Below are 55,920 nucleotides of genomic sequence, written 5' to 3'. Positions count from 1 at the left end.
CCCTCCGGCCCGCCCCCCTGCGGGATCTCGCGGCCGCACTCGGCCGGCTCGCGGACCTCGCGGACCAGGCCGACGGCCCGTACGCGACCTACGACCGCTACGGGATCGGCCTCCAGGCGGAGCGGCTCGCCGCGCAGGAGTCGGGCTGGGCCGACGGCCGCTCCTTCAGGTTCCACCGGTCGCTGACGGGGGACCCCGGCCTGGTCTGGCGCCATCTGACCGAGGCCGCCCTGCTCGCCCAGTGGTGGACGCCCGACGACCTTCGCGTCTCCGAGCTCGTCTTCGAGGCGCGACCCGGGGAGCGGATCGTCCACGAGTACCGCGATGCCGAGGACACCGACGGCACCGACCCGGTCGCCGGACGCGCGGAGGGTGTGGTCGTCGACGTGCGCCCCGGTGAGCACCTGGCCTACCGGCTCTCCCCGCTGCTTCCCGACGGGGCCCTCGCCTTCACCTCCCACGTCGACTACGCCCTCCGGCCCACCCGCACCGGCACGGACCTCGACGTCCACTTCCGGATCACCGACAGCACCATCGACTCCGCGGACTTCGTCGCGGGCATCGAGATCGGCTTCGGCCAGAGCCTCGACAAGCTCGCGGCGACGCTCGCCACGGACCCGCACGACGCCGTCGACAGTGACAGTGACGGCGTCAAGGGCGAGAGCAGTGACCACGACGGCAGCGACAACGACCGCGCCGACACCGACACAAGGGGTACGACATGACAGAGCAGGCCGGCGGCCGCAGGGTCGTCACCAACATGAGCCTCTCCCTCGACGGCCACTACGCCCGGCCGGGCAGGCCCGAGGACATGAGCTGGGTGATGCCGTACGCCCACAGCGACGTCGCCCGCGACCTTCTGACCAGCCTCTGGGAACCGGCGACGACGGCGCTGCTCGGGCGGGTCAACGCCGAGGGGTTCCTCGGCTTCTGGCCCACCGTCATCGGCATGGAGGGTGTCGACCCCCGCGACGAGGGCTTCGCCAAGTGGCTCGTCGACACCGACAAGGTGGTCCTCTCCTCCACCCTCGGCGAAGCGCCCTGGGAGCGGACGACGATCGCCGACAGACCGGCCGCCGACGTGGTCACAGACCTCAAGGCCACCGAGGGCGGCGACATCCTCGTGCTCTCCAGCGCAAGCGTCATCAAGGCACTGCTGGCGGCCGACCAGGTCGACCGACTGGCCCTCACGATCTTCCCGGTCTTCCTCGGCGGCGGACCGCGCCTCTTCGACGACGGCCTGCCCGAGGGGCAGTGGTCGCTCGCCAGCCAGAGCGCGGGCGAACACGGCACGCTGGCCCTCGTCTACGACCGAGTCCGCTGAGCCGGCCGCGGCACGGGTACGCCGACTGCGAGCGACAAGGCGATCCCTGCCACCCGCCGCGCGCGACTACTTGCTGTGCATGATCTGGATCAGGTTGCCGCAGGTGTCGTCCAGGACCGCTGTGGTGACCGGACCCATCTCCTGCGGTTCCTGGGTGAAGCGCACCCCGAGCCCGCGCAGCCGGTCGAACTCCGCTTGTACGTCGTCCACGGCGAAGGCCGTCGCCGGGATGCCGTCCTGGACGAGCGCCGTCGTGTACGGCCGCACCGCGGGGTGGCCGGAGGGCTCCAGCAGCAGTTCGGTCCCGTCGGGATCCTCCGGCGAGACCACGGTCAGCCACCGGTCCTCGCCGCCCACCGGGACATCGTGCTTCGTCACGAACCCCAACACGTCCGTGTAGAAGCGCAGAGCCTTCTCCTGGTCGTCGACGAAGACGCTGGTCAGGTGGATTCTCATGGAGGTCTCTCCGGTGCGTCGGGTTGGCGGACAGCCCAGGCCGGGCGGGGGCGGTGCCTTGAGGACATCCTCCGCCATGACCACCCGGGAGTGCGACAGAAGGGCGCGCCAGCCGAAATTCGCTGCGGAGACCGGGGCGGGTGCTCCTACCATGAGCGGGTGACAACTCAGGTGATCGTGTTGAACGGCGGGTCCAGCTCCGGCAAGTCCGGGATCGTCCGATGTCTGCAGGCGGTCCTGCCCGATCCGTGGCTTGCCGTGGCGATCGACTCGCTGGTCGAGGCGATGCCCGCGTCCCTGCGGACCTCGGACGCGGGGATCGAGTTCGCCCCGGACGGCGGGGTGAACGTCGGTCCGGCGTTCCGGGAGCTGCAGACGGCCTGGATGGAGGGGGTCGCCGCGACGGCCCGCGCAGGTGCCCGGGTCGTCATCGACGACGTCTTCCTCGGCGGAGCGGCCTCCCAGCAGGGGTGGCGGAAGGTTCTCGGTGGGCTGGACGTGTTGTGGGTGGGCGTCAGGTGCGAGGCCGTGGTCGCCGCGGGCCGTGAGGTCGCCCGCGGGGACCGGGTGCGGGGAATGGCCGCGACGCAGGCGAAGCCGGTCCACCGGGGTGTGGTCTACGACCTGGAGGTGGACACCACGCACGCGGAGTCCCTGGAGTGTGCGCGGATCATCGCCGCCCGGGTCGCGTGATCGACGGCACTCCTGGCGGCCGTACGGGTGCGCCGGGCCGGTCCGGCGGCGGCGGACACCCTTGAACACCGGCCGGGACGGGCTTGCCCCTGACGTACGCGTCAGGGGTTAGCGGCACCGCACCCCGGCGGCGGACGCGGTGCCGTGCCGTTGCCCCGACCCTGCCCAGGAGGCCGAGCATGCCCGCAAGCCTGCCCCGCACCGCCCGCGAAGTCCGGCTCGCCGTCCTTCCCGAGGGACCCTCACGCGGGCGCAGCCGCGGACGCCTGGCGGAACAGACCCAACAGGGCCTGGGCCGACGGGGCGTCCGCGTCGAAGAACTGCGTGGCCAGTGCGGGCGGTACAGCCGTTCCGTGCAGGCGGACTTCGTCGCAGGTGAAGCAGAAGGCGGCCTCGAACAGCACCTGGTCGAGGGTGTCGTCGTAGGCCCGGACGCTCCAGCCCGGTGAGAAGCCGCAGCGGTGCTGCTCGCTGCCGGGCAGGTTCTCCATCAGGGCCAGGGCGTCGGCGGCCCGGCCCCCGACCCAGTGGGTGACCGCCCTGCCGGGGTAGGGAGCGTCACGCCGGGCCGGGAGCGCCGAGATCCTGACGACTTCGATCAGCACGGTGGCGTCGACGGCCGCTGCGGGGAGCTGCATCCGCACAGTCTGCCTGCCGGCCGTGCGACCGGGGTCAGCCGAACTGTCCGGGCTGGTAGTCGCCGGCGGGCTGCTGGATCAGGACGTTGGCCCGGTTGAAGGCGTTGATGAGGGCGATCGCGCACACCAGCGCGGCCAACTGCTCCTCGTCGTAGTGCTTGGCGGCGTCGGCCCAGGCCTCGTCCGTGACCCCGCCGGCCGCGTCGGCGATGCGGGTGCCCTGTTCAGTCAGCTCCAGGGCGGCCCGCTCGGCCTCGGTGAAGACCGTGGCTTCCCGCCATGCCGCCACCAGGTGGAGACGTACGGACGTCTCACCGGCGGCGATGGCGTCCTTGCTGTGCATGTCGGTGCAGAACCCGCACCCGTTGATCTGACTGGCGCGCAGCTTCACCAGCTCCTGGGTCGCGGCCGGCAGCGTCGAGGTCTCCAGTACCTTGCCCGCCGCGACGATGTGCTTGAAGACCTTGCCCATGGTCGGGCTGCCGAAGGCGTTCAGACGGGCGCTCATGATGATCTCCTCTGTGGTGGTCGGTGCTTTCACCGTTACGACGGCACAGCTCGGCAGGGTGTGACACGCACTTCTGTGACCTGCGCCACGTGTGATGGGCCGGCGGTAATCTGACCGCCGTGATGGTGGGCACCGAGGACACGAGACTGGTCGTTCTGCGCGGCAACAGCGCCTCGGGCAAGTCGTCCGTCGCGGCCGGTGTCCGTGACCGATTCGGCCGGGGTCTGGCTCTGGTCGGACAGGACAACCTCCGCCGGATCGTGCTGCGCGAGCGGGACCGGCCCGGTGCCGCGAACATCGGTCTCATCGACCTGACCGCCCGCTACGCCCTGGACGCCGGCTACCACGTGGTGGTCGAAGGGCTCTTGTACGCCGACCACTACGGCGACATGCTCGCCCGGCTCCGTGCCGACCATCGCGGCCCCACCCACGCCTACTACCTGCACGTGCCCTTCGAGGAGACCCTCGCCCGGCACGCCACCAAACCGATCGCGAGCGAGGTCGGCGAGGCTCAACTGCGGGACTGGTACCGGGAACTCGACCTGCTGCCCGGCAGCACCGAGACCGTCATCGGTGCCGAGAGCACCCTCGCCGTGACCGTCGACCGCATCATGTCCGACACCGGCCTGGCCGGGCTTGCGGCGTTCGAGCAGAAGCGCGGAGATGCGAGGAGAAGCGCCGGGAAGGGGACGACGTCGAAGCGTGCGGCACCGTGATCCCGGCGCGGCTCACGGGTCGAGGCGCAGTACGTCGAGCACGGTGAGGGCCACGTGGAGTTCGGCCCGCCGTTCGCCGGATTCGAGGTCGGTGTCGAGCAGGCGCTCGATGGCGCGCAGGCGTTGGTAGGTGGTTTCCCGGGAGAGGCCGCCTCGTCGTGCGGCGGTGGTCTTGTTGCCGGCGGCGTCCAGGTAGTGGCGCAGGGTCGTCATCAGGTCGGTGCCGTGCCGGTTGTCGTGGTCGACGAGGTGGCCGAGCTGTCGTTCGGTGTAGTCCTGGATCCGGGTGTCATCGCGGAGGGCGTACAGGAGGCGGCGCAGGCCGATGTCGGGCAGCTCGTGGAAGGAGCGGTCCGGGGGGAGTGGATGGCCCGGTGGGGTGGCCTCCGCGACGCGGGCGGCCGCGCGGAAGGAACGGGCGGTGTCGGCGAGGTCCGTGGCCTGCGGACCGACGCTCACCACGGCCCGCGGTGACAGGGCCAGGGCGGTGCGGCCGAGGCGTTCGACGACGGGGCGCCAGGGCCGGCCGGGGCGGAGGGCGAGCAGGACGCCGATCCGGCCTGGGCCCAGCTCGCCGACGAGCGCCGGGGTGCCGGTCGTGCCGAGTTCGCGGGACAGGCGTACCTCCGGTTCCGCGTCCTGGTCCGGTGCTCCGAGCTCGACGAGGACCGCGAGGAAACGGCTGTCCTCGGTGGGCAGACCGAGGGCGGCGCAGCGGGCGCGGGCGTCCTCGGGGGAGTGGTGGCGCTGTTCCACCAGGTCGTGCAGGGCGGTGCGGTGCGCGGTGCGTTCCCAGGGCGTGGGGTGGATGAGGCGGGCGACGGTGAGGGCCATCGCGGTGCGCTCCAGGACGGTGACGTCCTCCGGGCCGAAGCCCGTGCCGTCCGGGCCGGCGGGGAGCATCGCCAGTCGGCCCCAGCGTTCGCCCTGGTAGGCGACGGGGGTGGTGAGCCACTCCTCGGGGCCGTGCACGTCCGTGTGGTCGCCGGGCGGGGTCGCCCTGGAGCGTTGTTCCCAGTGGGTGAGGGCGTCCTGCACCGTGCTGCCGGACGGTTCGCAGATCAGGGCCTGGTGCACCAGGTTTTCGAGGATCACGGTGTGGCCGCTCATCTCCGCGGCCGTCCGGACGACGTCCTTGGGACCCGCCCCGCGCAGCGTCAGGGCGCTGAACGCCTCGTGGATGCGCTGGGTGCGGCGCATCGCGTCGGCCTGGTTGCCGAGGATCAGGGTGTGGACGACCTGGGTGACCTCCAGGAAGTTGACGTCCTTGGCGAGGGTGACCAGCGGGAGGCCGCGGGCCCGGCAGGCGGTGACGAGGGCCTTCGGCGGCCGGTGGTAGCGCCGTACGAGTTCGATGACCAGGGCCGCCGCTCCGACACCGGCGAGTTCGTCGACGTACCGGCGCACGCCCGCCGCGTCCTCGGGCAGGGGCATTCCGGTGGTCAGGACGAGTTCGCCGCCCTTGAGGAAGGAGGCGGGGTCGGTGAGTTCGGTGATGTGGACCCAGCGGACCGGGCGGTCGAGGTCGGTCACGCCGGTGACGACCTGGGGCTGTCCGGCGGCCAGGACGGGGAGGGCCAGGACGTCGGCGACGGTGAGCGTACGGCCGGGCGCGGTGGGGTCCGGGGTGTCAGGGTCCGGTGGGCGCGTCGTCGAGCGGTTGTCGTTCACGGTGTCTCCCTGCGTGCCCGGTCACTGTGGCAAGCGGTGCTGACCTGCGCAAGAGGGGGTCCACGCCGGTCACTGTGAGACCTGGCCCCCGCTGCGGTTGACACATCGTCCGAACACCGGGTCCCCGTCGGACAGATCACGCGTTGTCGCCCTCCTTCCCGGTCGGGATGCTCGATGGGGCAACCCGTTCACTCAGACCACGTCACACGGCCGGGAGACGAACATGACCGCACTGTCGCCGCACCTTCGCCAGGCCACGCCCGTGGTGGCGGTCCGGGGCGAGGGCGTCCATCTCTACGGCGAGGACGGCCGCCGGTACCTGGACTTCACCGCCGGCATCGGTGTCACCAGCACCGGGCACTGCCACCCGAGGGTGGTGGAGGCCGCCCGGGAGCAGGTGGGCACGCTGGTCCACGGCCAGTACACGACCGTCATGCACCAGCCTCTGCGCCAGCTCGTCGACAAGCTCGGTGAGGTGCTGCCCGCCGGTCTGGACAGCCTGTTCTTCTCCAACTCCGGCAGCGAGGCCGTCGAGTCCGCGCTGCGGCTGGCCCGCCAGGCCACCGGCCGGCCGAACATCCTGGTCTGCCACGGCGGCTTCCACGGCCGTACGGTGGCCGCCGCCTCCATGACCACCTCCGGGACCCGCTTCCGGTCCGGGTTCTCGCCGCTGATGAGCGGTGTGGTCGTGACGCCCTTCCCGACGGCCTTCCGCTACGGCTGGGACGAGGAGCAGGCGACCCGCTTCGCCCTCCAGGAGCTGGACTACACACTCCAGACGATCTCCTCGCCCGCCGACACGGCCGCGATCATCGTCGAGCCGGTGCTCGGCGAGGGCGGATACGTGCCCGCCACCCGGGCGTTCCTGGAAGGGCTGCGGGAACGCGCGGACCGGCACGGCTTCCTGCTGATCCTCGACGAGGTGCAGACCGGGGTGGGCCGCACCGGACGGTTCTGGGGCCACGACCACTTCGGCGTCACCCCGGACATCCTCGTCACCGCCAAGGGGCTGGCCAGCGGCTACCCGCTGTCCGGGATCGCCGCGTCCGAGGAGCTGATGGCCAAGGCGTGGCCCGGCTCGCAGGGCGGCACCTACGGCGCCAACGCCGTCGCCTGCGCGGCTGCCTGTGCCACCCTGGACGTCGTACGGGACGAGAAACTCGTCGAGAACGCCGAGGCCATGGGCGCGCGGCTGCGCCAGGGGCTGGAAGCGGTGGCCGACCGGACACCGGGCATCGGGGACGTCCGCGGGCTCGGGCTGATGCTGGCCACCGAGTTCGTCACCGCGGACGGCGGACCCGACCCCGAGACCGCCGCCCGCGTGCAGCGCGCCGCCGTCGACGAGGGCCTGCTCCTGCTGCTGTGCGGGGCCTGGAACCAGGTCGTGCGGATGATTCCGGCGCTCGTCATCGACGAGGCGGCGGTGGACGCGGGACTCCAGGCCTGGGCGACCGCGGTGCGGGCCGGTACCGCGGGAGCGTCCGCACGATGAGCGATCCCTCGGCGCGGCTGACCGCCCGGCTCGCCGGGACGGCACCCGGCGAGACCACGCGGCGCTCCGTCCCCGCCTCCGCCACCCGGCGCGCGCTGCGCTCGTTCCCGCGCGGGAGGAGGACCGCCGAGCCGTCGAGGGCCCCGCTCCTCGTCGACGGCTTCACGCGCGCCGTCCGCCCCCAGGTCGCGGGCGCCGCCCGGGCCGTCGTCGTCGCGGACGGCTTCGGCCGCGCCACCCGGATCGACCACCTCGCCGGTGACCGGGGCAGCCGTCCCCGGCACCGCGCGGAACTCCTCGACCCCGCCGCCGATCACCCAGGAGGGACCTCATGACAGACACCCCCACGCAGTTGTTCATCGGCGGGGCCTGGGTGGACGCCGCGGACGGCGCCACCCTGCCCGTGGACGACCCCGCGACCGGCGGGATCATCGCCCATGTCGCCGACGCCGGTCCCAAGGACGCCCGGCTCGCGGAGGACGCGGCCGTCCAGGCGCAGGAGGAGTGGGCCCGTACGGCACCCCGGGCGCGCAGCGAGATCCTGCGCCGCGCCCACGAACTCATCCTTGAGCGCACCGACGAGCTCGCCCACCTGATGACGTCCGAGATGGGCAAGCCGCTGGCCGAGGCCAGGGGAGAGGTGGCGTACGCGGCGGAGTTCTTCCGCTGGTTCTCGGAGGAGGCCGTGCGTATCGACGGCGGTGGCGGCATCCTCCCGGACGGCCGCCACCGCATGCTGCTCTCCCGCCGCCCGGTCGGGCCCTGCCTGTTGATCACCCCGTGGAACTTCCCGCTGGCCATGGGGACCCGCAAGATCGGCCCCGCGATCGCCGCCGGCTGCACGATGATCCTCAAGCCGGCCCCGCAGACCCCGCTCTCCAGCCTCGCCCTCGCCGCGATCCTCCAGGAGGCCGGACTGCCGGACGGCGTGCTCAACGTCGTCACCACCTCCCGCGCGGGGGAGGTGTGCGAGCCGCTGCTGCGGGGCGGGCGGATCCGCAAGCTCTCCTTCACCGGCTCCACGCAGGTCGGACGGCTGCTGCTGGCGCAGAGCGCCGACACCGTCGTACGGACCTCGATGGAGCTGGGTGGCAACGCGCCGTTCATCGTCTTCGAGGACGCCGACCTGGACGCGGCCGTGGACGGCGCGATGCTCGCGAAGATGCGCAACATGGGCGAGGCGTGCACGGCCGCGAACCGCTTCTTCGTCCACCGGTCGGTGGCGGACGAGTTCGGGCGGCGGCTCGCCGAGCGCATGGGCGCCCTCGTGGTGGGTCCCGGCACCCGGGACGGGGTCGACGTCGGCCCGCTGATCGACACCACCGGGCGCGCCAAGGTCGAGGACTTGGTCGCCGACGCGGTCGAGCGCGGCGCCGAGGTGCTCGTCGGCGGCCGTACGCCGGAGGGGCCGGGCTGCTTCTATCCGCCGACCGTCCTCGCGGGGGTCGACCCCGCAAGCCGCCTGATGGAGACGGAGATCTTCGGCCCGGTCGCCGCGATCCTCACCTTCGACGACGAGAACGAGGTGATCCGCCGCGCCAACGACACGCCCTGGGGGCTCGTCGGCTACCTCTTCACCGAGAGCCTCGACCGCGCCCTGCGCGTCAGCGAACGCCTGGAGGTCGGCATGGTGGGCCTGAACACAGGTCTGGTCTCCAACCCGGCGGCCCCCTTCGGCGGCGTCAAGCAGTCAGGCCTGGGCAGGGAGGGCGGCCGGGTCGGTATCGAGGAGTTCCTGGAGTACCAGTACCTGGCCATCCCGGTGAGGTGAGGCACGCGAGGCGCGCGGGGCCGTAGCCGGATGCGGCTCCGCCGCGGGGGTGCGCTCAGCTCCGTCCCCCCGCGCCCGCAGAACACTCAGGTGGGTCGTCAGCCCAGGCGCGGATCGACGTGGATCTTCGGCCCCGGCCCGGCGCCGGTCGGACGCCGGCCCGCGAGAACGGCTCCGGCCTGCCCCAGGCCGACGGTCGCGGCGACGAGCGGCCTCGGATCCACGGAGCCGTCGGCGTAGGCCCGGATGGTGTCGTCGAGGCCGGGGGAGGCGGACAGGATGCCGACCGCGGTGACGTCCTTGAGGGCGAGCGTGCGGGTGTCGATCCTGCTCGGCTCACCAGCCAGTCCCACGTAGACGACACGGCCGCCCGGCTCGACCACCTCCAGGGCCAGACCGGGCAGATGGGCCGCGTTCGAGGCGTCGACGACCGCGTCGAACGCCAGGTCCGGGAGGGATTCCGCCGTCGACACGTGTGCGAAGCCGAGGGTGCGGGCGAGGGTGAGGGACTCCTCGGTGCGGCCCATCAGATGGACCTCCGCACCGGCGGCCCGGGCGAACATCGCGACCAGCAGTCCGATGGTCCCCGGACCCAGCACCAACGCCCGGTCGCCGGGCCGCAGATCGGCGGCCTGTGCGGCGCGCAGGGCGTTGCCGCCCGGCTCCACCAGTGCGCCGAGCACGGCGTCGACGGAGTCGGGCAGCACGTGCAACGAGGAGACGGGCACCGCGAGTCGCTCCGCCAGGGCGCCGGGCCGAGCACCGCGTATGCCGACCTCCTGCCGTTCCTCGCACACGTGCTGACGGCCCCGACGGCAGCGCCGACAGGTCCCGCAGCCGAGCATGGTGTCGCCCATGACCCGCCGGCCCACCCACCCCGGATCGACCCCGGCGCCCACCGTCGCGACCCGGCCGGACCACTCGTGGCCCAGCCGCATCGGGTAGGCGGAGTGCCCCTGGTGGAGGTAGGCCATCGCACCGGTGAAGAACTCGGCGTCGGTACCGCACACCCCGACCCGCTCGACGTCGATGACCGCCTCACCTGGAGCGGCGGCCGGTGCCGGGACCTCCCGTACCTCGTACTCGCCGGGCGCCGTCAGCACGAACGCCCGCATGGGGCGGGTGCTCACCGCGGCCCGACAACGCGCCGACACCGCGCGCCGAGACCCTGGATGCACGGCTGCCTCACCTCGTCGCCGGTCCGACGGCGGACACCGCGGACGTCGAACGAGCTGTCCGGTGCCAGGACGTGGGTCACGACGGGGCGTATGCGGTCGATACCGCCCGAGCCGAAGAACGCCTCGTCGATACGGGCGACGGGCTTCTCGGCGCTGGGGGCACAGATGCGCGTGAGGTACACGGGGTCAGTCTCCAGGGTCGGGTCGGCGGGTTCTCATCGGTGGGGCTCACCCAGGGAGCCGAGCACGGAACGGACCTCGCCGAGAGCGTCGACCAGGGCGGCCAGGGGCGTCCGGTAGGCCAGCGCACTGACGCTCACGGCACCGGAGGGCGTCGTGGGGGAGGTCGCGTACACGGGCAGGGCAAGGCAGTTGACCCCGGTCTCGTTCTCCTGGTCGTCGACGGCATAGCCCCGCGCGCGGATGGTCCGCAGGTCGCCGTGGAGTGCGACGGCCGTGCACAGGGTCCGCGGTGTCCGACGTTCCGGAGGGGAGCCGCCGATCCACGCCTCGATGTCGTCGAGGGTGTCCAGCCGGTGGGCGAGCAGCAGCTTTCCGACGCCGGTGGCGTGCGCGGGGTTGCGTCCGCCGACCGTCGAGGTCAGCCGCACGGCGCCGGTCGGCGGGTCGACCTTGGCGCGGTAGACGACCTCGCGTCCGTCGAGGACGGCGTAGTGCGCGGTCTCGCCGAACCGTGCGGCCAACGCTTCGAGCAGGGGGCGGATACGGATGTGCTCCGGTCGTGCCTCGTGGTGGGCGAAGGCCATGCGGAGGAACTCGTCGCCGAGCAGATAGCGGCCGCGGGCGTCCTGGTCGGCCAGCCCGGCCCGGCGCAGCGCCCGCAGTGCCCGGTGCACGGTCGGCTTGGGACTGCCGATCACCCGGGTCAACTCCTCAAGACCCACGCCGTCGGGATACCCGGCGAGTTCCTTGAGGACGGCGAGGACCCGGTCCGATCCCACAAGTCGGCTGCCGTCGGCGCCTGTTGCGCCGCCCTCGACGTGCTCGCCGGGGTCTGTCGATTCGTCGGACGTCTGCGTATGCTTCATGGCGCTCATCGCGTTCCAAAGATTAGACCGTCGTGTCGATTGTCGGAAGGAGCTCCATGGTGAGGCTCCGCAGTGCGCAGTGGTACGAGGGTCAGGACCGCAACGCCTACATCCACCGGGCCTGGATGCGGCGCGGTGCGCCGGGGGACGCCTTCACCGGCCGCCCGCAGATCGCCATCGCCAACACCGCCTCGGACCTGACCCCTTGCAACGCACACCTCGACGAGGTGGCCGCCTCGGTACGCAACGGCGTATACGAGGCGGGCGGCATCCCGCTGGACCTGCCCGTGGTGTCGCTGGGGGAGACGCAGGTGCGACCCACGGCGATGCTCTGGCGGAACATGGCGGCGATGGCCACGGAGGAGATGCTCCGGGCCAACCCCATCGACGGCGTCGTCCTGTTGGGCGGCTGCGACAAGACGATCCCGTCGCTGCTCATGGCCGCCGCCTCGGTGGACCTGCCCGCCGTCGTGGTACCCGGGGGCCCGATGCTGACCGGGACCTTCCGCGGCACCCCGCTGGGCTGCGGCACGGACGTGTGGCGGCTGTCCGAGGAGGTCCGGGCCGGCACGCTCTCCCAGGACGAGTTCACCCGCTCCGAGTCCTCTATGATCCGCAGCCGCGGCCACTGCAACACCATGGGCACCGCCTCGACGATGGCGCTGGTCGCCGAGGCCCTGGGCACGGTCGTCCCCGGAACGGCCGGCACCCCGGCCCCCGACAGCCGCCTGCTGGAGGCTGCCCACGACACCGGCCGGCTCGCCGTGGACATGGTCGCCGCCGACCGGCGCCCCGGCACGTTCCTGAGCGCGGCGTCCTTCCGCAACGCGATCGTGGCGCTGGCCGCCATCGGCGGCTCGACCAACGCGGTTGTCCATCTGCTCGCGATCGCCGGCCGGCTCGGCGTCGACCTGTCGATCGACGACTTCGACCGCGTCGGCTCACGTGTGCCGGTCCTCGTCGACCTCCAGCCGGCCGGCCGCTTCCTCATGGAGGACTTCCACCGCGCCGGCGGCCTGCTCGCCGTCCTGCGCGAAGTCCGCGACCTCCTGGACCCCGACGCGCTGACCGTCACCGGCAAGCCCCTGGCGGCCTATCTCGACGACGCCCCGATCTGGGACTCCGAGGTCATCCGCCCCCGCGCCGAGCCGCTCGTCGCCGAGGGCGGCATCGCCGTCCTGCGGGGCAACCTCGCGCCCGCCGGGGCGCTCATCAAACCCGCGGCGGCCTCGCCACGGCTGCTGCGACACCGGGGCCGGGCGGTCGTGTTCGACAGCATCGAGGACTTCCACGCCCGCATCGACGACCCGGACCTCGACGTGGACGCGGACTCCGTCCTCGTCCTGCGCGGCTGCGGCCCCAAGGGCTACCCCGGCATGCCGGAGGTGTCCAACATGCCGCTGCCGAAGAAACTCCTCGAACAGGGCGTCCGCGACATGGTCCGCGTCTGCGACGGCCGCATGAGCGGGACGGCCTACGGCACCGTCGTCCTGCATGTCGCACCCGAGGCCGCGGCGGGCGGCCCGCTCGCGCTCGTACGCACGGGTGACGTCATCGACCTGGACGTCGAGGCCCGCCGGATCGACGTCGACGTATCGGCCGACGAACTGGCCGGCAGGATCCCCGACAAGGCCACCGTCGAGGGCTTCGCCAACCCCCGACGCGGCTGGGAACGGCTCTACGTCGACCATGTCCTCCAGGCCGACACCGGCGCCGACCTGGACTTCCTCATCGGGTCCAGCGGCTCGGCGGTGAGCCGGGAATCGCACTGACCCGGCACCCATGGCCGGGAGCAGGCCGTGCCCCCCGACAGGGCCGCAGGGCCGGTGCGTGGTGACGACCAGGGCGACCTGCCCGGCGTGGACGTGCGCCCGGGCGGCCCTCTCCTGAGCGTGGCGGCGAAATCCGCTGTCGACCAGGGTCGCTCGGTGGCCGGGCGGCAGGAGCAGGTGGGCGTCAGGGAATGCCAATGCCCCACGCCGTCAGGTCACCCGGGCCGGGGCCGTTCGCCGTGGCCGCTGTCCGCCAACGCCCGATGGCCCGGGCCGAGCAGGACGTACGCGCCCCGACGACCGTGGCCCGGGAACTCGGCCCTCTCCTCGACGCAGCGATGTCCCGGGCCGACTGACCGGCCTACCGCAGCGTGGCCAAGAACTTCCCGAGGCGGGCGATCCCTTCGCGCAGTTCCTCGGCCGAGACCGCGTACGACAGCCGGACATGCGTCTGCGCCGAGCGCTCACCGAAGTCCCGGCCCGGGGTGAGCGCGACATGCGCCTCGTGGAGGGCCCGCTCGCAGAACTCCCAGGAGGAGAGCCCGGTCCCGCTCACGTCGAAGTAGACGTAGAACGCGCCGTCGGGCGGCACGGGGACCGGCAGCCCGATCCGTGCCAGGCCGTCGAGGACGAGCGCACGCCGATGTCCGAACTCGACACGACGCGCCTCGCAGACGGCGAGGGACTCAGGGGTGAAGCAGGCCAGAGCCGCGTACTGGGCGGGAGCGGAGGCGCACAGGAAGTAGTTCTGGGCGAGGCGTTCCAGCGCCGGCACGAGGGCCTCCGGAACGACGCACCAGCCCAGGCGCCAGCCGGTCATGCCGAAGTACTTCGAGAAGCTGTTGACGACGATGGCGTCGGGGTCCGACGACAGCGCGCTGCACGGCGGTCGGCCCCGCTCGTCGTGGTCGCTCAGGTTGAGGTAGATCTCGTCGACGATGCGCCAGGCGCCGCGCTCACGCGCCAGGTCACAGATCGCCGCCAGCTCGTCGGCCGGTACCGAGGTGCCGGTCGGGTTCGACGGGGTGGCGACCATGATCCCGCGCGTCCGGTCCGTCCAACGCGACCGCACCGACGCCGAGTCCAGCTGGAAGCGCGTCTCGGCGCCGGTGGGGACGAGCGACACCTCGGCGCCGAAGCTCTCGACGATCTGCCGGTTGCAGGGATACGACGGGTCGGCGATGAGCACCTCGTCCCCGGGGTCGACCAGGGCGGCCGCGGCCAGCACCAGGGCGGCCGAGGCTCCCGCGGTCACGACGACCCGGGACGGGTCGACCTCGACGCCGTGCTGGTCCCGGTAGAACCCGGCGATCGCCTGCCGGAGAGCGGGCAGCCCGAGCGCCGCGGTATAGGGCATGGGCCTGCCGTCCATGGCCTCGCGCATCGCGTTGAGGACGGCCGGGGGCGCACCGAAGTCCGGTTCGCCGATGCTGAGTTTGACGACGTGATGGCCCTGGGCCTCCAGCGCCGCCGCCTGCTTGCCGAACTCCAGCGCGTAGAACGGGGCCACGGCCTGGGCGCGCTGCGAGATTCTCGGGCCGCCGGACGGGTCGGTGGTGTGCCCGACGGGCCGGGGGCGCTCACTCCGGAGTGGGGTCATGTCGTCTTCCTGCCGCAGCGCTGATGATGGCAAAGGCTAGACGCTGAGCGCGGGAAGTGCGGACCGAGACGGCGAGCGGGAACTCCGCTCGTCGCCTCCGTGTACCACGCCCGGATCGCGCTGACCGCAAGGCCGACCGTGTCCGGGCGACCGATATCTACAGCGGGCGCACTCCCAGGCCCTTGATGCGCGTGGTGGGTGGAGTGCCCTCGGTCAGCAGCAGTGTGGTGATCCGGTCCGCCGGGCCGGCGACGAAGTGCACATGGCCTCCGGGGAGCGGGACGACGGTGTCGTCGGTGCCGGTCGGGAGGCCGGTGAGACGACTCAGCCAGGCGGCGGCCCCGGTCGGGTCGGGCGTCTCGATGACGAATCCGGCGAGGTCGTGGGCGCCGCGACGGCCGCCTCCGCCGCGGTAGGTGTCGAGGATGACCTGCCGGTCGGGGGAGTAGGTGATGAAGAACGGCGCCCAGCGCGGGGCACCGATGAGGAAGGCCTCCCGGAACGACACGGGAGAGCCTTCCCTGGCGAAGGTCAGCAACTCGACCTCGTGCCCTTCGCGTCGGAGACGTCCGGTGGTCGCGACGACGTCCGTGACGTTGATCGCGAAGTTGAGCGCGCCTCCACCGGCCGCGAGGAGATCGTCGACGAACGGCATCAGGGGCGCCATCGCCCTGCCGTACGGTGACTGGGCGAACTCGCCGTGGTCGACGATGCTCAGGATCTCGACGTAACGCACGTCCAGGCGCCACGCACCGTTCTGGAAGCCCAGGTACGGCGGGTTGGTGTGGGCGGGCAGTCCGGCGGCCGAGTAGTCGGCGACGGCGGACTCCACCTCGGGAACGCTGTGCAGAAGGTGATCGAACTCCGGTAGTTCCGGCGCCATGACGCCCCCTCCTTCAAAGAGTTAGGTAACCCTAACAAGAGAGGGGTTGTGTCAGCCTTTGGAGCACCTCCGCGGTCTCGGCGTTCGGCTCGTAGATCTCCGCGCCGGCCCTGCAGATCCTTCCCGCCGTCACGCTGAGCGCACCCGCCATGGTCGTTCGTGTCGGTGGGGTGCGGTGCGGTGAAGCGCGGTGAGGTGGGATGCGGTGGTGACGAGGCCGGCTGCCGTCACCGTGTCCGGGTGATGAGGTGAGCGAGCAGCCGGGTACGGGGGATCATCTGCGCGACCTCCACGTACTCGGAGTCCGCGTGGGCGCCGGCGCCCACCGCGCCCAGGCCGTCCAAGGTCGGGCACCCCACCGCCGCGGTGTAGTTGCCGTCGGAGGCGCCGCCGACGCCGATTCCCCGTAGCGGCTCCTGGCCCAGTTCGGTGGCGAGCCGGGACGCGAGGGCGAACAGTTCGGCGGAGGACTCCGGTTCCATGGGCGGGCGTTGTGCTCCGCCCAGCACCTCCAGCCGGGCTCCGGACGTCTGGGCGGTGAGCCCGCGCATGAGCTGGTCGATCCGGACCTGCGCCGCCCGCGTCGGCACGCGTACGTCCACCGACACCCGCGCCAGCGCGGGCACGGTGTTGCGTGCGCTGCCGGCCGACAACAGGGTGGGCGTGACGGTCGCCCGGCCCAACGCGCCGTCGGTGGCGCCGACATCACCCGTCGCCGTCCCGAGGCCGGCTACGGACAGCACCTGGTGAGCGGCCTCGACCGCGGCGTTGACCCCCTTGTGCGGCTCCAGTCCCGCGTGTGCGGCCCGGCCGTGCACCACCACCTCGTAGCGCGAAGTGCCCTTCCGGGCGGTCTTGAGCGCACCGTCCTTGTCCGCGGACGCCTCCAGTACGAAGGCGGCCGCGCAGCCCCGCGCGGCTTCCTCGATCAACTGCCGGGAGCTCGTGGAGCCGACTTCCTCGTCACCGTTGACCAGTACGCACACGCCGTCCGGGGAGGGCAGCAGGGCCAGCGCGTGGAACATCTGGACCAGACCCGCCTTCATGTCCAGAACTCCGGGGCCACGGGCGATCCCGTCGGCCACCGACCAGGGGTGGGTACGGAGCGACCCCATGGGCCACACCGTGTCGTGGTGCCCCACCAGCAGCACCCGCGGTGTACCGAACACCCACCGCAGATGGGTCACTCCGTCGATCACGATCCTCTCCGGCGCGACTCCCAGCAGCCTCGCGCCGAGGGCCCCGACCACCTCGGCGCTGCGCGCCAACGCCGCGTGATCGGCCGAGAAGGACTCGCAGAGCACGAGCTCCTCCAGATCGGCCAGCATCGTCGGCAACACGAGCCCGTCCCGCCGGGTCACCACTCCCACCCCGCCCCGACTCCCTGTCGCAACACCGCACGTCCCCCTCGGATCTCATGGGCCACTGGAGCGGCGAAACCCGGCTTTCCCTCCGGACCACCGCCGCGTGAACGACGTTAGGAGCGGGCATGACATTCCACCAGCGACTGGATCGCATCAGATCTATGCGTGCGGGGAATGTGTTGAGGGATGGCGGCGACGAACGCGGAGGGCAACTGGCAGGCGGCCGACTGCCCTTGGACCGGCTCCCTCGGGGCAGTACGGCCCTTCGGGGTACCGCCGGCCGCACGCCTCACCTGCACGCCACCCACGTGCTCCACCGGCTCGCGCGGACCCGGCGGGAGCTCGCCGTGCTGCACGTGGACCTTGGCGTCGTCGGCGACTCCGCGGGACCCTCGGCGTCTGGCATGTCACGGGCAGGGTCTCCTGTGTCCAGCCCATGAGGTGTGGGTTGCGCGGCATCAGTGGGGTGCGGGCGGGGGAGGTACCAGGCTCCGGGCGTCGGCAGCGGCCGGGCCGGGCCGGGCCGGGTCACGGTGGAGGGGCGGCAGCATGGCCGGTTCTGCTCAGGATGCGGGCTACTTCCGCATGGAGGTTCAGTCATGGGACGGGGAGAGCTGGCGCGCTCGGAAGATCAGTCCTGAGTGGGGATCGGGCGGCAGTCCTGTCGATCTGGCGGTCGATGCCTTTCACGCCTATCTGAACCAGCATGGCCGCACGGTCGAGGAGACCGCAGCCGTGGGTGCGCCTGCGGTCCGTGTCCTGGTCTGGTCGCCGCAGCGTGCGGGGCGGCCTGAGGTTTTCTCGCTGCGTGAGTTGATGGCGCAGCGGGTACGTCGGGCCGCCGCGTTGCGTGGGCCGGCCGCGTGACCATCCCGTAGGCCCTCACGACTCGTTCCGAGAGTGGCGCCGGAAAATCCGTGGAGACAGGCGGGCCGGGCATGCCAAGCTGGCATTCGTCCAAGGGGTGTAGCTCAGAGGCCAGAGCGCCGGTCTCCAAAACCGGATGCCGCAGGTTCGACTCCTGCCACCCCTGCCACTCCTGCAATTTCTGAGAAACCCTGTGCGTCCATGCCACTGGTCACGCTCCTCGATCGAGCACGAGCGCGAGCAGCACGATGGGCCCATCTCCGGAGCGGAAGCGCCTACTTGATGAATTCCGTGTCCGTCGGAGGCGTCGTCCCTCGTGTCTGAATCGGAAGCGCCGGGACATCGGGACGCCGAACCCTCCCGGGCGGACGCGATGGCCTCGTCGACCACCAGCCTCGCGTCCGGGCGCCCGTTCCGTTCCCCGGTCTTCCGGTGGTTCTTCGCCGGCTGGTCGATCAGTGCGGCAGGCAGCGCCATGTCACCCGTCGCGCTGGCCTTCGGTGTCCTGGAGGTGACCGACAGCGCCACCTGGCTGTCCGCTGTCCTCACCGCCTCCATGGTCCCGATGATCGCGACGATGATTCTCGGCGGCGGCATCGCCGACCGCTATCGCCGAGACACCGTGCTGCGCCTGACCGGTCTGGGCGCCGGCGTCAGCCAGGCCGGCGTGGCGATCCTCCTGCTCACCCACCAGCACCCCGCGCTCCTGTTGCCGCCCGCCGTTCTCAACGGCATCTTCCAGGCACTGACGAAGCCGGCGATGCGCGGGATCGTCCCGCAGTTGGCGAGCGGACGTGGCATCCAGCAGGCCAACTCCCTGCTGGCCTCCGCCCGGAACACCGCCATGCTGATCGGCCCGAGTGCCGCCGGTCTGTTGACCGTCTCCGTCGGGGGAGGCTGGGCCATCGCGGCGGATGCCGTGTCCTTTCTGTTGGCAGCCACCTGCTTTGCCCGGATGTCACTGCCCGGCCTGCCGCCCCGCGCCAAGGGCGGTCCGACGATGCTCGGCGAACTCCGCCAGGGCTGGGGCTACTTCAGCTCCAGGCCGTGGATCTGGTCGGTGACGATGGCCTTCGCCGTCCTCAACGCCGTCAACATGGGCGTGTGGCAGATCCTCGGCCCGGTGATCGCCGCCGACACGATCGGCGCCGACGGCTGGGGTCTGGTGCTGAGCGCCCGCGGTGCCGGAGCGCTTCTCGCCACCGTGGCGATGGTGAAACTCAGGGTCCGGCGGCCGATGGTGCCGGCGCTGTCCCTGATGACCCTGGTGGCACTTCCGCTGATCCTCCTCGGTACCGGTGCGGGCGTCTTCTGGCTGGCCGCGGCGGCATGCGCCGCCGGAGTGGCCGCCGAGTTCTTCACCGTGGTGTGGTCGACGGTCTGGCACATCCACATCCCGGAACGGCTGAGTTCCCGGGTCGGTGCCTACGACGAGTTCGGGTCGTTCGTGTCGATCCCGGTGGGCCAGCTCTCCGCCCCGGTCCTCGCCGCGACGTTCGGCGCCGCGGCGGTGGCCGTCACCGGAGGGGCCCTGACCGTGGTCGCCATGGTGCTGCCCCTGCTCCTGCCGTCACTGCGGCGGATGGAACTGAACGACCCCGCACCGGACTGAGCGGCGCGTGCCGTCCGGCCCTTCGCGGCCACGAGCGCGACCGGGCGGGGCGGCCGTCGGCGAGGCCCCCTGTCTCGCCGACATCGACGCCCGCCTCGACTAACCGGGATCAACGACATGACCTGCCTCATCGATGCCGGGGCGCCGCCCGGAACTCCCGCGGCGGCAGATGGGGCAGATCGGGGCAGGGGCGACGGACGCGAAGACCGGCCCCCGATCCGGCCCCCGCGTCCCGCTGCCCGGCGGGGCGGGCCCCCGGCGAAGCCCCCGCCGACCGCAAACCCCGCTGGCCGCAACCCTCGCCGGCCACAACCCCTGCCGGCCGTGGCCCCTGCGGCCGAGGCCCCCGCGGCCGCAGTTTCCGAGGCCGTGCCGGACCCGTCACGCCCCGTCGGACCGGCAAGGCCCCGTCTGACCCGTCAGGCCTCGTCGGTCAGGCCGAGTTCCGGCGACCCGGCCGGCAGCGCCTGGCGTGCGGCTTGTGGGGTGGCGATGCCGGGGAGGATCTGCTGCCACCAGTTGGTCAGGCGCTTGTGGAGGTCGCGGCGGTCGCACATGACGTAGGAAAGCATCTGGATGCCGGTGAAGGAGCCCACCACGCTCGCCGCCACGTCCTCGGGAGCCAGCTCCTCGCGGAGTTCTCCGGCGCCGTGGGCGCGTGCCAGTTCCCGTTCGAAGGTGCGCAGCCACCAGTCGTACAGGTCGGAGTCGTTCGTCTGGAACGTGCCCCGCTCCACCGTGAGCCGGATGCTCGCGCGGAACAGGACGTCCGTGCGCAGTTGATGGGCCAGTTCGTGGGTGAGGTTGATGACCTGCTGCATCGGTGACGCGGAGCGGCTGCGGGTCTCGACCGGAACCTCGGTCTGCGCGGCCATCACCCCGCGCGCGATCTCCTCCTTGGACGCGAAGTGGAAGTACATGGCGCCCTTGGTGACGCCGCTGCGCTCCTGGATCTCGTTGATGCTCGCCGCCGCGTAGCCGCGTTCGTCGAAGACCTTGGCCGCCCCGACCAGAAGCCTCCGTCGTGTTTCGATCGCTCGTTCCTGTCGAGCCATTGCGTGACATCCTCGTTTCCGGATCATGCCGGGATCGTGAACAGCCTCATGAGGGCTGTCAAAAACAAACCGTACATTGGGTATTGTATGGCTCTGACAGCTGTACCGCGATCATCTGCGCCCGTCGGCCGCCGCGCCGCTTGCGGGAAGCAGTGCAGACAGGAGCCGTGTGACGTGTCGGCCGACCTCTCCCTCTCTTCCGTCCTTACCGCCCGCATTCCCTCACTCACCGCCGAGCGCCCGCGTGCCCTCACCTTCGAGCGGACGGCGCCCCGTGATCTCGTGCACCGGCGGGCCATCGGCGAAGTGCTGCTGACCGACTGGATACGCCTCGGTCCGCACCGATTCAAGGTGGGGGCCCAGTGGCCGCGCGGCCATGCCTTCTACGGTCCGGTCGGTGACCGTTGGCACGATCCGCTGCTGGCCGCCGAGAGTATCCGACAGGCGTCTTCTCTGGTCAGCCACGTCTTCTACGACCTGCCCCGTGACCACCCGACGCTGATGACGGAGCTGAGCACCACTCTCTCCCCGGACGCGCTGGGCCTCGACGACGGACCGGTCAACGTCGAACTGGCCATCGACTGCACCGATGTGGCGCTGCACGGGAGCCGCCTCGCGGGGATGACGATGGATGTCGCACTCACCCGGGACTCGGTGGACCTGGGCCACGGCCGTATGACGCTCAACTGCATGCGGCGTTCCGTCTACCGGCGGCTGCGGGGCGCGTACGCCGAGGTCCCCGCGGAGCTGCCCGAGCAGCCCGCGCCCCTGCCTCCCGGCGAGGTCGGCCGGGCCGTCGAGGCCGACGTGGTGCTCGGCCCGGCACTGGACGACGACGGCACGGCCGACGGGCACGAGACGGTCTGGCCGCTGCGCGTCAACTGGGCACACCCGACCCTCTTCGACCACCCCACCGACCACGTGCCCGGGATGCTCCTGCTGGAGGCCGCCCGGCAGGCGGCGCAGCGCCTCGCGGGCCCCGGTGCGGTCCTGGTGCCCACGATGGCCAACCGCTTCCACCGGTACGTGGAGTTCGACACCCCCTGCCTCGTCCGGGCGCGGCTGTGCGCGTCCGGCGCCGGGGTGTACGAGGTGCGGGTGGCCGCCGAACAGAACGGTGCCGTCGCCTACGAGTGCGTCCTCACCGCCCACCACGCGCGGACGTCCTCGCACGGTCCCCGATGAACCGCCCGCGCGTCCTGGTCACCGGCGGGTCCGGATTCGTCGGCGCGACGGTCGTGCCGCTCCTGCGGTCCGCGGGAGTGCGGGTACGGGTGCTGGCCCACCGGCGCCCCGCGGTGCGGGCGCCGGACGTCGAGGTGGTGGACGGCGATCTCACGGACCCCGCGACGCTGCGCGGTATCTGCGCTGACGTGGACCGTGTCCTGCACCTCGCCTCGTACATCGGCAAGGACGAGGAGCGGTGCCTCGCGGTGAACGTCGACGGCACGCGCCGGCTGGTGGCCGAGGCGGGCCGGGCGGGCGTGGGCGGGTTCGTGCAGCTGAGCACCGCGGCCGTGTACGGAAACGGGCCGTTCCTGAGGGTGGGGGAGGGGACGGTCGAACCGCGTCCCGTCTCGCCGACCAGCCGCAGTCGCCTGTCGGGCGAGCGGTTCGTGCTCGGCGCGGGCGGCGCGGTCCTGCGCCCGTACCTCGTCTACGGCACGGGCGACCGGTGGGTGATGCCGGCCCTGCTGCGGATGGTGCGCGCCCTGCGCTCGGGGCTGCCCGAGCGGGGGTCGGCGCGGCTGTCGCTCACCGAGGTCGGCAGCCTCGCCACGTCCCTCGCCCACCTGGCGGTGAACACGCCGCCGCGCCGGGCGGCCGGTGTCTTCCACGCCTGTCCGCCCCGGCCGGTCAGCCTGCGTGAACTGGTCGTGGCGACCCACCGGCAGCTCGGATTTCCGCTGCTGCGAGGCGACCAGCCGTTCGGGCAGGCCCGGCGGGAACTGGTCGCCGCCGGGTGTGACGGCCACCTCCTGGACCTGTTCGGGGTCGACCACTGGTTCGACGCGACCCGGCTGCGCACCGTGGGAGGCCACGCGCCGGACGTCGGCCTCTCCGCGGGCCTGGCGGCCCACGCGGCCTGGTATCGCGCACAGCAGCGGCTCTGACACGCGTCGCGCCGGAGAGTGACGTAGCGCACACAGAGCATGGTTGCCCTCGAAACAAACCGAACGTTAGGCTTTCTACGAAACAAACCAAACGTTCGGATTAATAAAGACCCTGCATCCCTGCCGCCTCCTCAAGGAGAGATCGTGCCCTCACCGATCGTGATCGTGAGTGACGCACTGCCCGGCGACACCCTCGCCGCCCTGCGGGCCACGTGCGACGTCCGCCATGTCGACGGCCGTGACCGCCCGGCGCTGCTCGCCGCCCTGCCCGCCGCGGACGCCCTGATCGTCCGCAGCGGCACGCGGGTCGATGCCGAGGTGCTGGACCGGGCGCCCCGGCTGCGTGTCGTCGCACGCGCCGGTGTCGGCCTCGACAACGTGGACACCACCACCGCCCGAGTGCGCGGCATCACCGTGGTCAACGCCCCCGACGCCAACACCGTGAGCGTCGCCGAGCTCACCGTGGGCCTCGTCGTCGCCTCCGCGCGCCACATCACGGCCGCGGCGCGCTCCCTCGGAGACGGCGAGTGGCGCCGGTCCGACTTCGCCGGTGTCGAGTTGGCGGGCCGCACCCTGGGCATCGTCGGCTACGGCCGGGTCGGCCGGCAGGTCGCGCGCCGCCTCGCCGCCTTCGACATGCGCGTCCTGGTGCACGACCCGTACGCGGACACGCTCGGCGACGACGTGCGCGCCACCGGGCTCGACGAACTGCTCGTCACGAGCGACGTCGTCACCCTCCACCTGCCCAAGGCCCCGGGAACCGCGGGACTCATCGGTGCCCGGGAGCTGTCCCTGATGAAGCCCACCGCGCACCTGGTGAACACCGCCCGTGGCGGCATCGTCGACGAGGACGCCCTGGCCCACGCACTGCGCGAGGGCCGCCCGGCCGGTGCGGCGCTGGACGTCTTCGCCACCGAACCCCCGGGCGCCTCAACGCTGCTGGCCCTGCCCAACGTCCTCGCCATCCCGCATCTCGGCGCCAGTACGCACGACGCCCAGCTGCGGGCCGGACAGGAGGTCGTCCGCAAGGTCCTCGCGGAACTGGCCCCCCTCCTCACCCCCGCACCCACCGCCGCCTGAGCAACCGCACCCGCACGCCGGAGACCACCATGTCTGCTCCCCCCTCAGCCGCGACCGTGCGCTCCCTGATGCCCAGAGCCCGCGACGATCTCGCCGAACTGGTCGCGCTGCGCACCGTCGTGGGGGCCTCGCCCCCGGACCAGTTCCTTCGCGCGGCCCGCCGGATCGCCGCCCTGCTCACGGACGCGGGCCTGTCCGACATCCGTCTGCTCCCCAGCGAGGAAGGCCCCGAGACGGTCTACGCCCGCCGCCCCGGACCGCCCGGCGCACCGTGCGTGGTGCTCTACGCCCACTACGACGTCGTCTCCGCACAGGACGAGACCGCCTGGCACACACCTCCGTTCGAGCTGACCGAACGCGACGGACGCTGGTACGGCCGCGGCAGCGCGGACTGCAAGGGCAACGTCGTCATGCACCTCACGGCGCTGCGCGCCCTCCAGGAGGCCCTGCCCCACGAGCCCTATCCGGACCTCGACCTGGTGGTCCTCGTCGACGGCACCGAGGAGCCCGGCGACGCCGGCCTGGAGAAGGTGCTGCGCGCCCACCCCGACCTCCACCTCCAACCCGACGCCGTCGTCGTCGCGGACACCGGGAACACCGCCCCGGGCATCCCGACCCTGACCACCTCCCTGCGGGGCATGGCGGTGGTGGAGATCACCCTCTCCACGCTGTCCAGGACACTGCACTCCGGCCAGTTCGGCGGGCCCACACCCGATGCGATGACCGCCCTGATCAGCCTCCTGGCCACGCTCCACGACAGCCGGGGCGTGCCGTGCCTGCCCGGCCCGGACGGAGCCGGAGCGACGGCGCGTGAGGGATCCGAGGACCGCGCGGAGTACACCGAGGAGGACCTCCGCGCCGATGCCGGCGTCCTGGACGGCGTCGAGCTCATCGGCGTGGGCACCGTCGCCGACCGGCTGTGGACCCTGCCCTCCGTCACCGTGCTCGCCGTGCAGTCGCCGCCCCTGGACGACGCCGTACCCGCGCTCCTGCCGTCCGCGAAGGCGCTGGTCAGTGTCCGGACCCCGCCCGGCACGGACGTCGGGTGGGCCCACGAGGCGCTCGCCGACCAGCTGCGGGCCCGGGTTCCCTGGGGCGCGCACCTGGACATCCGGCGCGTCACCAGCGGGCCGTCCTTCCTCGCGGACACCGGTGGAACCGCCCATGCCGCGATGCGCGCGGCCATGCGGGACGCCTTCGGTGTGCAGCCCCGCGAGGTGGGCGCCGGCGGCTCCATCGCCGTCTGCTCGGTGTTCCGCGCGCTCTACCCCGACGCCGAGATCATCCTGTGCGGCGTCGAGGATCCACCCTCGAACATCCACGGCACCGACGAGAGCGTGAGCCCGCGCGAGATCGCCTCCCTGGCCCACGCCGAAGCCCTCTTCCTGCGCCGGCTGGCCACCACGGGCAAGGCCACGCGCGGCGACCCCGCCCACCGCCCCGCGTCGACCGGCCGCCAGGAGGAACGATGATCTACCAGCGTGCCTGCGACATCGTCACCGACGAGGTCTTCCTCGAACTGGACGGCGTCCTGCCGGACAGCCGGCTCTTCCTGAAACTGGAAGGGATGAACCCGGCCGGGTCCGTGAAGCTCAAGTCCGCGCTCGGCATGGTGGAGGACGCCGAACGCAGGGGCGTGCTCTGGCCCGGCGGCCGGATCGTGGAGTCCTCCTCCGGCAGCCTCGGCATCGCCCTGGCCGTCATCGCCGCGGCCCGCGGATACCACTTCACCTGCGTGACCGACCCGAACGTCTCCCCACAGAGCCTGGCCCTCATCCGCGCCCTGGGAGCCGAGGTCCTCCAGGTGACGGGGCGGGACCACAACGGCGGCTACCTCGGCACCCGGATCGCCCGTATCCGCGCGATGACCGAGGCCGATCCGGGCCTGGTGTGGCTCAACCAGTACGCCAATCCCGCCAACGCACAGGCCCACGCGCGGCGGACCGCCACCTCCATCCTGAAGAACATCGGACACGTCGACGTCCTCCTGGTGGGCGCGGGCACCACCGGCACCCTCATGGGCTGCACACGCCACTTCCGGGCGTTCTCACCGTGGACGCGGATCATCGCGGTCGACACCACCGGATCGGTCACCTTCGGCGGCCCTCCCGGCGCCCGGCACATCCCCGGTCTCGGCACCAGCCGCCGCCCCGAGCTGTGCCGGCCCGACCAGGTGGACGAGATCGTCCTCGTCGACGAACCCGACGCCGTCCGCATGTGCAGGCGCCTGGCCCGCGAACACGGGCTGCCGGCCGGCGGCTCCACCGGATCCGTCCTCGCGGCCCTGGAGACCGTTTCCGACGACATCCCCGCGGGCGCGCGCGTCGTGGCGCTCTCTCCCGACATGGGCGACCGCTACGTCAAGACGATCTACGACGACCTGTGGGTGGCCGACACCTTCGGCACCGGCGTCCTCGACCCGCAGCCGATCGCCGTATGACCAGCCGTCGGCGTACCCGCCCCGACGACCAACCATGAAGAGGGAAACCCGCATGTTCGACTTCCACGTGGTGGGCGGCACCGCCCTGCGCGCACTCATCGACGTCTCCCGCCCCGACCTCGTCGAGACGGTCCGCTCCGCCTACCTCACCCACGACGCCGGTGACTCGGTCAACCCGAACAGCTACTTCCTGCGCTTCCCGAAGAAGCCGGACGCCCGCATCATCGCGCTCCCCGCCCACCTCGGCGGCGACACCGGCGTCTCCGGCATCAAGTGGATCGCCAGCTACCCCGGCAACATCGAGCGGAACATCCCGCGCGCCTCCGCAACGCTGCTCCTCAACGACTGCGAGACGGGCTACCCCTTCGCCTGCCTGGAGGCGTCCCAGATCAGCTCCGCCCGCACCGCCGCGTCCGCCGTCCTCGGCGCCGAGGAACTCACCGGCTCACGCGTCGTCGACCGGATCTGCCTGGTGGGCGCCGGGGTCATCGCACGCAACATCGCCGAGTTCTTCGCCGCGCAGTCGTGGTCCGTGAACCGATTCGTGGTCCACGACCGGGACGCCTCCTACGCCGGCGCCCTCACCCGGCGCATCACCGACCTCGGCTACCGGGCCGAGCAGCAGGACTCCTTCGAACTGGCCACCGCCGACGCCGATCTCGTGGTCTTCGCGACCACCGCCCCGCAGCCCTGGGTCACCCGGACCGACACCTTCGCCCCCGGACAGACCGTCCTCAACATCTCCCTGCGGGACCTCGGCCCGGAGATCATCGCCGGCGCGCAGAACATCCTCGACGACGTCGACCACTGCCTGACCGCGGACACCTCACCACACCTGGCCGAACAGCGGCTCGGACACCGCGAGTTCATCGACGGCACGCTCGCCCAGGTGCTGCGCGGCGAGGTCACCCCCGCGACCGACCGGCCGCGGATCTTCTCCCCCTTCGGGCTCGGCGTCCTCGACCTCGCGGTGGGACACCGCCTCTACCGGCAGGCCGTCGAGAAAGGGCTCGCGGTCCCCGTACCGGGCTTCTTCGGCGAGACACAGCGCTGGAGCTGACGTACCCGCTCACCGGCACGCCCACGAAAGGCACCCCTCATGCCGCACGCCACCGCCCTCGCCACCGCGCCCCGGGCCCACGTCCCCGCACACCGGGCGGAACTGGCCGCCCTCGCGGCCGGCCACGCCCAGCGCTTCCCCTGGTATCGCGAACTGCTGCTGAGCCGCGGAGCCCTGGGCTCCGGTGACCTCGCCGACCTCCCCCTCGTCGGCACCGACCTGCTCGGCGCGCACTACTACACCGCGGACCACCCCCACCTGCAGGACGCCTCGGCCTTCCACACCTCGGGAACCTCAGGAGGACAGCGCAAGCGTATCCTCTACTCGCCCGCCGACGACGACGCGTACGTGGCCCAACGCCGCCACCTCTTCGCCGAGTTCACCAGGTCCGTGCCGCGCGGCGCCGTCGCGGTCGCCGACCTCGGCACCGGCCATGCCGCGGCCTCGGCACGGCGCGTCTTCCTCGAACTCGGCTTCCAGGCCCACGACATCGACTTCACCCGGCCGGTGGACGAACACGTGGCGAAACTCAACGAGTGGCGCCCCGAGGTGTTCTTCACCATGCCGATGATCCTCGACAGGCTGCTGCAGGCCCGCCCCGGCCTGGACATCCGGCCACGGAAGATCATGGTCGTGGGCGATGTCGCGCCACCCGCCTGGCGCGCCCACGTGGCCGAACGCTTCGGCCTGCGCCCCGAGGACGTCCTCGACGTGTTCGGTTCCATCGAGATCGGCGCCATCGCCCACTCGTGCGCGCGGACCGGCCTCTACCACTTCCACGACCACATCCTTCCCGAGGTCCTCCCTCCCGAAGAGCTGGGCCACTTCACCGAGTACGACCGGGTCCCGTCCCGCCAGGAAGGCAGCGGAGCACTCCTGCTCACGTCCCTGACCCGCGGCTACTTCCCCGCGGTCCGCTACGTGACCGGTGACGGCGTCACCGGACTGCGCCGCATCCGCCACGAGGGCCGCGAGGTCTTCGCGTTCGAACGCATCGACGGACGCCTCTCCGGCGACCTCAAGCACGGCGAGCGGATCAGCAACCACGATCTGGCCCAGATCATGGCCGAGGTCTTCCCCGGCCGCCCCTTCGAGGCGGCCGACGACGACGGCCTCGTCGTCCGGGTCGTCGCGGACACGGTCGGCGACGCACAACTCGCCGCGGTCCGCGCGGCCGTCGACCGGCAGGCCCCGGACGTCGCGCAGATGATCGCCTCCGGCCTGGTCGGACCGGTCCGCGTGCAGGCCGTCCCACCGGACGGCCTGCGGTCCGGCCACGCCAAGCGCCGTCTCGACCTGAAGGAGGTCTGACCCATGTGCGGAATCGCCGGATCGGTGTCCCTGGGGCACGCTCCCGTCCACACGCCCTACGCGTCGGCCGCCTGCGCCGCCATGACCCACCGGGGCCCCGACGAGACAGGGTCCTTCACCACACCCGCGGCGGCCCTGGCGATGTGCCGGCTGAAGGTCGTCGGCCTGCACGACGGTTCCCAGCCCGTCTTCAGCGACGACGGCAGCGTCGTGTGCGTCCTTAACGGCGAGATCTACAACCACCAGGAGCTGCGCGCCTTCCTCGCCGCCCGGGGCCGCCCGGTGCGCGGCGGCAGCGACGCGCAGGTACTGCCACACCTGTACCAGGAACTGGGCGAGGACTTCGTCGAACGGCTCCACGGCATGTTCGCCGTGGCCGTGTACGACACCCGCCGCGAACGGCTCGTCCTGGCCACCGACCGGGTCGGCAAGAAGCCCCTGTTCTACGCGACGCCCGCCGACGGCGGGGTGGCGTTCGCCTCGGAGCTGCCCGCGCTGATGCTGCACCCCGGCATCAGCCGCGACACCGACCCCGTCGCCATCGACCAGTACCTGAGCTACCGGGTGGTTCCCGCACCGCACACCGTCTACCGGCAGGTGCGCAGGCTGGAGCCGGCGACGACCCTGGTCTTCGAGGCGGGCCGGCCCGAACGCCGCCACAGGTACTGGCAGTTCGCCTTCACCGCCGAACTGACGGACACCTCGCAGGCCGAGATCGACGACCGGATCGACGAACTGCTCCAACAGGCCGTGCACGACCGGCTGGAGGCCGAGGTGCCGCTCGGCGCCATGCTCAGCGGCGGCCTCGACTCCAGCCTGGTGGTCGCCATGGCCACCCGCCAGCTGGGCCGGCCGATCCACACGTTCTCCGTCGGGTTCGAGAACGCCGCGTTCGACGAGTCGGTGTACGCCCGAGCCGTGGCGGACCACTGCGGCACCCGCCACCACGTCTACCGGATCGGCGCCTCGGACGCGAAGGAGGCCGTCGACACCATCCTCACGCACATGGGCGAGCCCTACGCGTTCCCGTCCGCCATCGCGGCATCGTGCATGTACAAGCTGGCCAGGCAGCACGTCACCGTGGTGCTGACCGGCGACGGATCCGACGAGATCTTCTGCGGATACGGCCGCTACCAGCGCCTGCGCGACCTGGAGGGCGGCGGCGACCTCGCCGACCGCTACGAGCGCGTCCTCGCGGACGGCGTGCCCCACCCGCTCAAGAACCGGCTGTACGCGCCCGGCTTCGCCGCGCGGATACCCGGGCACCCGCACAACTACCTCCGGGACCGCTTCGACGCCACGGACCCCTCGGTTCCCGACCTGGACCGCGCCATGCAGGTCGACAGCGGATTCTGGCTGTCCGACGCCCAGTTGGTGAAGATCGACCGGATGTCGATGGCACACTCCGTCGAACCCCGCAGCCCGCTGCTCGACCACCGGCTCATCGACTACGTCACCCGCCTGCCCGCGGCCCGCAAGCTCGTCGGCACGCAGGAGAAGGCCCCGCTCAAGCGGGTGGCGGCCCGCTACCTGCCGAGGCAGGTCCTGGAGCGCCGCAAGCAGGAACTGGCCGTGCCCCTGGAGAGCTGGCTCGGCACGGAGCTGCGCTCCACCATCAGCTCCACCCTGCTCTGCGAAGCCTCCCTGGAACGCGGCTACTTCAGCCCGGACGCACTGCGCTCCGTGGTCCGGGAGTTCCGCCCGGAGCACAGCTACGCGCTGTGGACCCTCTACATGCTGGAGCGCTGGCACCAGCTCCAGGAGGACGGCACGGCCCGCGAGACGGCCGCCGCAGTGGCGCACGCCTGAGCCGGGCAGACCCACCCGCGACCCGAACGCCCGTGTCCCGGGCCCCTGTTGCCCGAACACCCCTGGCACGCATCGACCCAGACCACCCGCCTGTCCGTATCCCGACACCCGCGAAGGAAATCTCCATGTCATCCTCCACTTCGCTCCTCGACTCCCCGCCCATGCCGGCCGAGGGCGTCCGGCTCAGGCCCGTCTTCGACGCCGGCCGCCTGCTGCGCGAACTCACCTCGGTGCGGGAGCACTCCTGGGACCAGCAGCGCGTCTACACCGAGGACGGCGTCGGCGCCGCAACCGACGTCGACTGGCGGTGCCTGGCCCTGCGCAGCCCCGGCGGCGACGGCGACCGCACGGACCCGGGCGGCCCCGGCCCGCGGGACTTCGCGGACACCGTGTGGCTCGACCGCATCCCGTACGTCCACGAGGTGCTGGATTCCATACCGGCCCCGCTGCACGCCGTACGGTTCATGGCGCTCGGCCCCGACACCGTCGGCATGGACCACACCGACCCCAAGTACGGGCCGCGCTGGGGCGTCGGCCGGCTGCACGTCCCGGTCGTGACCAACCCCGACGCCGTGCTCGTCCTCGACGGTGTGGAACACCGCTGGCAGCCGGGGGATTTCTGGTTCGGCGACTTCAGCCGCACCCACCGGGTGCAGAACACCGGGACCGAGCCGCGCGTCCACCTCGTCATCGACGTCCTGGTCACCCACGGCCTGGCGTCCCTGTTCCCGGAGACCTGGCAGGACTACTTCCGCCGCGGCGAGGTGCTCTTCAACCGCCAGGAGTGCCCGCAGACCGCGGACGAACGCCGGCGGCTCGCCACCCGCTTCCCCGTCCCCACGACGTTCCACCTGTGGGAGGACGACACCCCGCTCTCCGCGGACCTGCCCCAGGAGACGGCGACGCTGGCCGAGGAAGGCGACCGGATGACGCTCCGGCTGCCCGGCGAGCGCTCCTTCGCGCTGGTGCACCTCGGCGACAACGAGTACCGCCTCGCCGGCTGGAGCGAGGAGCGCACGCTCCAGATCTTCCCCGACGGCCCGGAACCCAAGGCCGTCCTGCGCACCCGCGAGGGCGGTCGGGTCCGCGAACTGACCGTCAGCGCCGAGCGCCTCAGCGCCTGAGCCACCGTCGTGCGGGGCGCGGCAGGACCGCGCCCCGCACCCGACCGAGGGAAGCCATGACCACCATCCGCGACAGCGGCGCGCCGTCCGCGGCGGACGCCGCCGACACCCGGCGGCCCGCCGTCATCGTCATCACCGACCTGGTCGTCCTCGCCAAACACCTGCGCCTGCTGGACGCGGCCGAACAGCGCGGACTGACACCGCTGTTCGTCTTCGGACCCGAGACGCCCGCCGACGCACTCGCCCGGCACCGCCGCGACTCCGGACACCCGCTCTCCCGGCTCACCGACGAGGACCTCCGCCACGTGCCGGACACCTCGCTCGACACCCTGCTGCGCGGCGTCGCGCCCTGGCTGCGCGAGCGCCGGGTCCACGCGGTGCTGAACGTCGGTGAGGTGTTCGTGGAGGCCGCCGGAGCCCTCGCCCAGACCCTCGCACTGCCCGGCCCGGGGACGCACGCGGCGCGGGTCTGCCGCAACAAACTGCTGCAGCGGCTGGCCGCCCCCGCCCTGGCGCCACGCTGGACCCTGGTGGACACGGCCGGCGGCACGGCGACCCGGGGCCGGGACGCCCACCCGGACCTGTCCGCCTTCTCGGCCTTCCCCGCCGTCCTCAAACCTGCCTCGCGCATGTCGAGTTCGGGCGTGCGCGCCATCGCCGGACCGGACGCCGTGACCGCGCTCCTGCCCGAGTACGGTCCTGACGAACTGCTCCTGCTGGAGGAACGGATAGCCGGCCGCGAGTTCTCCGTGGAGACCCTGGTACGCGACGGCGCCGTCCTCTGGGCGGGCATCACGGCCAAGGACACCAACGAGTCCGACACGTCGTTCTTCACCGAGACCGGCCACACCTCTCCGGCGCCGCACCTCACCCCCGCGCAGGAGAAGCTGCTGCTCGACGCCAACACCGAGTTCCTGCGGGCCGTCCGGTTCGACACCGGCATCAGCCACACCGAGTTCCGGCTGACCGACGAGGACCGGGTCGTCCTGATGGAGTCCGCCGCGCGCCCGCCCGGCGACGCCATCACCCGGCTGTGGCGGCTGGCCACCGGCATGGACCTGGACGCCGCCGTGCTGGACCTCGCGCTCGGTATCGAGCCCTCCACCGCGGCGCCGCGCCGCCGCGCCCGGCAGGTCTACCTCGACCACCCCCACGGTCTGCTGGCGGACGTCACCGCCCAGGACGTGCCCGTCCACTGGGTCGGCGAGCGGAGCCGGTGGCCGGACCTGCCACCGGTCGCGCAGGACACCCCGCCCCGGGGGCACGCGGTCCTGGTGAGCCGGCACCGCGGCGACCTGCTCGGCAGTCAGGCCGACTCCCAGGGCCGGTCCGTCTCCGTCGTCCTCGACGGCCCTCTGGACGCCGACCTCGACACCGCCGTACACGACGCGACCCGGCACGTGACGATCCACACCGTGCGGCCCTCGCCCGCGAAGACGTCCGAGGAGGCCCTGCGATGACCGGCCGCCCCACCACCGCGTCCCCCGCCCACGGCATCGCGGGCACGGCGCACGACGAGGCCAACGCCCGGGCGGTGGCCCGCCTCACCGAAGCCCGCCCCGTCCTGGAGACCGTCGCCCCCGCCGGCGAGGTCGTTCCCGGCATGACCGCCCGTACGATCCTCGTCTCCGGACCGCCGATGCCATGGCAGCGCTACGAGGGCGGCCAGCGCCGGGCCGTCATCGGCGCCGCCCTCTACGAAGGGCTGGCCCGGGACGAATCCGAGGCCGAGGCGCTGCTCGCCGACGGCACGATCGCGGTGCGCCCCTCGCACGACCACGCCACCGTCGGATCCCTCACCGGCGTGTGCACCGCCTCGATGCCGGTGCTCGTCGTCCGCGACGAGACGTCCGGCCGGCGCGCGTTCTGCCGGATGAACGAGGGCGCCGACCGGGCCTCGCTCACCTTCGGGGTCTGGGACGCGGGCGTCGACGCCCGCCTGCGGCACGTCTCCCAGATCGTCTCGCCCGCTCTCGCCGAGGTCCTGGAACACCTGGGCGGGCTGGCGCTCACCCCGGTCGTCCGGCGGGCCCTGGCCATGGGCGACGACCTGCACAGCCGGCACAAGGCCGCGGGATCCATGTTCCGGGCCGCGCTGCTGGACGCCGTACTGGACCTGTCGCACAGCCGGGTCGCGGAGCGCCACCGGGCACTGGCCGCGTACCTGCGCTCCGCCGAGTACCTCTTCCTGCACGTCGTGATGGCGGCCTCCAAGGCCGCGGCCGACCACGCCTGCGGCATCGCCGGCAGCACCCTCGTCACCGCGATGAACCTCAACGAGAAGCAGTTCGGCCTCCGGGTCTCCGGGCTCGGCGACCGCTGGTTCACCGCCCCGCTGCCGCCCGTGTCCACCCTGCGCGGCCGGCTGTACGACGGCTGGACCACCGACGACCTGGCGTACGTCGGCGGCGAGAGCCTGATCACGGAGACGGTCGGCCTCGGCGGCATGGCGGCCGCCGCCGCCATGCCGCTGCAGGACCACTCCGCCGGGACACCCCCCGAGATGCTCCGCCTCACCGAGCGCATGTACCGGATCACGCTGTCGGAGCACCCCGAGTACCGCATCCCCGCCCTCGCCTACCGCGGCGTTCCGTGCGGCATCGACGTGCGGCGCGTCGCCGAGACCGGCGTCGTACCCGCGATCCACCTCGGCGCGACCCTGCGCGACGGCGGCCACGCCGGCGCCGTTCTCTTCCTCCCCCCGCTGGAGCCCTTCCAACGGGCCGCCGCACTGCTGACCGCGCCATCGCCGGGCGACACGCCCGGTATCCCGACCACCCCCGCTTGACCCGGAGATCTCCGTGACACCCACGTCCCCCTCCCGCCAGGACACCGACGCGGCGCCCGCCGCCACCGACCTGTCGGCCGCGCCCCCCACCCCTCTCACCCCGCTCCGCAGCTGGCTCGCCGTGGTCGCCGTCGGCATGGGCGTGTTCGCCTTCACCACCACCGAGATGGTCCCGATCGGGCTGCTCCCCTCCATGAGCCGCGACCTGCACGTCTCCGAGGGCACCGTCGGCCTGACCGTGACCCTCTACGGAGCCATCGCCGGCCTCTTCGCCCCCGTACTGACCGTGGCGACCCGCCGGATCGACCGCCGGCTGCTGCTCCTGCTGGTACTCGGGATCTTCGTCGCGGGCAACGCCTTCACCGCACTGTCGTCCTCCTACTCCGTCCTCATGGTCTCCCGGCTGCTGACGGGCTTCGCACACGGTGTGATGTGGTCGATCGCCGCGAGCATCGCCATCCGGCTGGTGCCGCCGGCCCAGGCCGTCCGGGCCACGGCGGTCGTCTTCAGCGGCATCTCCATCGCCTCCGTGGCCGGCGTGCCGATCGGCACCTTCATCGGCGGCCTGTCCAACTGGCGTACCGCGTTCTGGTCGATCGCCGGAGCCGGCGTCCTCATCTTCGCCGCGGCCGCCTTCCTGCTGCCCCCGCTCGCCCCGCGCGCCGTGCTGCGCCTGGCCGAACTGCCCAAGCTGCTGCGGGACGGCAACCTCCGGATCGCCACGCTCGTCACCGCGGCCATGGTGATCGGCCACTTCGCCGCGTACACCTACGTCGCGCCCTTCCTCGAACAGGAGGCGGGCATTCCGGCCGGCTGGGTCAGCGCACTGCTGCTCCTGTACGGCGTTGCCGGTGTCGTCGGCAACTTCGCGGGCGGCGCGGCTGCGGCACGAGCACTGCGTGCCACCACGCTCACCTGCATCCTCCTGCTCGCCGCGGCCGTCGTCCTGCTCGTGGTCAACGGCGACTGGCATCCCGGCACGGTGATCCTGCTGCTGGTGTGGGGCGTCGCGTACACGGCGCTGCCGGTCTGCCTGCAGACCCTCGTCTTCGCCAGCGCCCCGCAGGCCCCCGAGGCCGCGACCTCGCTGTACATCTGCGCCTTCAACGTCTCCATCGCGCTGGGCGCGCTGGTCGGCGGCTGGTTCGTGGACGCCTCCGGGCCGTCCGCGGTGATGTTCCTCGGGGCCGGATTCAGCGTGCTGGCCGCCCTGCTGATGACCCGGTACCGCGTCGCGCGGCCGGAGTGAGAGCCGACCGCGCCGACCCCCTTCCCGGAGGCTTCCCATGACACCACCCCGGCCCGGACCGCCGGTCGACCTGCGGTCCGACACCGTCACCCGCCCCGACGCACGGATGCGCGAGGCCATGGCCCGTGCCGACGTCGGCGACGACGTCCTCGACGGCGACCCCACCATGCGGGCGCTGGAGGAGGAGGTCGCACGGCTCCTCGGCGCACAGGACGCGCTGTGGGTCCCCAGCGGGTCGATGGGCAACCTGATCGCGCTGTTCGTCCACCTCGAACGCGGCGACCGTTTCCTCGCCCCGGACCGCGCGCACATCCTGGAGCAGGAGGTCGGCACGGCCGCGTGGCTCGCCGGAGGCATGCCCCGGGCCCTGCCCTGGACGGCCGGCCCCGGCGCACCGAGCCCGTGCGACATCACCCGGGCGGCCGCAGGCAGGGGACCGTACTTCGCGCTGCGGGACCGGCTGCTGTGCCTGGAGAACACGCACAACGCGGCGGGCGGCACGGTCACCACGCCGCGGGAACACCGAGGGCTGACCGCCGCCGCGCACGACGCCGGGCTCCTGGTCCACCTCGACGGCGCCCGCCTCTGGAACGCCGCGGTCGCCCTCGGCGTACCACCGGCGGACCTGGCCGTCGGCGCCGACACCGTCCAGGTCTGTCTGAGCAAAGGGCTCGGCGCGCCGGTGGGTTCGGTGCTGGCGGGCGGCACGGAGTTCGTGCGGGAGGCCCGCAGGGTGCGCAAGATGCTCGGAGGCGGCGTCCGGCAGGGCGGAGTCCTGGCGGCGGCCGGCCTGGTGGCCCTGGAACGCACGGACCGCCTCGCCGAGGACCACGACCATGCCCGGCTGCTCGCGGCCGGGCTGGCCGACCGCGGGTGGAAGCCCGGCACCCCGCAGACCAACATCGTCATGCTGCCGGTCGACGACCCGCCGCACACCGTCGCCGTCCTCGCCGCACGCGGAGTCCGCACCCTGCCCACGGACACCGGCATCCGCATGATCACGCACGGTGACGTGTCGCGCGACGACATCCTGCGTGCGGTGGAATCCTTCCCGCCGCCCGGCTGAGCCGCACACGCGCCGTGCGAGGCCCACCGACACCGGAGTGCCTCCCGGTGCGCCGACGCAGGGCCCGGCGTCGGCGCACCGGCCGTCGCCCGTGGGCCGCCCGCCGCACCCTCCTCCACCGCCACCGGGAGTACCCATGCCGTTGTCCCGCACGCCGCGCACTCGGACCCAGGAGACCGACCCGGCGCCACCGACCCGGCCGCCGACCGAGCCGGTGCCCGCGCCGGGCGGGACCCGGTCCGGGGCCCTGCCACTGGCCGGGGCCGTCGCCGGAGGCGCCGCGCTGGCCCTGGAGTCCGTGGTCAACGGCAGACTCGGTGCCCACACCGGGTCCGTGGCGGCGGCCACCTGGTCGAACACCCTCAGCCTCTGCGTCGCGGCGGCGGCAGCGTTCTTCCTCACGGGGCTACGGCCGGCGTTCGACACCCTGCTCACCGCGCTGCGCACCCGCACACTGCGGCCGTGGCACTGCCTCGGCGGTGTCGCGGGCGGCAGCATGGTCCTCACCCAGGCACTGACCGCCGCCGCGCTCGGCCCGGCCCCCTACACGCTGGCGCTGGTCTCGGGCCAGACGCTGTGCGGGGTGGCGGTGGACCATCTCGGCCTCGGCCCGGGTGCTCCACGCCGGGCCACCCCGCGCCGGCTGGCGGGCGGTCTGCTCGCGGTGTGCGCCGTGGCGATTCCGGTGCTGGCGGCCCCGGACACGGCCCGTACGCTGGCGCTCGCCGTGCTGCCCTTCCTCGCCGGCTGCGCCCTGTCCTGGCAGATGGCGGTGAACGGCAGGGTGGACGAGGCCGCGGGACAGCACCCCTATCCCGCGGTCCTGCTCAGCTTCGCCACCGGCACCGCCCTGATGGTCGCCGCCCTGGCCGCGCTGGCGGCGTTCTCCCGGCTGCCCGAGCCCCGCTCCGGCCCGTTGTGGCACTACACCGGGGGCCTGCTCGGCTGTGTGGTGGTGCTGTCCGCCGTGCTGACCGTGCGCCGTATAGGAGTTCTGGCCGCGGGGCTCGGGATGATCAGTGGTCAGGTGCTCGGTTCGCTCGTCCTGGGGCCGCTGGTGGGGGAGTCGCCGGCGCACCGGGGAACGGTCGCGGTCGGGGCGGTACTGCTGATCGGCGCAGCCGTGCTGGCGGCCCCCACCGGCGCCCGGCTCCGGCCCGGATCGCTCCCTCCGTCCGTGGAGGACCGCCCGCTCGGCGGGAGAGGGAACTGACCTCCGGTGCCGCCACAACAACGCGCCGTCCGCTCACGGGAAGCCATCGTGCGGGCGGCGGCCCACGTCATCGACCGGCACGGTCTGAAGGCCGCGACCCTGTCCAAGGTGAGCGCCGAGGCCGGACTCTCCAAAGGCGCGGTCTACTTCCACTTCGCCGACAAGGACGCGCTGGCCTCCGCGCTGGAGAGAGAGGCGGCGCGCGCCCTCGACGGGCTGGCCGCCGCCCGCGCACGCGAGCCCGGCCCGGCGCTGACGGCCATGGTGGAGACGACGTGTGAACTGGCCGGCCTGCTGAGCCGGGACGTGGTCGTGCGGGCCGGGTTCCAGGTCAGCTGCGACCGTGCCGAAGGAGGCGTCCCGGTCCTGCGCCGTCGGCTGGTCGCCCTGCTGTTACGGCTGCTGGAGGATGCCCGGCGCGACGGAAGCCTCGCGCCGGGCATCGCGATCGAGGACATCCTCGCCACCGTCCTCGCGGTCACCGTGGGCGTGCAGATCCTCTCCCGTCAGCCGGAGACCGCACAGGAGGTGCCGGGGGTCCTGGAGCGTTTCTGGCACGCCACGTTGCCGGGGCTGATCCCCGGTCGGCCCGCGGCTGCGCCCCGCGACCAGGAGGCGGCCGACGGCGCAGGGGGAGGCCCGGCGGGGTGACGGACCCCGGCGGAGCGGGAGGCCCGGAGGGTTGACGGCCCCCGGCCGTGACAGGAGTCAGGCGTTCGGGTCGCGCCGGCCGGCCAGGTGGAGCGCCTGCCCGATGTGGCGGGCCAGGACCTGAGGGTCCTGGGCGTGCGCGAGGTGGCCCTGGCCCGGCATGGTGACGATGCGGGCACGGGGCAGCGCCGACACGAACTCGGCGAACACGTCGCCGTAGGGCGGGACACCCTCGTTCTCGCCACCGAGCAGCAGGGTGACGGGCAGGTCGAGCCCGCGGAACGCCCGCAGATCGGCGGCATGGTCGTTGAGGGCCGTCAACTCCCGCGCCAGCGGGGCGGCCAGTGGTTTGAGGATCTCCCAGACGGCGCTCCGGCGCAGTCCCGCCACGTACTCCTCGGTGAATCCCGACACGTCCCGGTTCACGATCTCCACCGCGTGATCCAGGTCGTCGGCCTCGTCGGCCTTCCGCAGGGCGTCGAGCGCTTCCCGGCCGAAGGGCCGTACGACCGGTTCGTAGAGGGTGAGTGAGCGGATGCTCCCGGTACGTTGTGCCGCCGTCTCCAGCGCGACGAGCCCGCCCAGGCTCCAGCCGAACAGGTCCAGCCCCTGCTCCGTCCCCTCGGCGTCGAGGACCTCGTCGAGCACCCGGGCCACGTCGTCGATCTCGGTCCGCATCGAGTAGTCCGGGCCGAGCGGACCGCTGGGGAGGCGCCCGCGCCGGTTCAGCACATAGACCGGTCCGGCCACGTCCAGCGCGTCCACGACCGGCTGCCATCCGGCGGCGTCGGCCATCACCCCGGGCACGATCAGCAACGGCCTGCCCGACCCGTCACGCCGGGTGAGAGCGAGCGGGACACCCTCGCGTTCCACGAGTTTGAGCACGGTACGGCACCTCCTGAACAAGCCATCCGCCCATGAGCGGGCATACATGTTATGGGCAACGACACGGCTGGGCGGGGGAAACGGCGTGTTCCCTCGACGGCGGTGACGGGATGACGCGGCACTGCCGAGGCCCCCGCGACGGCGACCGCCTCTCAGTTGGGCGCTCCCGGCGGCAGGCGCGGCGGCGTGTCGAGCCGGACGGCGTCGGGGGTGGTCAGGTAGGTCGTGACCAGCTCGGCCGCCTCGTGGTGGTGGTCGCCGTCCTTCTTCCCCAGTTCCGCGGCGAGTTCGCGCAGTACGGAGCGGATCCGGGTCCGGACCGGGGCGTGCAGGGCACCGGTGTTGAGGGTGTGGAGGATCTGGTGGAGGAGGGCCCAGTCGGCGGTGTGCTGCACCGTCGTGCCGGCCAGGACGTCGGCGGGTACCGGATCGTCCCGGAGCCAGGTGGCGTCGAGGAGTTCGTCTAGGAGTTCCGCGACGCCGGGCACGGCCGGATCGGTGGCGTGTTGCCAGGCCAGACGGTTGAGCCGGGCCGGGTCCAGCAGAGGTTGGGTCACCACAGCGGCCGCGGCCCGGACCGCCGTGAAGGGGTCGAAGACCCGGCCCGCTCCGGTGTCGAAGTACTGGCCGGTCCGCTCGTAGCGGATCGCGGGCGGGGTGAGGGTGTTCAGCACGGCGGCGGGCAGGGCCAGTTGTTCGGCACGCAGCAGTCCCGCCAACCGGGCCAGCGCCTGCCGCTGGAGGGGCGCGTCGACGGGCACGGTGCCGCCTGAGGCCTCACCCGCCAGGCCGTACGTGTACCGGACCCCGCCGATCAGCCGGGCCACGGCCGTCACCTCGTGGCGGTGCAGGAGCTGGAGCAGCACGGCTCGCTCCTCCAGTTCGCCGGTCTGCCGGTCGGGCGGCAGTACTCCGCGGGAGAAGCCGTCCAGCGCGATACGCCGTACCCGGAGGATCGTGTCCAGTGCCTCCAGGGCGTTGCCGGTGGTGACCCACGGGACACCGTCGGCGTGGGCCGCGTCGGAGCCGTGGCCGTCCTCGTCGGAGACATAGACCAGCCCCGCTTCGGCGGCGCCCCGGCGAAGGCCGGAGAGTGCCGACTCCTCGTCCCGGCCCGGGAAGCGGCCGTAGCCGTGAGCGACGAGGAAGTGGTCCCAGGGGCCGAGTCCGGTGGCGTACGCGGCGGACAGGTCGAGGTTTCCGTCCTCGGTCACGGAGAGGCGCGCGTGCGGGTAGTCCATCACCGATGGCTCGGAGTGCTGCGTACTGGCGTAGTTGTGCATGAAGCCGAGCGCGTGCCCGATCTCGTGCGCGGCCAGTTGGCGGAGCCGGGACAGGACCAACTCCTCGACGACGGCGAGCCGTTCGGTCTCCTCGGGATGGCCGTAGGGGGCCAGGAGTGCCTCGCCGAGGGCCCGCACCTGTTCGACGCGCTGTGATCCGAGGCGTACCCGGGCGTGCAGGATCTCTCCGGTGCGCGGATCGGTCAGGCCCTGCCCGAGAGACCAGCCGCGTCCCGCGCGGTGCACCCACACCACACCGTTGACGTCGGGGTCGTACGGGTCGAAGTCGTCACCGCCGGCCTCGACCCGGTACGCGTCGGGGAAGCCGATCCGTGCGAAGCCCTCCCGCCACCAGTTGCCGCCCTCGACGACCGCCGAGCGCAGCGGCTCGGGGATGGCAGGGTCGACCACGAAGACGATCGGACGCCCGGAGCCAGGCGCTCCGACGCGGAACCGGGGCTGGAACCTGACCTGGGTGCCGGCCCGTCCGACCAGGCCGTGGTCCGCGTGGCCGATGCCGTATCCGCCCGAGGCGGGGTGGTAACGCCGGGCGGGCCAGGGCTCGTTGGGCAGCCGGATGAAGGCCAGCTGCTGGACGAGCGTGAGGGCGCGCGGGTCGGCGGCCACGGCCCGGACCGCGCCGCCCCGGCCGGGGCCGCGGAAGGTGAGCAGAGCCGGGAGGCGGGTGGCGCCCGGGCCGGTGCGGCTGTCGGCCAGGAGCGGCAGACTGGCCGACTCGTCGATCGCGTAGTCGCCCTGGTCGTGCTCGTGCAGATGCTCGGCGACGCGGTCGTGATCGGCCACCACCAGCTCGGTCGCGTCCACGACCACCGTGCCGTTCTCCTCCCGCAGCACCGGCGCGCTCCAGATCACGGACGGGGCGAAGGACTCCGCACCGGCACGCACGGCGGCCGGGTCGCCCACGGTCAGGAAGTGCTTGTTCCGTACGACGAAGAGCACCCGGTCGCCGACCCGGCGGAACTCCGCGAGGCGCGCCTTGCCCGCCCGTCCCCGGTCGAGCCACAGATCGCTGGAGCCGAGTCCCTGGGAGAGGGAGACGGTGAGCAGAAAGGGCTCGTCGAAGTGGCGGATCCCCAGCAGCAGACGGCCCTGCGGGGCGTCGGAGGCCGCGACGAGATCGAGGAAGTCGGGTGCGGTGGCGTCTTCGCCGGGCATGCCGGGGGCTTCTTTCCGTGGGACGACAACGAGCATCAGAGGAGACCGTGCGGCTGCGGGGAGTGTCCTGGCGGACCTGAACGGTCCCCGCTAGCCGATGAGTTCGCGTACGAGTGCGGCGACCTGCTCCACTTCGATGAGGAAGCCGTCGTGCCCGTAGGGGGATTCGATCACTCGGACGTGATCCGCTGTGGGGATCGCGGCGGCCAGTTCTGCCTGCTGGGTGAGGGGGTAGAGGCGGTCCGAGCCTACTCCGGCGACAAGAGTCCTGGCGGTCACGCGGCGCAGGGCGGCGCGTGTGCCGCCGAGGTCGGTCCTGCTCGGCTGCGAGAACCTCGCCTCGCCCCGGTGTCGCCGACCCGGGCGGAGATCCGCACCGCGCCCCGGGACATGGGTGCCACGCCCGTGTCCGCGAAGTCGACCCGCGGCACCGGGACGCCCCCGCCCGCACCCGTGGATCACCCTGGGGGACCGGCCCGGCATGCGCCCGGGGGACCCGCGCGGCGCCGCACACCGACGCCCAGCCCTCCGGGGCCCGGCGCGCAGTGGCTCAGATGGCGTCGCGGATGGCCTGTTCGAAGCCCTCGACGTGCGCACGGGCGAGCCGTGCCGCCTTCTCGGGCTCACCGGAGACGATCGCCTCGATCAACGCTCCGTGCTCACCGACGTGGCCGGCCATGTCGGACAGCCGGTCGATGAACAGGCACCAGATGCGGGTGGCCAGGTTGTCGTGGCGGACGAGGGTGTCCTCCAGGTACGGGTTGTGCGTGGCGGCGTAGATGGCCCGGTGGACCTGGAGGTCCAGCCGCATCAGCTCGCCGGCGTCGTGCCGAGGGGAATCCACGCCGCCCAGCTCCCGTAGCAGGGCCGTCAGGGTCGCGCGGTCCGTGGCCGTGGCGCGGCGCGCGGCCCGGGCGGCGGCCAGGGGCTCCAACTCCTGGCGCACCTCGGAGATATGGGCCAGATCGGTGATGTTGACGTCGGTGGCGAAGGTGCCGCGTCGGGGGTAGGTCGTGATCAGTCGTTCGTACTGGAGCCGCTTGAGTGCCTCGCGCACCGGAGTCCGTCCGACGCCGAGGGACTGTGCCAGCTGTTCCTCGTTGATCGGCGCGCCCGGACGGATGTCGAGCATGACGAGCCGGTCGCGGATGGCGCGGTAGGCGCGCTCGGCGAGGGAGAGATCCTCTTCCGCGGGCTTCTCGCCTCCGGGCTCCTCGCCCCTGGGCACCGTCGCCACCTGCTGCATGAGGCCCCCTTGACCTGTCCGGCGAGCTCCCATACCTTACCGCAGAGGCTGATATATCAGTTGCTCCTTAGTTGGCTCTCAGGAGGGTGCACAGATGGCAACGAACCCGTCGCTCACCCCGCCCACCTCCCGTCTCTCCCGCCCGCTCGGCGAGCTCGCCGCCGATGTCGCTGCCGCGTTCTCCCTCTCCCGCCACCTGAACGGAGACGCGGCATGACCACCGAGCCGCTGCCGGAGCATCCGGACTTCCTCTGGCGCAACCCGGAGCCGCGCTCCTCGTACGACGTCGTCATCATCGGCGCGGGCGGCCACGGCCTGGCCACCGCCTACTACCTCGCCAAGAACCACGGCATCACCGATGTCGCCGTCCTGGAGAAGGGCTGGCTGGCCGGCGGCAACATGGCCCGCAACACCACGATCATCCGCTCGAACTACCTGTGGGACGAGAGCTCGGCGATCTACGAGCACGCGCTCAAGCTGTGGGAGGGGCTCCCGGAGGAGCTGGGCTACGACTTCCTGTTCAGCCAGCGCGGCGTCCTCAACCTCGCGCACACCCTGCAGGACGTCCGCGAGAGCATGCGCCGCGTCAACGCCAACCGCCTCAACGGCGTCGACGCCGAGTGGCTCAGCACGGAAGAGGTCGGCGAGGTCTGCCCGATCGTCAACCTCTCGCCGCGCACCCGGTACCCGGTCCTCGGCGGCACCTTCCAGCCCCGCGCCGGCATCGCCAAGCACGACCACGTCGCCTGGGCGCTGGCCCGCCGGGCCGACGAGATGGGCGTGGACCTGATCCAGGGCTGCGAGGTCACCGGCTTCCTCAAGGACGGCGACCGGGTCGTGGGCGTCGAGACCGACCGCGGCCGTATCCACGCCGGCCGGGTCGGCCTGGCGGCCGCCGGGCACAGCAGCGTGCTGGCCGAGCGGGCCGGCTTCCGGCTGCCCATCCAGTCCCATCCGCTCCAGGCGCTGGTCTCCGAACTGCACGAGCCCGTGCACCCGACGGTCGTCATGTCGAACCACGTGCACGTCTACGTCTCCCAGGCCCACAAGGGCGAGCTGGTGATGGGCGCGGGCGTCGACTCCTACAACGGCTACGGGCAGCGCGGTTCCTTTCATGTGATCGAGCGTCAGATGGCCGCCGCCGTCGAGCTGTTCCCCGTCTTCGCCCGGGCGCACGTCCTGCGGACCTGGGGCGGCATCGTCGACGTCACCCCGGACGCCTCCCCGATCATCGGCACCACCCCCGTCGAGAACCTCTACGTCAACTGCGGCTGGGGCACCGGCGGTTTCAAGGCCACCCCGGCCGCCGGCTGGACCTTCGCCCACACCATCGCCACCGGGGAACCGCATCCGCTGAACGCCCCCTTCGCCCTCGAACGCTTCACCACGGGCGCGTTGATCGACGAACACGGCGCCGCGGCCGTGGCCCACTGAGGAGGACACACCGTGCTGCTGATCACCTGCCCATGGTGCGGACCGAGGGACGAGACCGAGTACCACTACGGCGGACAGGCCCACGTCCCCCACCCGGAGAACCCCGCCGACCTCACCGACGAGCAGTGGTCCGCGTACGTCTTCTTCCGCGACAACCCCAAGGGCCCCTTCGCCGAGCGGTGGATGCACGGCACCGGCTGCCGCCGCTGGTTCAACGTCCTGCGGGACACGGCCAGTTACGCGGTGCTCGCCTCCTACCGGCTCGACGATCCCCGCCCCGAACCGCCCCAGGCCGGAGGGAATCGATGACCGACCAGCACTTCCGGCTCCCCCAAGGGGGCCGCGTCGACCGGACCACCGTGCTGCGGTGCACCGTCGACGGTCGCGAACTCACCGGGCACCCCGGAGACACCCTCGCCTCCGCGATGCTGGCCAACGGCCTCGTCGAGACCGCCCCGTCGATCTACCGAGGCCGCCCCCGCGGCATCGTCTCCGCGGGTGTCGAGGAGCCCAACGCCCTCGTGCAACTGGCCGGTTCATGCTCGGAAGGCATGCTCCCGGCCACGACCGTGGAGCTGTACGACGGCCTCGTGGCAACCACACTCTCCGGCAGGGGCCGCCTCGACCCGAACCCCGACCCCGCCGTGTACGACAAGAAATACGCGCACACCGACGTCCTGGTCGTCGGCGCCGGACCGGCCGGCCTCGCTGCCGCGACCGCCGCCGCCGCATCCGGCGCCCGCGTGATCCTCCTCGACGACCAGCCGGAGCCCGGCGGTTCGCTGCTCTCCGGTACGCCCGCCGACCTCCGGTGGGCCGCCGAGGCCGGCGCGGCACTCGACGCCGCCCCCGAGACCGTCGTCCTGCGGCGCACCACGGCCTTCGGCTCGTACGACGACAACTACGTACTGGCCCTCCAGCGGCGCACCGACCACCTCGGAACCGCCGCCCCCGAACCCTGCACGGGCGTCTCACGCCAGCGGCTGTGGCACATCCGGGCCCGCCAGGTGGTCCTGGCGACCGGCGCGCACGAGCGTCCGCTGACCTTCGCCGGCAACGACCGCCCCGGGGTGATGCTGGCCGCGGCCGTGCGCACCTACCTCAACCGGTACGCCGTGGCCCCGGGCACGCGGGCCGTCGTCGGCACGACCAACGACAGCGCCTACGACACGGTCGCCGCTCTGCACGCCGCCGGGATCGACCTCGCCGCCGTCGTGGACGCACGCCCCGAACTGTCCCACCGGGCCGCCGAGGTCGCCGAAGCGACCGGGACACGGATGCTGACGGGCAGCGCGGTGACCGACACGGCGGGCGAAGGCCGGCTCACCGGCGTCACCGTCCAGGCCCTCGACGAGCACGGTCGACTCACCGGTGACCCCCGGTCGTTCGACTGCGACCTGCTCGCCGTCTCCGGCGGCTGGAGCCCGGTCGTGCACCTGCACAGCCAGCGCCAGGGCCGACTGCGCTGGGACGAGGACCTGGTCGCCTTCGTCCCCGACGGCACCGTACGGGACCAGCAGATCGTCGGCGGGGCCCGCGGGACGTACGGCCTCGACGGCTGCCTGGCCGAAGGGGCACGGGCCGGTGCCCGGGCCGCGACGGACGCCGGATTCCCGGTTCCCGCCCCGTCGCCCGCCCCGCACGGCGAACCCGGCCCGACGCGCGCACTGTGGCTGGTCCCCGCCCCCGACGGCGAACCCGGCGGCTGGGACACCCACTTCGTCGACCTTCAGCGCGATGTCACCGTCGCCGACGTCCGGCGGTCCACCGGTGCCGGTATGCGCGGAGTCGAGCACGTCAAGCGCTACACCTCGCTCGGCACGGCGAACGACCAGGGCAAGACGTCCGGCGTCAACGCGATCGGGGTGATCGCCGAGGCCCTCGGCGCGGGCGCGTCGCCGGGGGAGATCGGCACCACGGCCTACCGGGCGCCCTACACACCGGTGGCGTTCGCCGCCCTCGCCGGGCGCGAACGCGGCGAGCTGTTCGACCCGGAGCGCACCACGTCCCTCCACAGCCGGCATGTGGCGCACGGCGCGGAGTTCGAGGACGTCGGGCAGTGGAAGCGCCCCCGCTACTACCCCCTGCCCGGTGAGGACATGGACACGGCCGTGGCCCGCGAATGCCGAGCCGCCCGGGAGGGAGTGGCGTTCATGGACGCCTCCACCCTCGGCAAGATCGAGATCCGGGGCGCGGACGCCGGCGAGTTCCTCAACCGCGTCTACACCAACGCCTTCAAGAAGCTCAAGCCCGGCCTTGCCCGCTACGGCGTGATGTGCAAGCCCGACGGCATGATCTTCGACGACGGTGTGACCCTGCGCCTCGACGACGACCGCTACTTCACGACCACCACGACCGGCGGCGCCGCAGGCGTCCTGGACTGGCTGGAGGAGTGGCTGCAGACCGAGTGGCCCGAACTCGACGTCCACTGCACCTCGGTGACCGAGCAGTGGTCGACGATCGCCGTCGTCGGCCCACGCTCGCGCCAGGTCCTCGCCCACCTCGCGCCGGACATCGACCTGTCCGCCGAGGCCTTCCCCTTCATGTCCTTCCGCGAGACCACCCTGGCCTCCGGCATCCCGGCCCGCATCTGCCGGATCTCCTTCTCCGGCGAACTCGCCTACGAGATCAACGTCTGCGCGTGGTACGGCCACGCCGTCTGGGAGCAGGTGCACGAGGCCGGGCAGCCCTACGGCATCACCCCGTACGGCACCGAGACCATGCACGTCCTGCGGGCCGAGAAGGGCTACATCATCGTCGGCCAGGACACCGACGGGACCGTCACCCCGCAGGACGCGGGCATGTCCTGGGTGGTCTCGAAACAGAAGGACTTCATCGGGAAGCGCTCCTTCTCCCGCGCCGACACCGCCCGCACCGACCGCAGGCAACTGGTCGGCCTGCTGCCGGCCGACCGCAGGACCCGACTGCCCGAGGGCACTCAACTCGTCGCGCCGGACGTGCCGATCACCCCCGAGGCCGGGCCGGTGCCGATGCTCGGCCATGTCACCTCCAGCTATCACAGCCCGGCCCTCGGCCGCCCCTTCGCCCTCGCCCTCGTCTCCGGCGGCCGGGCCAGGATCGGCGAGAGGCTGCTCGCCCCGGTGGGCGAGGACCTGGTGCCCGTCGAGGTGGCCGACTTCGTCCTCTACGACCCCGAAGGGACCAGGCGCGATGGCTGAGTCGACCGAGGCCGGCCCGGTGCACCTGCGCCGCAGCCCGCTGGCACATCTGGCCGAGCGGATGAGCGCCGCCACGGTCACCGGCGCCCGCGGCGTCACACTGACCGAGCAGCCGTTCCTCACCATGGTGAACCTGCGCGTCGACCCCGCCTCCGAAGCGGCCGACCGCATCGAGAAGACCCTGGGGACCCCGCTCCCCAGGCAGTGCGGCCACACCACCGCATCCGGCCCCCACACCGTTCTCTGGCTCGGCCCCGACGAGTGGCTCGTGCTGTCCCAGACCCAAGGGGCCACTGTCACCGCGGAGTTGAGGGAGACCCTCGGCGGAGCCCCGGGCTCGGTCGTGGACGTCTCGGCGAACCGCACCACGCTGGAGCTGAGCGGCCGATCCGCCCGGCAGGTGCTGGAGAAGGGCTGCCCCCTGGACCTGCATCCCCAGACCTTCGGCCCCGGCCGGGCGGTGTCGACCACGGTGGGACCCGTCCCGGTGCTGCTCTGGCAGACCGACGACATACCGACGTACCGCCTGTTCCCGCGCTCCTCGTTCGCCGACTACCTGGCGCGCTGGCTCATCGACGCGATGAGCGAGTACCACGGCCCGGAGGTGCCCTGATGGACACCTCGCCGCAGGTCGAGTACGTCCTCACCCTCGACTGCCCCGAAGCTCCCGGCATCGTGCTGGCCGTCTCGCGGTTCCTGGTCGAGCACGACAGCGACATCCTGGACAACCAGCAGTTCGGCGACCGCCGCGACGGTCACTTCTTCATGCGGGTGGAGTTCACCTCGTCCGGCGGTGAAGGCGCCACGGAGCGACTGCGCCGCGACTTCGCCGCCGTAGCGGCACCGTTCGCCATGCGCTGGCACCTCGAACCGGCAGGCACCCGGCGTCGTGTGCTGGTCATGGTGTCGCGCTACGGCCACTGCCTCAACGATCTGCTCTTCCGCACCCGCAGCGGCGACCTGCCGATCGACGTGGTCGCCGTGGTCTCCAACCACCGTGACCACGAGGAACTCGTCGCCTGGCACGGCATCCCGTTCTTCCACGTGCCGGTCACCGCCGCGACCAGACCCGAGGCCGAGACCCGACTCCAGGAGATCGTCGACTCGTTGGCCGTCGACCTGGTCGTGCTGGCGCGCTACATGCAGGTGCTCTCGAACGACCTGTGCGGCCGACTGGCCGGCCGGATGATCAACATCCACCACTCGTTCCTGCCCAGCTTCAAGGGTGCGAAGCCCTACCACCAGGCACACGAGCGCGGCGTCAAACTCGTCGGCGCGACAGCCCACTACGTCACCGTCGACCTCGACGAGGGCCCGATCATCACCCAGGAGGTCATCGACGTCGACCACAGCCACACCCCCGACGACCTGGTCGCCATCGGCCGTGACGCGGAGTCGGCGGCCCTGGCCCGAGCGGTGCGGTGGCACTGCGAGGGCCGGGTGTTCGTCCAGGGCAGACGTACGGTGATCCTCCGCTGACGGCCGGACGACCTCCCTCCACCGGGAGGCTCACCGTGCCCCTTCGAGGGGCGCGGCCGACGTCGGCGAGGACGGCGGTCACTCCGATTCGTGCTGGGCGAGTGCGCGGCCGAGCAGGCGCGTCAGAGTCTGCCGGTCCTTGGCCGACAGCGGCTTGAGCAGGTCGTCCTGTACTTGGTCGAGCAGCTCGTCCATGCGCCGCAGTTGCCGGACATCATCCCTGGTGACGGTCACCCTGTTACGCCGTCCATGGTCCGGGTCCGGCGTCCGGTCGACGAAGCCCTGCTCGACCAGCTGGCCGACCGCCGCCACGACATCGCTGCGGTCGATACGGCACCGGCGGCCGAGCTCCGCCTGGCTCGCGGGCCCGAACTCGTGCAGGGCCGCGAGGATGCGGTAGTGGTAGCCGCGCGCCTCGGTAGCCGTGAAGCTGTCGAAGACCGACCTGCGGGCATGCACGGCGAGTTGGCTGACGTCCGCCAGTCGATGGCCCGTATCAAGGCCGACCTGTTCATCGTCCACAAGGACCTCGTCCGGGGCTTCGTCTTCGATGTGGCCATGGGCAAGCTCGACGAAGCCGTCTGAGAGTCGGGGCCGGCCCGGCGCCCGTGAAGTGGACACCGGGCCGGCGGCGTTCGGGTCTCGCCTCCACCGCGAGGAACGCTCCGTCTGTTCGAGGTGGGCACCGCTCTGTCTAGGGTGGAAGCCATGTCGACCACAACACTCAGTCAGTCGCCCCTCGTTGACCTCGCGGAGCCGATCGCGCACCCGTACGCGGTGTGCGCACGGCTTCGCGAGACGGCGTCGGTCCACCGCGTCACCGGAACGGACGGGCTTGCGGTATGAAGCCCACGGCCGACCTCTACGACGAGTACGGAGACGATCTCCAGTCGTGCACCACCCAGTTCCGGCACTTCGGTGCCCGGACGTCGTTCGAGGGGACCGTCACGACCGTGAGATGCCACGAGGACAACGTGATCCTCAAGGCGACTCTCGGCGAGCCCGGGGCAGGGCGGGTCCTGGTCGTGGACGGGGGTGGCTCGCCGGCCGCCGCCCTGATGGGCGACCTCATCGCCGGCCTGGCCGTGTCCAACGGCTGGGAGGGCGTCGTCATCCACGGCGCCGTCCGTGACGTCGAGGCACTGTCCGTGCTCGACCTCGGCATCAAGGCCCTCGGCTCCAACCCGCGCAAGAGCCGCAAAGACGGTGCCGGGGACAAGGATGTCGAAGTCTCCTTCGGCGGGGCGACCTTCACTCCTGGCTGCCACCTGTACAGCGACGCCGACGGCATCCTCGTCACCCGTGAATGAGGCGCCCTTTTCCCGGGGGAGGCCGGTGCCGCGCGTCCCGCGTCGGCCTCCCCGAGGCGCCCACCGCCGACGAGGTGCAAGGGGCTGCCCTCGGCTCCTGCGGTGTGGGGTTCGGCAGGCGGCCACGCATGACACACCTGTGACGCCCGGACGACCCGGCTGTTACTCACTTTCGGGTGACGCACTCGTTTCGGGAGCGGCTACGGTCCGAACTGGGGTGACGTTTCCTCTCCATCCCCGTACGGCGGTGGATTCTGTCATCCCGTCAACCTGGTGCACTTCAGACTTACGTGCCTGTTACAGGGGAGGGTCACCGAAATATGGGCAACGGGTAACGCAGTCCATGTTTCCCTCGCATTTCACGCACAGAGCGGAGACGGTGTGTGTGCGACCAAGCCGGTCGTGATTCGCACAGCGCACCCGCTTCCGTCAGCGGCCTCTCGCAGGCTGTCGGCGGTGAAGGTGCCCGCACCACTCTGGGGGACATCGTGTCCAGTTCCGCTCCCGTCACCGCTCGCCGTCTGGCGGCCGCCGCGCTCGCGGCCGCCGCCATGGTCGGAGCATCGGCGCTGCCGGCGACCGCGGCCGACCACGCTCGCCCGCACCACCCGAAGGTGGAGATCACCGCGGTCCAGTACGACTCCCCGGGCCGCGACGACCGCTCGAACCGTTCGCTGAACAAGGAGTGGGTGGAACTCACCAACACCACCCGGCACGCGATCAACCTCAAGGGCTGGACCCTGAAGGAGAAGGACGGCCGCAGCTACACCTTCGATCACTACCGCCTGGCCAAGCGCGCCACGGTCCGCATCCACACCGGCCAGGGCCGCGACACCCGCACGGACCTGTTCCAGGACCGCCGTGACTACGCGTGGGACAACCACGCCGACACCGCCACCCTGCGCAACGACCGGGGCCGGTTCGTCGACGACCACTCCTGGGGCCGTGGGCACGGTGGCGGCCACGGCAACGGTGGCGGGCACGGCCGCCGCTGACCCGGAGGACCTGCTGTCGCTGACCGCCGTAACACGGCACCATCAGCGGCGTTGACGCCTTGGCGGCGCATCCCTGGGGGGATGCGCTGCCTTTCTTCATGGGGACGGCCGAACGGGAGCGGGAACGGTTGGCACGGCTGCGGCAACCGCCCGGACCTCGGACACGCGTGGGGCAGGGCCACCCTCGCGGCGGCGGTCCCGGTGGTCGGCGTCTTGGCTAATGTGCACGGGTGACTACCGACCTGACCCTGCTCTCGCGTGTCGCCTGTCGCGGACAGGAGGTCACCGCGCCCCGGCTCCGTGGTCTCCTCGCGCTGCTCGCCGGTGATCTGCGCACGGGCTGCAGTACCGAGCGACTGGTGGCGGGGCTGTGGCCGGAGGAGTTGCCGGAGCGGCCGGGCAAGGCGGTGCAGGTCCTCGTGTCCAGGGCGCGGGCACAGTGGGGCGCCGATGTCATCGCGAGTACGCCGACCGGATACCGGCTCGCCCTCGCCGACGAACAGGTCGACAGCTCCGCCCTGCTGCTGTACGCCGCCGCGAGCGCGGACCGGGCCAGGGCCGGGGACCACGCGGGATCGCTGGCCGCGGCCGAGGCCGGGCTCGCCCTGTGGGAAGGGACCACGGACGGGGACCGCGACGCCCATGATCCCGTGGCCGCGCTGCGCGCCGAGCGTGCCCCCGTACGCGGCACCCTCGTCCGTGTACGGGCGCTCGCGCTGGCCAGGCTGGGGAGGCACGCGGAGGCCGCCGGGCCGCTGGCCGTGGCCGCCTCGGAGCATCCGCGCGACGAGGAAGTGCTCGCCGAGCTGCTGCGCGGCGAGGCGGCGACGGCGGGACCCTCCGCCGCACTGACACGGTACGAGGCGTACCGAAGAGGGCTCCGTGAGACGCTCGGCACGGACCCGGGGGCTCAACTGAAGTCCATACAGCAGGAGTTGCTGTCCGGCGAGGCGCCCGCCGTCAGGCACGGCGTACCGCACGAGCCGAACCCGCTGCTCGGGCGGGACGAGGACATCGCCGAGGTCGAGCGGCTGTTGCGGGCCTCCCGTGCCGTCACCGTCGTCGGCCCCGGCGGCCTCGGCAAGACCCGACTCGCGCACGCCGTCAGCCGCCGGGCCGAACAGCGCGTGGTGTACTTCGTGCCGCTCGCCGGTGTCACCGCGGACGAGGACGTCGTCGCGGAGGTGGCCTCCGCACTCGGGGCGGGCGAGAAACGACCCGGCGCCCTGGGCGGCCACGACCCGGTGTCCGGCATCCTCGGCGTGTTCGGCGCCGGGCCCGCACTGCTGGTCCTGGACAACTGCGAACAGGTCGTCGACGGTGCCGCCGCCCTCGTACGGGCCTTGGTCTCATCCGCCAAGGACCTGCGGGTACTCGCCACCAGCCGGGCCCCGCTGGGTCTCACCTCGGAAGCGGTGTACGCGCTGCCGGAACTCCGACTCGCCACCTCGATCGAGCTGTTCACCCAGCGGGCCCGGGCCGCCCGGCCCGGCGTGGAGCTGCCGCCGGACGCGGTGGCCGGGCTGTGCCGCCACCTCGACGGGCTGCCGCTCGCCGTGGAACTGGCCGCGGCCCGGGTACGGGTGCTGTCGGTGCCGGAGATCGCCCGCCGCCTCGGCGACCGGTTCGCGCTGCTGCGTGGCGGAGCCAGGGACGCACCGGAGCGCCACCGCACACTCCACGCGGTCGTCGACTGGAGCTGGAACCTCCTCGCCAAGGAGGCCAGGGCCGCGCTGCGCCTGCTCTCCGTCTTCCCCGGCGGCTTCGCCGGCGAGACCGCGGAGCAGATCCTCGGCGAGGACGCGCTGTCCCTGCTGGAGCAGTTGGCCGACCAGTCGCTGCTCACCGTCGCCGACACCCCGGCCGGTGTGCGGTTCCGGATGCTGGAGACCGTACGGGAGTTCAGCGCGGCCCGGCGCACGGAGGCGGGCGAGGACGAGGAGGCCGTCGGTCAATTCCTGGGTTGGGCACGGGAGTTCGGTGTCGCGAACCACGACTGGCTCTTCCGTTCGGAACCGCTGACCGACCTGGAGCGGATCAGGTCCGAGCAGGACAACCTCGTACTGGCCCTGCGGTATGCCCTGGCCCGTACGGACAACCCCACCACAGCCGCCCTCACGGCCGTCCTCGCGGCACTGTGGTCCATCGGTTCCAGCTACCCCCGCCTCGCCGCCCTCGCCACGGACACCGGCCCACCGCTGTCGCACTACCACCCCGAGCCCGAACACGTCGAAGTCGCCCGCTCCGCCGCGGTGTTGTGCACGGTGAGCCTGTTCATGGGCTACGGCCCGCACGTCGTACGCCAGCTCGTCACCCTCAGGCGGCTGCCCCCGGCCCCGCCGGACACGCTGGTGCGCGCCATCGCGCTGGTGCTGTGCGCGGTCCCCGACATGCTGCCGCCCGACTACGAAGTGCTGCAGAACCTCTGCGACAGCGAGCAGCCGCTGCTCGCCGGCACCGCCGAGTGCGTCGCCACCTACGTCTGGGAGTCGGAGCACGACATCGACCGCGCGCTCGCCTCGGCTCGGCGGATCATCGCCGCACTGGGGCCGGTCCACAACCCGTTCCTCCAGGTCATGGGCCACTCCCGGCTGAGCGAACTGTGCTTGCAGACGGAGCGGGGCGAGGAAGCGTACGGACATCTCAAGGCGGCGCTCCAGGCGCTGCTGCGGCTCCGCGACGAGCATGACCTCATCGGCATCCGCTGGGGCCTCGTCCTCGCCTGCCTCCAGCGCGGCGACCCGGACGAGGCCGAGTACTGGCTGCGGCAGGCGGAGGCCGCCGGCACCAGACAGCAGGACGACTACAGCATGGCCCTCCTGGGGCGCGCCGAGATAGCGCTCGTCCGTGGACTGACGGAGGTCGGGCTGGGCCTGTGGCGCAGCGCCGTGCAGCCCCTGCCCGCCGTCGGCTCGATAGACGGCGGCGACCCCTTCTTCGACCGGTGGGTGCTGGAGATCCTGGCGGTGGCCGTGGCAGCGCACGCGCACGCCGGGCGTCTGGAGCTCGTCGCGGAGCCGGTCGACCGACTGCGGCAGGGGTTGCGGACCCTGCTCTCCGGTCCGTCCGGCTCGCCGATGGACCTCCCGGTGTTCGGGACGGTGCTGCACGCGCTCGGCCTGGCGGGGCTCGCGTCCGGCGACACCACCGCCGCACGGATGATCGCGTTGGCCGAACGGCTGCGGGTGCTGCGTTCGTTCCAGCCGACGATGTCGGCGGACCGCGCCCGGCAGGCGGTCGGGGCCGCCGGGAACGCTGCCAGGGCGGCGTACGCCGACGCGGTGTCGGAGTACGCCGCCCTGGGGCGGGACGAGTTGCGGGAGGCAGCCCGCGCTGTCATGGCGGTTACTTCTCCTTCGGGTCGCGGTTGAACAGCGACGTCGACCAGCGGTAGCCCAGCGCGGTCAGGCCGACGCACCAGGCGATGGCGATCCACCCGTTGTTGCCGATCTCGGTGCCGAGCAGCAGGCCTCGGAGAGTCTCGATGGCCGGAGTGAAGGGCTGGTACTCGGCGATCGGCTGGAACCAGCCCGGGATCGCGTCGATGGGGACGAAGGCGCTGGAGATGAGCGGAAGGAGGATCAGCGGTGTCGCCATGTTGCTGGCCGCCTCGGGGTTCGGGCTGGCCATGCCCATCCCGACCGCGATCCACGTGAGCGCCAGGGTGAACAGGGCGATCAGTCCGAACGCCGCGAGCCACTCCAGGGCGGTGGCGTCGGTGGACCGGAAGCCGATGGCCACCGCGATGACACTGACGAGGACCAGACTGGCGAGCACCTGCAGCACGCTACCCACGACGTGCCCGACGAGCACGGAACCGCGGTAGACCGCCATCGTGCGAAAGCGGGCGATGAGACCCTCGGTCATGTCCATGGAGACGGAGATGGCGGCCCCGATCACGGTGGAGCCGATGGTCATCATCAGGAGGCCCGGCACGAGATAGGCGATGTACTCGGAGCGGTCCGGGCCGCCGCCACCGATGCCCGCGCTCATCACGCCTCCGAAGACGTAGACGAAGAGCAGCAGCAGCATGATGGGCGTGAGCAGCAGGCTCAGTGTCATGGACGGGTAGCGGCGCACGTGCAGGAGGTTGCGGCGGAGCATGGTGGAGGAGTCGCGGACGGCGAGGGCGAGGGTGCTCATCGGACGGTCTCCTTGGGCTGGTTGGGCGTGGTGGTGGTCGTGGCGTCGGTGGTTGTGCCGGTGAGGGCGAAGAAGACGTCGTCGAGGTCGGGGGTGTGCACGGTCAGTTCGTCGGCCTCGATGCCGGCCGAGTCCAGCCGGTCGAGAATGGAGCGCAGTTCACGCTGGCTGCCGTCGCTGGGGATGTTCAGGGAGAGGGCTTCGTCGTCGGGGGTGACCTCGCGCAGGGCGGTGGC

The 55,920-nt window shown here is 72.2% G+C and carries 51 protein-coding genes, 1 tRNA gene and 2 pseudogenes (1 of these 54 only partly in view); 36 read left to right on the top strand and 18 right to left on the bottom strand.

Annotated elements, in window-relative coordinates:
- On the top strand, positions 1-725 hold the 3' portion of the coding sequence (locus ACZ5VD_RS38425; RefSeq protein ID WP_468553800.1) for a metalloregulator ArsR/SmtB family transcription factor. 196 nt of this gene lie to the left of the window's left edge; the window shows 725 of its 921 coding nt (coding positions 197-921); its start codon lies beyond the left edge, outside the window; the stop codon is at positions 723-725.
- Positions 722-1,324: a dihydrofolate reductase family protein gene (locus ACZ5VD_RS38420; RefSeq protein WP_468685092.1), complete on the top strand. Its 603-nt coding sequence runs from the start codon at positions 722-724 to the stop codon at positions 1,322-1,324. The genes ACZ5VD_RS38425 and ACZ5VD_RS38420 overlap by 4 nt, the downstream gene beginning before the upstream one ends.
- A 66-nt stretch (positions 1,325-1,390) precedes the next feature.
- On the opposite strand, the gene ACZ5VD_RS38415 is transcribed toward ACZ5VD_RS38420, so the two are convergent.
- On the bottom strand, positions 1,391-1,780 hold the full coding sequence (locus tag ACZ5VD_RS38415) for a VOC family protein (protein ID WP_468553802.1): 390 nt from the start codon (positions 1,778-1,780) through the stop codon (positions 1,391-1,393).
- A 171-nt stretch (positions 1,781-1,951) separates the two neighbouring features.
- On the opposite strand from ACZ5VD_RS38415, the gene cpt reads away from it, so the two are divergent.
- A complete protein-coding gene (gene cpt, locus ACZ5VD_RS38410; RefSeq protein ID WP_468685128.1) occupies positions 1,952-2,473 on the top strand; it encodes a chloramphenicol phosphotransferase CPT in 522 nt (173 codons plus the stop codon).
- A 242-nt stretch (positions 2,474-2,715) separates the two neighbouring features.
- On the opposite strand, the gene ACZ5VD_RS38405 is transcribed toward cpt, so the two are convergent.
- Both ACZ5VD_RS38405 and ACZ5VD_RS38400 read right to left on the bottom strand, forming a co-directional pair.
- Positions 2,716-3,111, bottom strand: a complete 396-nt coding sequence (locus tag ACZ5VD_RS38405; RefSeq protein WP_468685090.1) for a hypothetical protein — start codon at positions 3,109-3,111, stop codon at positions 2,716-2,718.
- Between the two features lie 34 nt (positions 3,112-3,145).
- A complete protein-coding gene (locus ACZ5VD_RS38400) occupies positions 3,146-3,619 on the bottom strand; it encodes a carboxymuconolactone decarboxylase family protein (RefSeq protein WP_468685088.1) in 474 nt (157 codons plus the stop codon).
- A gap of 122 nt (positions 3,620-3,741) precedes the next feature.
- Here ACZ5VD_RS38400 and ACZ5VD_RS38395 point away from each other — a divergent pair, with 122 nt between their 5' ends.
- The gene (locus ACZ5VD_RS38395; protein ID WP_468685126.1) at positions 3,742-4,335 is read left to right on the top strand and encodes an AAA family ATPase; all 594 of its coding nucleotides are present in this window, start codon (positions 3,742-3,744) and stop codon (positions 4,333-4,335) included.
- A gap of 12 nt (positions 4,336-4,347) precedes the next feature.
- On the opposite strand, the gene ACZ5VD_RS38390 is transcribed toward ACZ5VD_RS38395, so the two are convergent.
- Entirely contained in the window at positions 4,348-6,006 is a 1,659-nt protein-coding gene (locus tag ACZ5VD_RS38390; RefSeq protein ID WP_468685087.1) for a PucR family transcriptional regulator, read from the bottom strand.
- 223 nt (positions 6,007-6,229) lie between these two features.
- On the opposite strand from ACZ5VD_RS38390, the gene ACZ5VD_RS38385 reads away from it, so the two are divergent.
- Genes ACZ5VD_RS38385 through ACZ5VD_RS38375 form a run of 3 tightly spaced genes read left to right on the top strand, consistent with a single transcriptional unit; the run spans position 6,230 to position 9,269 of the window.
- The gene (locus ACZ5VD_RS38385; RefSeq protein WP_468685085.1) at positions 6,230-7,498 is read left to right on the top strand and encodes an aspartate aminotransferase family protein; all 1,269 of its coding nucleotides are present in this window, start codon (positions 6,230-6,232) and stop codon (positions 7,496-7,498) included.
- Positions 7,495-7,833, top strand: coding sequence for a hypothetical protein (locus tag ACZ5VD_RS38380; RefSeq protein WP_468553808.1), 339 nt, complete (start codon positions 7,495-7,497; stop codon positions 7,831-7,833). The genes ACZ5VD_RS38385 and ACZ5VD_RS38380 overlap by 4 nt, the downstream gene beginning before the upstream one ends.
- Positions 7,830-9,269, top strand: coding sequence for an NAD-dependent succinate-semialdehyde dehydrogenase (locus tag ACZ5VD_RS38375; RefSeq protein WP_468685083.1), 1,440 nt, complete (start codon positions 7,830-7,832; stop codon positions 9,267-9,269). The genes ACZ5VD_RS38380 and ACZ5VD_RS38375 overlap by 4 nt, the downstream gene beginning before the upstream one ends.
- 98 nt (positions 9,270-9,367) lie before the next feature.
- Here ACZ5VD_RS38375 and ACZ5VD_RS38370 read toward each other — a convergent pair whose 3' ends face one another.
- Genes ACZ5VD_RS38370 through ACZ5VD_RS38360 form a run of 3 tightly spaced genes read right to left on the bottom strand, consistent with a single transcriptional unit; the run spans position 9,368 to position 11,496 of the window.
- Positions 9,368-10,384 (bottom strand): zinc-dependent alcohol dehydrogenase, encoded by a 1,017-nt coding sequence (locus ACZ5VD_RS38370; protein WP_468685125.1) that lies wholly within the window; start codon positions 10,382-10,384, stop codon positions 9,368-9,370.
- Positions 10,385-10,395: 11 nt separating this feature from the next.
- The gene (locus ACZ5VD_RS38365; protein ID WP_468685082.1) at positions 10,396-10,629 is read right to left on the bottom strand and encodes a hypothetical protein; all 234 of its coding nucleotides are present in this window, start codon (positions 10,627-10,629) and stop codon (positions 10,396-10,398) included.
- Positions 10,630-10,662: 33 nt separating this feature from the next.
- On the bottom strand, positions 10,663-11,496 hold the full coding sequence (locus ACZ5VD_RS38360; protein ID WP_468685124.1) for an IclR family transcriptional regulator: 834 nt from the start codon (positions 11,494-11,496) through the stop codon (positions 10,663-10,665).
- Positions 11,497-11,552: 56 nt separating this feature from the next.
- On the opposite strand from ACZ5VD_RS38360, the gene ACZ5VD_RS38355 reads away from it, so the two are divergent.
- A complete protein-coding gene (locus ACZ5VD_RS38355; RefSeq protein WP_468685080.1) occupies positions 11,553-13,268 on the top strand; it encodes an IlvD/Edd family dehydratase in 1,716 nt (571 codons plus the stop codon).
- Positions 13,269-13,465: 197 nt separating this feature from the next.
- On the top strand, positions 13,466-13,624 hold the full coding sequence (locus tag ACZ5VD_RS38350; RefSeq protein ID WP_468685079.1) for a hypothetical protein: 159 nt from the start codon (positions 13,466-13,468) through the stop codon (positions 13,622-13,624).
- Positions 13,625-13,629: 5 nt separating this feature from the next.
- On the opposite strand, the gene ACZ5VD_RS38345 is transcribed toward ACZ5VD_RS38350, so the two are convergent.
- From ACZ5VD_RS38345 to ACZ5VD_RS38335, 3 genes are all read right to left on the bottom strand, one after another.
- On the bottom strand, positions 13,630-14,868 hold the full coding sequence (locus ACZ5VD_RS38345) for a pyridoxal phosphate-dependent aminotransferase (RefSeq protein WP_468685077.1): 1,239 nt from the start codon (positions 14,866-14,868) through the stop codon (positions 13,630-13,632).
- A gap of 157 nt (positions 14,869-15,025) precedes the next feature.
- Entirely contained in the window at positions 15,026-15,751 is a 726-nt protein-coding gene (locus ACZ5VD_RS38340; RefSeq protein ID WP_468685075.1) for a VOC family protein, read from the bottom strand.
- A 227-nt stretch (positions 15,752-15,978) separates the two neighbouring features.
- Entirely contained in the window at positions 15,979-17,079 is a 1,101-nt protein-coding gene (locus ACZ5VD_RS38335; RefSeq protein WP_468685123.1) for a M20 family metallopeptidase, read from the bottom strand.
- A 585-nt stretch (positions 17,080-17,664) separates the two neighbouring features.
- Here ACZ5VD_RS38335 and ACZ5VD_RS38330 point away from each other — a divergent pair.
- The 3 genes from ACZ5VD_RS38330 to ACZ5VD_RS38320 all read left to right on the top strand — a co-directional run bounded on the left by ACZ5VD_RS38330 (position 17,665) and on the right by ACZ5VD_RS38320 (position 19,594).
- Positions 17,665-17,982: a hypothetical protein gene (locus ACZ5VD_RS38330; RefSeq protein ID WP_468685074.1), complete on the top strand. Its 318-nt coding sequence runs from the start codon at positions 17,665-17,667 to the stop codon at positions 17,980-17,982.
- 93 nt (positions 17,983-18,075) lie between these two features.
- Positions 18,076-18,151, top strand: a tRNA-Trp gene (locus ACZ5VD_RS38325).
- A gap of 147 nt (positions 18,152-18,298) precedes the next feature.
- Entirely contained in the window at positions 18,299-19,594 is a 1,296-nt protein-coding gene (locus ACZ5VD_RS38320) for an MFS transporter (protein WP_468685072.1), read from the top strand.
- A 419-nt stretch (positions 19,595-20,013) separates the two neighbouring features.
- Here ACZ5VD_RS38320 and ACZ5VD_RS38315 read toward each other — a convergent pair whose 3' ends face one another.
- Positions 20,014-20,649, bottom strand: a complete 636-nt coding sequence (locus ACZ5VD_RS38315) for a ScbR family autoregulator-binding transcription factor (protein WP_468685070.1) — start codon at positions 20,647-20,649, stop codon at positions 20,014-20,016.
- A gap of 174 nt (positions 20,650-20,823) precedes the next feature.
- Between ACZ5VD_RS38315 and ACZ5VD_RS38310 the strand changes: the two genes are divergently transcribed.
- From ACZ5VD_RS38310 to ACZ5VD_RS38240, 15 genes are all read left to right on the top strand, one after another.
- Positions 20,824-21,834, top strand: a complete 1,011-nt coding sequence (locus ACZ5VD_RS38310) for a ScbA/BarX family gamma-butyrolactone biosynthesis protein (protein WP_468685069.1) — start codon at positions 20,824-20,826, stop codon at positions 21,832-21,834.
- Positions 21,831-22,763, top strand: coding sequence for an NAD-dependent epimerase/dehydratase family protein (locus ACZ5VD_RS38305; RefSeq protein ID WP_468685067.1), 933 nt, complete (start codon positions 21,831-21,833; stop codon positions 22,761-22,763). The genes ACZ5VD_RS38310 and ACZ5VD_RS38305 overlap by 4 nt, the downstream gene beginning before the upstream one ends.
- A gap of 144 nt (positions 22,764-22,907) precedes the next feature.
- Entirely contained in the window at positions 22,908-23,843 is a 936-nt protein-coding gene (locus ACZ5VD_RS38300) for a hydroxyacid dehydrogenase (protein ID WP_468553820.1), read from the top strand.
- A gap of 29 nt (positions 23,844-23,872) precedes the next feature.
- On the top strand, positions 23,873-25,315 hold the full coding sequence (locus ACZ5VD_RS38295) for a M20/M25/M40 family metallo-hydrolase (RefSeq protein WP_468685066.1): 1,443 nt from the start codon (positions 23,873-23,875) through the stop codon (positions 25,313-25,315).
- Entirely contained in the window at positions 25,312-26,283 is a 972-nt protein-coding gene (gene sbnA, locus ACZ5VD_RS38290) for a 2,3-diaminopropionate biosynthesis protein SbnA (RefSeq protein ID WP_468685064.1), read from the top strand. The genes ACZ5VD_RS38295 and sbnA overlap by 4 nt, the downstream gene beginning before the upstream one ends.
- Positions 26,284-26,335: 52 nt before the next feature.
- The gene (gene sbnB / locus ACZ5VD_RS38285) at positions 26,336-27,343 is read left to right on the top strand and encodes a 2,3-diaminopropionate biosynthesis protein SbnB (RefSeq protein ID WP_468685063.1); all 1,008 of its coding nucleotides are present in this window, start codon (positions 26,336-26,338) and stop codon (positions 27,341-27,343) included.
- 39 nt (positions 27,344-27,382) lie between these two features.
- A complete protein-coding gene (locus ACZ5VD_RS38280) occupies positions 27,383-28,654 on the top strand; it encodes a phenylacetate--CoA ligase family protein (protein ID WP_468685062.1) in 1,272 nt (423 codons plus the stop codon).
- Positions 28,655-28,657: 3 nt separating this feature from the next.
- Complete coding sequence (gene asnB, locus ACZ5VD_RS38275; RefSeq protein WP_468685061.1) at positions 28,658-30,463, top strand: asparagine synthase (glutamine-hydrolyzing); 1,806 nt, start codon at positions 28,658-28,660, stop codon at positions 30,461-30,463.
- 125 nt (positions 30,464-30,588) lie between these two features.
- Complete coding sequence (locus ACZ5VD_RS38270; protein ID WP_468685059.1) at positions 30,589-31,587, top strand: aspartyl/asparaginyl beta-hydroxylase domain-containing protein; 999 nt, start codon at positions 30,589-30,591, stop codon at positions 31,585-31,587.
- 56 nt (positions 31,588-31,643) lie between these two features.
- Positions 31,644-33,047: an ATP-grasp domain-containing protein gene (locus ACZ5VD_RS38265; protein ID WP_468685058.1), complete on the top strand. Its 1,404-nt coding sequence runs from the start codon at positions 31,644-31,646 to the stop codon at positions 33,045-33,047.
- A complete protein-coding gene (locus tag ACZ5VD_RS38260) occupies positions 33,044-34,375 on the top strand; it encodes an oxamate carbamoyltransferase subunit AllG family protein (protein ID WP_468685056.1) in 1,332 nt (443 codons plus the stop codon). The genes ACZ5VD_RS38265 and ACZ5VD_RS38260 overlap by 4 nt, the downstream gene beginning before the upstream one ends.
- A 13-nt stretch (positions 34,376-34,388) precedes the next feature.
- A complete protein-coding gene (locus tag ACZ5VD_RS38255; protein ID WP_468554972.1) occupies positions 34,389-35,624 on the top strand; it encodes an MFS transporter in 1,236 nt (411 codons plus the stop codon).
- A gap of 37 nt (positions 35,625-35,661) precedes the next feature.
- Entirely contained in the window at positions 35,662-36,690 is a 1,029-nt protein-coding gene (locus tag ACZ5VD_RS38250; RefSeq protein ID WP_468685054.1) for a GntG family PLP-dependent aldolase, read from the top strand.
- Between the two features lie 136 nt (positions 36,691-36,826).
- Positions 36,827-37,903 carry a DMT family transporter gene (locus ACZ5VD_RS38245; RefSeq protein WP_468685052.1) on the top strand — a complete coding sequence of 359 codons (1,077 nt, stop codon included), beginning with the start codon at positions 36,827-36,829 and terminating at the stop codon, positions 37,901-37,903.
- 6 nt (positions 37,904-37,909) lie between these two features.
- Positions 37,910-38,554: a ScbR family autoregulator-binding transcription factor gene (locus tag ACZ5VD_RS38240; RefSeq protein WP_468685051.1), complete on the top strand. Its 645-nt coding sequence runs from the start codon at positions 37,910-37,912 to the stop codon at positions 38,552-38,554.
- Positions 38,555-38,611: 57 nt separating this feature from the next.
- On the opposite strand, the gene ACZ5VD_RS38235 is transcribed toward ACZ5VD_RS38240, so the two are convergent.
- From ACZ5VD_RS38235 to ACZ5VD_RS38220, 4 genes and pseudogenes are all read right to left on the bottom strand, one after another.
- Positions 38,612-39,439, bottom strand: a complete 828-nt coding sequence (locus ACZ5VD_RS38235; RefSeq protein WP_468554976.1) for an alpha/beta fold hydrolase — start codon at positions 39,437-39,439, stop codon at positions 38,612-38,614.
- Positions 39,440-39,591: 152 nt separating this feature from the next.
- A complete protein-coding gene (locus ACZ5VD_RS38230) occupies positions 39,592-41,898 on the bottom strand; it encodes a zinc-dependent metalloprotease (RefSeq protein WP_468554977.1) in 2,307 nt (768 codons plus the stop codon).
- 90 nt (positions 41,899-41,988) lie between these two features.
- Positions 41,989-42,204: pseudogene (locus ACZ5VD_RS38225) on the bottom strand (homoserine O-acetyltransferase); the annotation flags it as partial.
- Between the two features lie 244 nt (positions 42,205-42,448).
- Positions 42,449-43,144: a GntR family transcriptional regulator gene (locus ACZ5VD_RS38220; RefSeq protein WP_468554978.1), complete on the bottom strand. Its 696-nt coding sequence runs from the start codon at positions 43,142-43,144 to the stop codon at positions 42,449-42,451.
- A gap of 94 nt (positions 43,145-43,238) precedes the next feature.
- Between ACZ5VD_RS38220 and ACZ5VD_RS38215 the strand changes: the two genes are divergently transcribed.
- The 6 genes from ACZ5VD_RS38215 to purU are packed head-to-tail and all read left to right on the top strand — an operon-like array spanning position 43,239 to position 49,236.
- Positions 43,239-43,361 (top strand): hypothetical protein, encoded by a 123-nt coding sequence (locus ACZ5VD_RS38215; RefSeq protein WP_468554979.1) that lies wholly within the window; start codon positions 43,239-43,241, stop codon positions 43,359-43,361.
- Positions 43,358-44,578, top strand: coding sequence for a sarcosine oxidase subunit beta family protein (locus ACZ5VD_RS38210; RefSeq protein ID WP_468554980.1), 1,221 nt, complete (start codon positions 43,358-43,360; stop codon positions 44,576-44,578). Before ACZ5VD_RS38215 ends, ACZ5VD_RS38210 begins: the two co-directional genes overlap by 4 nt.
- Before the next feature lie 12 nt (positions 44,579-44,590).
- Positions 44,591-44,887, top strand: coding sequence for a sarcosine oxidase subunit delta (locus ACZ5VD_RS38205; protein ID WP_468685049.1), 297 nt, complete (start codon positions 44,591-44,593; stop codon positions 44,885-44,887).
- Positions 44,884-47,757 carry a sarcosine oxidase subunit alpha family protein gene (locus tag ACZ5VD_RS38200; protein ID WP_468685048.1) on the top strand — a complete coding sequence of 958 codons (2,874 nt, stop codon included), beginning with the start codon at positions 44,884-44,886 and terminating at the stop codon, positions 47,755-47,757. Before ACZ5VD_RS38205 ends, ACZ5VD_RS38200 begins: the two co-directional genes overlap by 4 nt.
- Positions 47,750-48,370: a sarcosine oxidase subunit gamma gene (locus ACZ5VD_RS38195; protein WP_468685046.1), complete on the top strand. Its 621-nt coding sequence runs from the start codon at positions 47,750-47,752 to the stop codon at positions 48,368-48,370. Before ACZ5VD_RS38200 ends, ACZ5VD_RS38195 begins: the two co-directional genes overlap by 8 nt.
- On the top strand, positions 48,370-49,236 hold the full coding sequence (purU, locus tag ACZ5VD_RS38190) for a formyltetrahydrofolate deformylase (RefSeq protein ID WP_468554984.1): 867 nt from the start codon (positions 48,370-48,372) through the stop codon (positions 49,234-49,236). Before ACZ5VD_RS38195 ends, purU begins: the two co-directional genes overlap by 1 nt.
- Before the next feature lie 78 nt (positions 49,237-49,314).
- Here purU and ACZ5VD_RS38185 read toward each other — a convergent pair whose 3' ends face one another.
- Positions 49,315-49,695 (bottom strand): MarR family winged helix-turn-helix transcriptional regulator, encoded by a 381-nt coding sequence (locus ACZ5VD_RS38185; protein ID WP_468685045.1) that lies wholly within the window; start codon positions 49,693-49,695, stop codon positions 49,315-49,317.
- Between the two features lie 383 nt (positions 49,696-50,078).
- On the opposite strand from ACZ5VD_RS38185, the gene rraA reads away from it, so the two are divergent.
- The 3 genes from rraA to ACZ5VD_RS38170 all read left to right on the top strand — a co-directional run bounded on the left by rraA (position 50,079) and on the right by ACZ5VD_RS38170 (position 54,912).
- Complete coding sequence (gene rraA, locus ACZ5VD_RS38180) at positions 50,079-50,546, top strand: ribonuclease E activity regulator RraA (protein WP_468685043.1); 468 nt, start codon at positions 50,079-50,081, stop codon at positions 50,544-50,546.
- A 488-nt stretch (positions 50,547-51,034) separates the two neighbouring features.
- Complete coding sequence (locus ACZ5VD_RS38175) at positions 51,035-51,541, top strand: lamin tail domain-containing protein (RefSeq protein ID WP_468685042.1); 507 nt, start codon at positions 51,035-51,037, stop codon at positions 51,539-51,541.
- A gap of 230 nt (positions 51,542-51,771) precedes the next feature.
- The gene (locus ACZ5VD_RS38170) at positions 51,772-54,912 is read left to right on the top strand and encodes an ATP-binding protein (protein WP_468685041.1); all 3,141 of its coding nucleotides are present in this window, start codon (positions 51,772-51,774) and stop codon (positions 54,910-54,912) included.
- On the opposite strand, the gene ACZ5VD_RS38165 is transcribed toward ACZ5VD_RS38170, so the two are convergent.
- Together ACZ5VD_RS38165 and ACZ5VD_RS38160 are read right to left on the bottom strand one after the other, a co-directional pair.
- Entirely contained in the window at positions 54,887-55,684 is a 798-nt protein-coding gene (locus ACZ5VD_RS38165; protein WP_468554990.1) for an ABC transporter permease, read from the bottom strand. The two genes, ACZ5VD_RS38170 and ACZ5VD_RS38165, sit on opposite strands and share 26 nt — an antisense overlap.
- Positions 55,681-55,920, bottom strand: a pseudogene (locus ACZ5VD_RS38160) (ABC transporter); the annotation flags it as partial. The pseudogene ACZ5VD_RS38160 and the gene ACZ5VD_RS38165, both read right to left, overlap by 4 nt.

Source organism: Streptomyces sp. NPDC032822 (genome assembly GCF_055578825.1).
The sequence above is the reverse complement of the archived record's forward strand: the minus strand, read 5'-3'. Positions and strand labels throughout refer to the sequence as shown.

Bases quoted from the DNA above. Each gene is read 5' to 3' on its own strand.
- ACZ5VD_RS38345 (WP_468685077.1), bottom strand. From the start codon at position 14,868: ATGACCCCACTCCGGAGTGAGCGCCCCCGGCCCGTCGGGCACACCACC.
- ACZ5VD_RS38370 (WP_468685125.1), bottom strand. From the start codon at position 10,384: ATGCGGGCGTTCGTGCTGACGGCGCCCGGCGAGTACGAGGTACGGGAG.
- ACZ5VD_RS38330 (WP_468685074.1), top strand. From the start codon at position 17,665: ATGGCCGGTTCTGCTCAGGATGCGGGCTACTTCCGCATGGAGGTTCAG.
- ACZ5VD_RS38355 (WP_468685080.1), top strand. From the start codon at position 11,553: ATGGTGAGGCTCCGCAGTGCGCAGTGGTACGAGGGTCAGGACCGCAAC.
- ACZ5VD_RS38230 (WP_468554977.1), bottom strand. From the start codon at position 41,898: ATGCCCGGCGAAGACGCCACCGCACCCGACTTCCTCGATCTCGTCGCG.
- ACZ5VD_RS38340 (WP_468685075.1), bottom strand. From the start codon at position 15,751: ATGGCGCCGGAACTACCGGAGTTCGATCACCTTCTGCACAGCGTTCCC.
- ACZ5VD_RS38360 (WP_468685124.1), bottom strand. From the start codon at position 11,496: ATGAAGCATACGCAGACGTCCGACGAATCGACAGACCCCGGCGAGCAC.
- ACZ5VD_RS38245 (WP_468685052.1), top strand. From the start codon at position 36,827: ATGCCGTTGTCCCGCACGCCGCGCACTCGGACCCAGGAGACCGACCCG.
- ACZ5VD_RS38380 (WP_468553808.1), top strand. From the start codon at position 7,495: ATGAGCGATCCCTCGGCGCGGCTGACCGCCCGGCTCGCCGGGACGGCA.
- ACZ5VD_RS38210 (WP_468554980.1), top strand. From the start codon at position 43,358: ATGACCACCGAGCCGCTGCCGGAGCATCCGGACTTCCTCTGGCGCAAC.
- asnB (WP_468685061.1), top strand. From the start codon at position 28,658: ATGTGCGGAATCGCCGGATCGGTGTCCCTGGGGCACGCTCCCGTCCAC.
- purU (WP_468554984.1), top strand. From the start codon at position 48,370: ATGGACACCTCGCCGCAGGTCGAGTACGTCCTCACCCTCGACTGCCCC.
- ACZ5VD_RS38260 (WP_468685056.1), top strand. From the start codon at position 33,044: ATGACCGGCCGCCCCACCACCGCGTCCCCCGCCCACGGCATCGCGGGC.
- ACZ5VD_RS38295 (WP_468685066.1), top strand. From the start codon at position 23,873: ATGTCTGCTCCCCCCTCAGCCGCGACCGTGCGCTCCCTGATGCCCAGA.
- rraA (WP_468685043.1), top strand. From the start codon at position 50,079: ATGAAGCCCACGGCCGACCTCTACGACGAGTACGGAGACGATCTCCAG.
- ACZ5VD_RS38350 (WP_468685079.1), top strand. From the start codon at position 13,466: ATGCCCCACGCCGTCAGGTCACCCGGGCCGGGGCCGTTCGCCGTGGCC.
- ACZ5VD_RS38250 (WP_468685054.1), top strand. From the start codon at position 35,662: ATGACACCACCCCGGCCCGGACCGCCGGTCGACCTGCGGTCCGACACC.
- sbnA (WP_468685064.1), top strand. From the start codon at position 25,312: ATGATCTACCAGCGTGCCTGCGACATCGTCACCGACGAGGTCTTCCTC.
- ACZ5VD_RS38420 (WP_468685092.1), top strand. From the start codon at position 722: ATGACAGAGCAGGCCGGCGGCCGCAGGGTCGTCACCAACATGAGCCTC.
- ACZ5VD_RS38215 (WP_468554979.1), top strand. From the start codon at position 43,239: ATGGCAACGAACCCGTCGCTCACCCCGCCCACCTCCCGTCTCTCCCGC.
- ACZ5VD_RS38335 (WP_468685123.1), bottom strand. From the start codon at position 17,079: ATGCTGGCCGATCTGGAGGAGCTCGTGCTCTGCGAGTCCTTCTCGGCC.
- ACZ5VD_RS38165 (WP_468554990.1), bottom strand. From the start codon at position 55,684: ATGAGCACCCTCGCCCTCGCCGTCCGCGACTCCTCCACCATGCTCCGC.
- ACZ5VD_RS38220 (WP_468554978.1), bottom strand. From the start codon at position 43,144: ATGCAGCAGGTGGCGACGGTGCCCAGGGGCGAGGAGCCCGGAGGCGAG.
- ACZ5VD_RS38280 (WP_468685062.1), top strand. From the start codon at position 27,383: ATGCCGCACGCCACCGCCCTCGCCACCGCGCCCCGGGCCCACGTCCCC.
- ACZ5VD_RS38405 (WP_468685090.1), bottom strand. From the start codon at position 3,111: ATGCAGCTCCCCGCAGCGGCCGTCGACGCCACCGTGCTGATCGAAGTC.
- ACZ5VD_RS38400 (WP_468685088.1), bottom strand. From the start codon at position 3,619: ATGAGCGCCCGTCTGAACGCCTTCGGCAGCCCGACCATGGGCAAGGTC.
- ACZ5VD_RS38415 (WP_468553802.1), bottom strand. From the start codon at position 1,780: ATGAGAATCCACCTGACCAGCGTCTTCGTCGACGACCAGGAGAAGGCT.
- ACZ5VD_RS38305 (WP_468685067.1), top strand. From the start codon at position 21,831: ATGAACCGCCCGCGCGTCCTGGTCACCGGCGGGTCCGGATTCGTCGGC.
- ACZ5VD_RS38315 (WP_468685070.1), bottom strand. From the start codon at position 20,649: ATGGCTCGACAGGAACGAGCGATCGAAACACGACGGAGGCTTCTGGTC.
- ACZ5VD_RS38375 (WP_468685083.1), top strand. From the start codon at position 7,830: ATGACAGACACCCCCACGCAGTTGTTCATCGGCGGGGCCTGGGTGGAC.
- ACZ5VD_RS38265 (WP_468685058.1), top strand. From the start codon at position 31,644: ATGACCACCATCCGCGACAGCGGCGCGCCGTCCGCGGCGGACGCCGCC.
- sbnB (WP_468685063.1), top strand. From the start codon at position 26,336: ATGTTCGACTTCCACGTGGTGGGCGGCACCGCCCTGCGCGCACTCATC.
- ACZ5VD_RS38200 (WP_468685048.1), top strand. From the start codon at position 44,884: ATGACCGACCAGCACTTCCGGCTCCCCCAAGGGGGCCGCGTCGACCGG.
- ACZ5VD_RS38395 (WP_468685126.1), top strand. From the start codon at position 3,742: ATGGTGGGCACCGAGGACACGAGACTGGTCGTTCTGCGCGGCAACAGC.
- ACZ5VD_RS38270 (WP_468685059.1), top strand. From the start codon at position 30,589: ATGTCATCCTCCACTTCGCTCCTCGACTCCCCGCCCATGCCGGCCGAG.
- ACZ5VD_RS38195 (WP_468685046.1), top strand. From the start codon at position 47,750: ATGGCTGAGTCGACCGAGGCCGGCCCGGTGCACCTGCGCCGCAGCCCG.
- ACZ5VD_RS38385 (WP_468685085.1), top strand. From the start codon at position 6,230: ATGACCGCACTGTCGCCGCACCTTCGCCAGGCCACGCCCGTGGTGGCG.